A 56,364-nucleotide genomic window follows, 5' to 3' on the forward strand; every position below is an offset into this window, starting at 1 on the left:
CTTTCCAGATGTAGTGAAAGCCTGCCAGCAGCGTCTGAAGCGATTTTTTCTCGGTAAGCGTATGCTGGGCGGGTTTTGGGATGGAGAAAATGCAGATCGTGGCGGCAGCCAGCAGGACCGTCGCGATGCCGTAGGCAATGGCGGGCGACAGGCCGTAGAGCAGGCCGCCGGCCACTGGGCCCACAATCGTGGCGATCTGCCAGGCGGAAGAGTTCCATGATACGGCGTTCGAAAATACTTCGGTTGGCACCAGATTGACGACCAGCGAGGCGGAAGCCGGTCCAAGAAAGGCGCGCCCCACGCCGAAGCCGGCGAGAATGGCAAAGACGGTGAGCGGGGTGAACGTGTGGGTGAGGGTCAGCAGCAACAGCAGCGCCGCGCAGATCACTTCCGCACCCAGTGCAAGCCCCATGATGAAGCGGCGGCCAAACCGGTCTGCGGCGGCACCGGTGACGAGAACCAGCAGCAGTGATGGGGCGAACTGGACGAGCCCGACGAGGCCCAGATCAAAGGGATCGCGCGTCAGATCGTAAATCTGCCAGCCGACGGACACGCTGATGATCTGGATGGCAAAGGAGCCGAAAAAGCGTGCCAGCCAGTATCGCGTGAAGGATGAATGGCGAAAGGCGGCATAGCGATCATGCGCCGCATTCATTTCTGGGAGGGACATTGCGATGAAAGGCTCCGGAATCTGGAAACCTCTTCTAGAACAAATCCGGACGAAGGGGGATCAATAAATATGAATTATTATATCGTTTGAGCAGGGTGAAAAAATGGGCCGGATCAACCGGCCCAAAATCACGCTTGGGGGATTGAGCATTCAGTCCTTGCCGGGAAGAACCTTCCGGGTGATTGCCTGGTAACAGCGCTGCTGGCGTCAGCCATGGCTGGGACCGCAAGTCCAAACGCAACTCCAAGAGAGCTGCTGCCTCTTGCTCGAAAGCACGCCAATCGCTACATGTCGTGATTATCAGGAGAAACCCATGCTCGCCCTTCTCGAAACCATCAATCTGGCGCTAACGCTTTATTCCTACGTCATCATTGCCAGCGCAATTTTCTCATGGCTCTATGCGTTCAACGTGATCAATACAAGCAATCACTTTGTCGCTTCGATTGGTGAGTTTCTGTATCGCGTGACGGAACCGGCGCTGCGCCCCATACGCAGGTTCATTCCTGATCTGGGCGGCATCGATATCTCACCGATCATCCTCCTGCTGATCATTTTCTTCCTTCAGCGGTTTCTCGCAACGACGATTGCGCCAGCGCTGTTTTAAGTCAGCGCCTTGGCTTTGCACGCGGGCTTCTTTCGCAAAGAGCGCGATGGCATCACGCTCTTTGTCCGGTTGACGCCAAAGTCAGCCAAAGACGCGGTGGAAGGTGTTGAAGCAACGGATGACGGCAGAGCGCATCTGAAAGCGCGCGTGCGGGCAGTGCCGGAAGATGGAAAGGCCAATGCGGCGCTGGAAAAGCTGCTGGCAAAATGGCTTGGCATTGCAGCACGGGATGTTTGCATTGGCGCAGGCGCCACATCGCGGCTGAAGCAGGTAATGATTTCGGGCGATCCCGAGGCGCTGGCAATGAAGCTGGCCGCACTTGGATCGCCCGAGGAATAAATCAGGCCTTCTTGGCGTTGTGACGCTCGATGGCTTCGGTGATCAGCTTGCGGGCCGCATCTTCATCGCCCCAGTCACCGATCTTCACCCACTTGCCGGGTTCCAGATCCTTGTAGTGTTCGAAGAAATGCTGGATCTGCTTCAGGGTGATGTCGGGCAGGTCCGTGTAGTTGTGGACCTTCTCGTAACGCAGTGTCAGGTGCGGCGACGGCACGGCGATGATCTTTTCATCCTGGCCCTTGTTGTCTTCCATAACCAGAACACCAATGGGGCGCACGTTGATCACGCTCGTGGGCATCAGGGCGCGGGTGTTGCAGATCAGAACGTCAATCGGATCGCCATCATCCGACAGGGTGTGCGGCACGAAACCGTAATTGCCGGGATAGGTCATCGGGGTGTGCAGGAACCGGTCGACAAACAGGGCGCCGGAATCCTTGTCGAGTTCGTATTTGATCGGCTGGCCGCCGACTGGAACCTCGATGATTACGTTGACATCTTCAGGAGGATTATTGCCGACCGAAATGGCATCAATGCGCATATTTTCAGAGTCCTTGTTGGTTTGGGAGTGCTGTAAAGATTTTTACGGCCTGGCGCAAGAATTGCATCGCATATCTACGTCCCGAAAACGCGGGAGCAGGCTGAATTGACCGAAATAAGCGCCGGCAAGGCCATGCAATGGCGGGCAGCACAACAAATAGTGCACTTCGAAATGACGGGAGGACCCGCCGCTTCGCGGGTGGGAGGAAGCATTTCCGGTGATCAATTCCAGACGAAGGCGATTTTCTTCAGTGTCTTGCCTTCGAAACATTCGACGCCTTCGGCCACGTCCTTGCCGCCTGCGCTGGCATAGAAGCTGACCGCAAGATCATTGTCCTCAAGCGCCCAGACGACCATGCCCTTCAGCCCCTGATCGATGAGGCTGCGGCGCGAGGCGCCCAGGAGCCGTGTTCCAAGACCCAGTCCCTGATACTCGGGACGGATATAGAGTTCGTAGACTTCGCCTTTCTGCGGCAGCTGCCGCGCCCGGTTGGGGCCCAGTGTGGCATAGCCGGCGACAACGCCGCCAATGTCGGCGACGAGAATTTGCGTGGAGCGGCGAATGGCTCTTGCCCACCAGTCCGCACCGCGGCGATGCAGCATGGTATTGAGCGAACGATGCGGAATGATACCCGTATAGGCACCTTGCCAGGCAGCCAGATGCACGGCGGAAATTGCGCCCGCATCGGCCAGTTCTGCACGTCTGATCTCGGTCACATGGGTGTTCATGGTTTCTTAACCATAGACCCGGGCACCGGGACTTCGCAACTGGCTTTCAAAACGATTTTTCGTGTCGTGCACCAAAAAGAAAAAGCGGCGAAAATCGCCGCTTTCTCTGATTATTAAGCTGTCACATCTTCGCCTTATGCGGCGCCGGCTGTCTTGTTGCTCTTTTCAAAACGCTTGCGTTCGTTTGGATCGAGGTAGAGCTTGCGCAGGCGGATGGACTTCGGCGTGACTTCCACCAATTCGTCATCCTGAATCCACGACAGGGCGCGTTCCAGCGTCATGCGGATCGGCGGTGTCAGCTTGACGGCTTCATCCTTGCCGGCAGCGCGGATGTTGGTGAGCTTCTTGCCCTTGAGCACGTTCACTTCCAGGTCGTTGTCGCGCGAGTGGATGCCGATGATCATGCCGGCATAGACCTTGACGCCGGCTTCGATAACCATCGGGCCGCGATCTTCAAGGTTCCACATGGCGAAGGCAACGGATTCACCCTGGTCATTGGAGATCAGAACGCCGTTGTTGCGGCCGGAGATTTCACCCTTGAAGGGCTCATAGGCGCGGAACAGGCGGTTCATGATCGCCGTACCGCGTGTATCGGTCAGAAGTTCCGACTGATAGCCGATGAGGCCGCGGGTCGGCGCGTAAAAAACCATGCGGACGCGATTGCCGCCGGATGGACGCAGCTCGACCATTTCGGCCTTGCGCTCGGACATCTTCTGCACGACCGTGCCGGAATATTCCTCGTCGACGTCGATCAGCACTTCCTCGATGGGCTCGAGCATGTTGCCGTTCTCGTCCTTCTGCATGACGACGCGCGGACGCGATACGCCAAGCTCGAAACCTTCGCGGCGCATGTTCTCGATGAGAACGGCGAGCTGCAATTCGCCGCGGCCCGATACGAAGAACGAATCCTTGTCGCCGGATTCCTCGACCTTCAGCGCAACATTGCCTTCAGCTTCCTTGAGGAGGCGGTCGCGGATGACGCGGCTGGTAACCTTGTCGCCTTCGGTGCCGGCCAGCGGAGAATCGTTGACGATGAAGGACATGGTCACTGTCGGCGGATCAATCGGCTGCGCATGCAGCGGCTCGGTGACTTCCGTCGCGCAGAATGTATCGGCAACCGTGCCCTTCTGCAGGCCGGCAATGGCCACGATGTCGCCCGCATGGGCTTCATCGATCGGCTGGCGCTCAAGACCGCGGAATGCGAGGATCTTGGAGATGCGGCCGGTTTCAAGCTGGGTGCCGTCGCCGTGCAGGACCTTGACCTGCTGGTTCGACTTGACCGTGCCGGAATGGATGCGGCCGGTGATGATGCGGCCAAGGAAAGGATCGGCTTCGAGAATCGTGCCGATCATCTTGAACGGGCCTTCGCCGACGGTTGGCGCTGGCACATGTTCGAGAACCATGTCGAAGAGGGCGGACAGACCCTGGTCCTGCGGACCTTCCGGGTTGCGTGCCATCCAGCCATTGCGGCCTGAACCGTAGAGGATCGGGAAGTCGAGCTGTTCGTCGGTGGCATCCAGAGCGGCAAAGAGATCGAAGACCTCGTTGACGACTTCCTCGTAACGCGCATCCGGGCGGTCGATCTTGTTGATCGCAACGATCGGGCGCAGGCCAACCTTGAGGGCCTTGCCGACCACGAATTTGGTCTGGGGCATCGGGCCTTCGGCAGCGTCAACGAGAACGATCGCGCCGTCGACCATGCTGAGGATACGTTCGACTTCGCCGCCGAAGTCGGCGTGGCCGGGCGTATCGACGATGTTGATGCGTGCGTCCTTCCAGACAACCGAAGTGGCCTTGGCGAGAATGGTGATCCCGCGTTCCTTTTCGATGTCGTTCGAATCCATCATGCGTTCGGCAACGCGCTGGTTGTCACGGAAATTGCCGGACTGTTTCAGAAGTTCGTCGACAAGCGTGGTTTTGCCATGGTCAACGTGTGCGATGATCGCGATGTTGCGCAGTTTCATGAGTTTCTCTTTTGGAGGATTGAGGACGCACACATGCTGGCGCCGCTTTGCATTTGCGCGCTCTTTACATGTTTTTTCGCAAATGCGAAAGGGGGGATGCGCGTTTGGATGGCCGCTGTCTGCATTACAGCTATGCGGATGTAACGGTTCTCGGGCGGTCCCGCGCGCGGCAAATCCGGGAATTTGCCGCGCGATTGGTCAAAGAAGGGTGCCGGAAAGAAAGACCAGCGCAATCGAGAAATAGATCACCAGCCCGGTCACATCGACCAGCGTGGCCACGAAGGGTGCGGAGGCACTGGCAGGGTCGAATCCGATCTTCTGCAGGATGAAGGGCAGCATGGAGCCGACAAGCGAGCCGAAGGTCACGATGCCGATCAGGGCGGCGCCGACGGTCGCTGCAATCAGCATCCAGTGCGGGCCGTAATCATAAAGACCAGCCATCTGCCATGTGGTGATGCGGATAACACCGATCAGGCCGAGGAAAGACCCAAGCGCCAGGCCGGTCGGCAGTTCCCGCAGCGCAACGCGCCACCAATCCTTCAGACGCAGTTCCTGCAATGCTAAGGCACGGATCAGCAGGGATGTGGCCTGGGAGCCGGAATTGCCGCCCGAACTCATGATCAAAGGAATGAACAGGGTGAGAACCACAGCCTTTTCCAGTTCGCCCTCGAAATACTGCATGGCGCTGGCCGTCAGCATTTCGCTGAGAAACAGCACGCCGAGCCAGCCGGCGCGCTTGCGCAGCATCTGGACGAACCCGATCTGCATGTAGGGCTTGTTGAGCGCCTCCATACCACCGAATTTCAGGGTATCCTCGGTCATTTCCTGGGTCATGGCGTCGATCACATCATCGACGGTCACGATGCCGATGATGTGATTGTCGTCATTCACCACGGGAACGGCGAGCAGATCGTGCTTGCGGAACAGCCGGGCCACGTCTTCCTGATCGGTGAGCGGACCAACCGTGACCGGTGCCACGTCGCGGCCGACACTCATGATGGAGTCGTTCGGTTCGCTGGTGATCAGGCGGCGCAAGGCGACGGCGCGCCGCAGACCCTTGGTCTTCGGATCGGTCACATAGATCGCATAGATCGTTTCGCGCGAGCGTTCCACCTCACGAATGTGCTGAAGCGTTGCAGCGACGCTCCAGTTGGCGGGAACGCTGACGAATTCCGTCGTCATCAGGCTGCCGGCCGTATGGGGCGGGTAATGCAGGAGTTTGCGCAGTGCTGCCTTGGTTTCCTGGCCGAGGCTGGCGGCAAGACGAATGCGGGTTTCGTCGTCGAACTGCTGGAAAATATCCGTCACGCGGTCTGCCGACATGGCATCGAGCAATTCCCGCGCAATAACGGGGGGAAGCGCGGTGATAATCTCGGCGGACGAATGGAGTTCCGGCTGATCCAGAATCAGAACCGCGTGATCCCGCGGCATTTCTGCCAGAATGCCGACTGCATCCTCGACATCGAGCTCATTGAGCAATTCGACAGCATCAGCAGCCTGCATGGACGCAAGCTGTTCAGCCACATTGGATGCCGTTGCCAAATCAGCATTGGCTGCATCCTGGTTTAAGCGAAGGTCGTTCATTTTAGCTCGCCTTTCCGTCGATCCGCCGTCATGGCTGATCGGGGCGAGCTGATCTCTTGAAATCAGGCCACGATCGCCGATGACGGCGCAAACAATCGACTGTAACTGTCGTCGCTGGGCATAAGAGATAGACTCCGGTTTGGTGATACGCGGTTGAAAATATATCAGCTGCGTGCTGCCATTTGGTCCCCTCTACGGGGAAAGTCAACCCCCCGGAAATTATGCCGCAGGGCGCTGATTTTCTGCTGTTTCAGCGGGCTTGTCTGACGGGGCGCCGGACGCTTCACGCCTTCACTTTTGCGTTGTGCGGATCATAGAGCGGCTCGAGATGGATCGCGGCGGGAAAGCGCTCATTGGCGACGACAAGTTCATAGGTTCCCCCGGTCAGAAAGTCATCCGTGACACCCTCGGCATGGCGCACATAGCCGAAGCCGATGGCCTTGCCGAGCGTATAGCCAAAGCCGCCGCTGGTCAGGTACCCGACCGCCTCGCCGTTGCGCAGGATTGTTTCGCGCCCGAGGAGAACCGCGTCCTCGCTCGTAACGGTAAAACCAACGAAGCGCTTCTTGAGTGGTGCTGCCTGAATGGCCTCGCTGGCCTTCCGGCCGAGAAATTCCGTATCCTTGCGCAATTTGACGGCCCAGCCCAGTCCAGCCTCGAAAGGCGAGTCATTGGGCGTGATGTCGGCGCCCCAGGCACGGTAACCCTTTTCCAGCCGCAGGGATTCCAATGCCCGGTATCCGACCGGCTTGATACCGAAATCGGCACCGGCCTGCATCAGGGCATCGAAGACGGCGCCGGTCGCGGCAATCGGGATGTGCAGTTCCCAGCCGAGTTCGCCGACATAGGTGACGCGCAGGGCGCGGACCGTTGCTCCGGCAATGGTGATTTCCCTGACGTGACCGAAGGGGAAGGCGCTGTTGCCGACATCGGTATCCGTGACACGGGCGAGAACATCCCGCGCCTTTGGCCCCATCAGGGAAAGCGTGCCGAAATGCTCGGTGATATCGGTGAGACGCGCCTCCAGCCCTTCGCCGATATGCTCCCTGATCCAGGCAAAGTCATGGGTGCGGAAACCGGTGCCAGTGACGATATAGAACTTGTCTTCGGCAAGCCGCGCGATCGTGAGATCACACTCAATGCCGCCGCGCGTGTTGAGAAGTTGTGTATAGGTCAGGCGCCCGACAGGCTTGGCGACATCATTGGCGCAGATGTAGCCCAGTGCCTTTAACGCGTCCTTGCCCGTCAGTTCATATTTGGCAAATGACGACTGGTCGAAAATGCCGACGTTTTCACGCACCAGCGCATGTTCCTTGCCGACCTGGTCAAACCAGTTCTGCCGGCCCATGGAATAGACATCAACGGGCTCTGTTCCTGCCGGGGCAAACCAGTTGGGCCGCTCCCATCCTAGCTTTGAACCAAAGACCGCGCCATGCTCCTGCAGGCGCTTGTAGAGCGGCGAGACGATGGCTGGCCGCCCTGACGTATATTCTTCGTGCGGGAAGCCGATCGTGTAATGCTTGCCATAGGCCTCCAGCGTGCGGTCCCGGACCCATTCACGGTCGCGATGCAGATTGGAAAAGCGCCTGATGTCGACGGTCCACAGATCGAGAGGCGCTTCGCCATCGACGACCCACTGCGCGAGGACCCAACCGGCACCGCCGCCCGAGGCGATGCCGAAGGCGTTGAAGCCTGCGCCGACAAACATGTTGGAGCATTCCGGAGCCCGGCCAAGGATGAAATTGCCGTCCGGCGTGAAACTCTCGGGGCCATTGATCATCTGTTTGACGCCGACGGTTTCGAGCGCCGGAATACGTTCGATGGCCTGCAGCATATGCTGCTCGAAATGATCGAAATCGTCGTCGAACAGGCGGAACTGCCAGTCCTCCGGCACATCGCCGGTCACCCAGCCCTGCGGATTGGGCTCATAACCGCCCATGACCAGCCCACCCACCTCCTCCTTAAAATAGGTACGCCGATCGGGATCGCGGATTGTCGGCGCGTTGGAGGACAGGCCATCGATCTTTTCCGTGATGATGTACTGGTGCTTGACGGGCTGCAGCGGCACATTGATCCCTGCCATCGCCCCAACCTGGCGTGCCCATTGGCCGGCACAATTGACCACCTTTTCACAGGCAATGTCACCCTGGTCCGTCTTGACCTTGACGATGCGTTCGCCGTCCATCTCGAATCCGGTCACGCGGATGTTTTCGATGAGTTTCGCGCCGTTCATGCGGGCGCCCCGCGCCAGCGACTGGGTGATGTCGGACGGGCTTGCCTGCCCGTCTGTCGGCAACCAGCTTGCGCCCACCAGATCGTCGACCCGCATCAGCGGCCACATGGCCTTGACCTCCGCAGGCGAAAGCAGGTGCATCTCCATGCCGAAGCTGCCGGCGGTCGTCGCCAGCCGGCGGAACTCGGTCCACCGGTCCGGATTGGTGGCAAGGCGCAGGCAGCCGGTCATTTTCCAGCCCGTTGCCAGACCGGTTTCTTCGTCGAGGCGCTTATAGAGATCGACGGAGTATTTCAGGACGCGTGTGATCGATGCGGAGGAGCGCAACTGACCGACCAGGCCCGCCGCGTGCCAGGTGGAGCCTGACGTGAGTTGCCCCTGTTCGAGCAGAACGACATCGGCCTTGTGATCTTTGGCGAGATGATAGGCGGTGGAGCAGCCGATGATGCCGCCGCCGATGACGACGATCTGGGCGTGACTGGGCACGGTCATGATCTGTTTCCATAGGTGGTTCGAAACCGGTCGAGCGCCTGATCCAGCCGCTCCAGATTTTCGTGGGTATAGGCGACGTAGTCGACGCCGGGTGCGTTGAGATACAATTCCGATACCATCGCCCACATCGCCTCGCGCAGCAGCGAGGCGCATTGCATGGCGGCATGGGCACGTTTCAGCGTGTAATCCGGCGCAGCCTCGAAATAGGCGGTGAGAAGCACGTCCGATTCGTCGTCGCTCAGGCCCGCATTGGAGGCGATGCCGGCGAGATCGAACATGGCCGTGGAAAATCCGGCATATTCGAAGTCGATCAGCCAGAGGCGTTTGCCGTCATCGAGGATATTGGCAGGCAAAAGGTCATTGTGGCTGAAGATGATCGGCAAGGGCATCTGTGCCGCCTCCATCTCCGTGGCTATGGCGAGGTAGCCGTCCAGGTGGCCGGCCATGCGGCTCCTGCCGTCCTTCAGGGTGCGGGCATAATCGCGGATCACGTGGAACACCCAGAACATGAAACCGGGGCCGGTGACATGCTCGGGCATTGCCGTGTGAAACCGCCGGATCAACTCTGCAACACCCACAATGTTGGTGCGCACGTCCTGGGAATCGTAGGTTTTCGCCCCGAGAAACGCCGATACCATGATGCCGTCTTGCGCGTGGAAAAGTTCCGGCGCGAAACCGGCGCGATGGGCCGCCTTTGCCGTCATCGCTTCGCGGTCGCGGAAGACATGGTGAAAGGGATAATCCTTGCCGAAGCGCACCACATATTTGCGGGTATCATCCTCGACGACATAGCTCTCATTGCTGATCCCGCCCTTGAGCATCGATATGCGGATGTTGCCATGCCAAAGCGGCAAGGCAGCAATTCGAGCTTCACTGGTCTGGGTCTGCGGCATGGGGCAATCCAGAAAACAAGGGCCCGGATTGGGCGCTCACTGCAGCAAATCTCATCCGCATGTCTGATGTTGTCAATCCAGATTTGTGAGATTTTGTGGTTTTTATGACTGTTTCATAAAATTTATGTGGTATTACTTTCGGAAAGCGCGTGAAGTTGCGGGATTGAAGAGGTGTTTGATGAGTTCCAAACGGCGTGGCGAGATTGCCAGAGTGCTGCAGGACGAGGGCACAATCTCGATTGCGGATCTCGCACAAAGACTGGGTGTCTCGCTTGAAACGATCCGGCGCGACGTCAAACCCCTGACGGATGAAGGGGTGATCGTGCGCACCCACGGCGCCGTGGGATTGCCGCAGCATCTGGGAGAAGCGCCGTTCGAGCGGCGTATGCGGGAGAACGCCAGCGCCAAACGGGCAATTGCCCGGCATGTGGCGGGCACGATCCGCGGCGGAGATTCGATCATGCTCGATACGGGGACGACCACCAGCTTTCTGGCGCGCGAACTCCTGCACCACCGTAACCTGACGGTCGTGACCAATTCATCCGATATTGCCCGGACGCTGGCGACCGTCAACGGCAACAAGGTGTTCATGGCGGGAGGCGAATTGCGCAGCGACAATGGCGCGGCATTCGGTGCTTTTGCCATCGACTTTGTCAGCCGGTTCAACGTTGCCCATGCGATCATCTCCATCGGCGCCATCGACGCGACGCACGGGTTGATGGACTATAATCTGGAAGAGGCCGAGTTCGCGCGCATGGTACTGTCGCGCGGCGGACGTTCGGTTGTGGTAACCGACGCTTCCAAGTTCGGCCGGCATGGTCTCGTTCAGGTCTGCGATTTCACCGGTTTCGACGAGTTGGTGACGGATTCATCCCCTCCCGCCGATATTCTGCAGGCGCTTGGCCGGGCCGGAGCCAAGGTCAACATCGTCGGCGAAGGTGCTCGGCAAGAAACGGGTGGCGGTCAAGTCGCGGGCGGATAAAATCACCCGGGTGAGTCGGGAGAGGATCGTGACAAAGACGCTGCGCTACAGGCATATACAGACACCCATCGGCCCCATGATCGCCATGGCGAATGATGAGGGGCTGTCTCTGCTGGAATTCGCCGACCGGCCGGCGCTGCCCGCGGAGCTCAACGAGCTGGAGCAGCGCTATCGCTACACGATCATACCGGGTGAGCACCGCTATCTCGATCAGGTCGACAGGGAAATGACCGCCTATTTCAACGGCGTGCTCACGCGGTTCGAGACGCCGCTGTTTTTGCCTGCCACACCGTTTCAGCGTACGATATGGTCGATGCTTCTCGCCATTCCCTACGGCGAAACGCGGACCTATGGCGGTATGGCGCAGGCGCTTGGCAGGCCGAATTCGAGCCGGGCTGTGGGAGGAGCGAACGGGCAGAACCGCATCGCCGTTGTCGTTCCCTGTCACCGGATCATTGGCGCGGACGGATCGCTGACCGGCTATGGCGGCGGCCAGCCGCGCAAACGTTTCCTTCTCGATCTCGAACATCGGATTGCGGCCCAGACATCCGGACAACCGGTGTTTCACCCCATCACGGCGCAGGGAAGCTTTCTTTAAACAAGGATTCCGGTTGCGAAACGCGGCTCGTGCAGCAGTCGGTCGAGCAGGACCAGTGCCTGCTCCAGTCTCGGCCTGTTCGGCGCCGCACCCAGTGACAACCGCACCGCTTCGGGGTGAGTGGATGCTATGCTGAAGGCCGAAGCAGGGACGATGCCGATGCCGGACCGGCGGGCCAATGCGGAGAATTCCGCAGCACTCCACTGAACCGGCACATCGAGCCACAGGTGATGCCCGGCGGGATGGGCGGCAAAATGCCAGTCCTTCAGCACTTTCCGTGCGATTGCCTGCCGGGCGCTGCTTTCCTCACGAATGGCCGCGGCGATTCCGTAAAGGCTGCTGTCATTGATCCAGGCGGTGGCGATGGCCATCAGCAGTGGCGATGCGGTGGGGTTGCTGGCGCGCAGGCTGGATGCGAGTTTCAGCACATCCAGCGCGGAAGGACAGACCACATAGGCGACACGCAGCGCCGGCGTGACACATTTCGACAGCGTGGCGATGTGCCAGGTGATGTCGGGCGCTATCGAGGCGATGGCCGGCAGCGACGCATCGAGAAGTTCCGCATAGGGGTCATCCTCAATGATCATCACGTCATTGCGCTGGGCAATGCTGACGATTATCTGCCGGCGCGAGAGCGGCATTGTCACTGTCGTCGGATTGTCGATGGACGGGCAGAGGTAGATCGCCTTCGGTTTCAGGGTTCTGCAGCAACTCTCGAACACATCGGGAATGATGCCGTTCCTGTCCATGGCGAGCGGGTGCAGGGGAATATCGAGCGCCGCGCACACGGATTTCAGGCCGGGATAGGTGAGGGTTCCGGTGCAGATGGAGCCGCGCCCGGCCAGAAGACTGCAAATGGCAAAGAGTGCGCTTTGGGCGCCTCCTGCCACCAGCAGCCGATCGGCCGACGGGGCTGCGCCAAAACGTGGTGCCAGCCATTTTGTCCCGGCGGCCCGCGCCGCTTCCGTCCCCGTGCTTTCCTGGTAGCTGAGAAAATGGCTTGACGCGCCGTTGAGCACATGACTGACACCGTGGATCAAGTGACTGTGGAGATCCGCTTCCGGGGGCTGCGGCGGAATGATCATGGTAAGGTCGAGATCCGTCAGAAGCGATGCCATGCCCTGGACCGGCGGTGTCAGGGCACCCTTTATGATCGTGCCTGACCCGACTTTCGCTTCAATGAGGTCGAGGCGGCGCGCTTCGGTCATCGCCCGTGTGACAGTGGTCAGATCGATTTCAAGCTCTTTTGCAATCGCGCGCTGCGGCGGCAGCGCATCGCCGGGTTTGAGAATGCCGGAACCAATGTCTGCGACCAGCGCATCGACAATCCCCTGATGCTTGTAGCGGGAACTGGCGGCGATACGGGGTTTCCAGGTGGTCATGATGGACTCTTTGTATGGGAGTGAACCATACAATTACCCATGATCTGTCATTAGAACAAGGACAAATCTTCCGTGTGACAAAGCGTCATGCTTGTTTACCCGCATACAATCCGTATATTTCTTTCAGATAGTATGCAGATTGTATGTGTATGTATATAAAATAGCATACAATGAGGCTTCACTCGAAAGGCATCAGCCATGTCACAGACAGGCCACTACCACCCGACCGACAATCCGATGAAGACCGGCATTCTCGGCCGCTGTCCACAATGTCAACAGGGGCGGCTGTTCCACGGATTTCTCAAGCTTGCTCCCTCCTGCGAGGTTTGCGGGCTCGACTATGCATTTGCCGATCCGGCAGACGGTCCTGCATTTTTTGCCATGACCATCGTGGCTGTTCCAGCCATGCTGTTCGCGCTCTGGCTGCAGACGACCTACGAAGTCTCAATCTGGGTGCATCTGTTCACCACACTGCCCCTGACCCTGTTCGGCAGCCTCATCCTGCTGCGGCCGCTGAAGGGCTGGCTGGTATGTTCGCAATTCTTCCACAAGGCCGAAGAAGGCCGCCTGGTGCGCAAGGGCGAGCAGTAAGAACGGCCCAGGCAATAAGGCCGGGGCCGTTCCCGTCGATCAGGTGTTGGCGCCGCCGTCGATCGTCAGCGACGTGCCGTTGATGAAACGGCCTTCCTCACCGGCAAGAAAGGCCACCAGACCAGCGATGTCCCTGGCTTCGCCGAAGCGCGGAATGGCCATACGGGCGCGCTGACCTTCGGCATGATCGCCATCGGCAGGATTCATATCGGTATCCGTCGAGCCGGGATGGACGATGTTGGCGGTAATCTCCCGCGGCCCGAGATCGCGCGCCAGTGCCTTGGTCAGGCCGATCAGAGCAGCCTTGCTGGTCGAATAGGCAATCAGGCCCGGGAAGGGAACGATTTCCGCCAGGTTGCTGCCGATGCTGATGATGCGGCCGCCAGCAGGCATGAATGCCGCGGCTGCCTTTGCCGCCACAAAACTCGCGCGGACATGAATCGACATCACCCGGTCGAACTCTTCCAGTTCCAGTTTATCGACAGTGTCCATCGTATAGACCCCGGCGCTGTTCACAAGAATGTCCAGCCGCCCAAGTCTGGCGTGGGCTTCATGCACCGCACTCTCGACAGCCTTCGCATCGAGATTGTCCGCCTTGATGGCGATTGCCCGGCGTCCAAGCGTCTCGATGGCCTTGACCGTCGCATCCGCCTTGTCCGGGGCGCTGGTGTAGGTGATGGCGATATCGGCACCGTCTTTGGCCAGTTTAAGGGCAATGGCTGCGCCGATACCGCGGCTTCCGCCGGTGATGAAAGCAACTTTAGGAGAGAGGCGAGGCATCGATTTTCCTTTATGTAATGATTGATACATAAATAACTGCCACTCTTGCACCGAAGCGTCAAGCGATTTATGTATTGATTGTTACAAAAGGAGATTGCCATGTTGCCGAAGGGCCGGCCCCGCGCCTTTGACCGTGATGCCGCACTGGAACGCGCGATGCGCGTTTTCTGGCAGAAAGGCTATGACAGCGCTTCCATGAGCGATCTGACGGAGGCCATGCAGATCAATGCACCAAGCCTTTACGCGGCTTTCGGCAGCAAGGCTGGCCTGTTCAGGGCGGCGGTGGAACTTTACACGGATCAGGTGGGGCGACGTATCAAGAACGCTTTGCCGACAGCGGCGACGGCAAAGGAAGGTATTGCCGATTTTCTCAAGCAAACCGCAATTTCGCATACGCATCCCGGCCAGCCGCATGGATGCATGGTCGTGTTGGGGGCGTTGCATGGTGAGGAGGGTGCGGACACACCGTGTTCTCTCTTGCGCGAGCGCCGCCTCGAGAATGTGATGCTTTTGCGCGAGCGGTTGGAACGCGGGGTGCGCGAAGGTGAGCTTTCCCCAAAGGCCGATCTGCAGCAGATCGCCGAATTCTACGCCACCGTACAGCATGGGATGTCGATCACCGCCCGCGATGGGGCAACGCTGGATCAGCTGGTGAAAACTGCACATGCGGCTATGGCAGCGTGGGAGGGGCTGACGTCAACCCCGGGATAGAATGATCGAAGACCGGCCTTCGTCAGGATTTAGACGTGCGCGGATGCGGGATTGTGATGCCCTTCGTGTTCTCCTCGTCCCAATTCTACGCCGGGGCGTTCGACAAACAAATGAACGGCCAGGGCCCAAAGTACCAAGCTGACAAGAACACCGAGGATAGCAATCCAAAAGTTGAGGTCAGACGCCATCGCAAAATCGCGGAAGGGCTGGACGGCAAACAGCGCATACAGAACCAGCCCCTGCATCATGTAAACCGCATAGCTGATTTCGCCGAGCCTGACGCAAGGCTTTGCAATGAGGAATCCGAATAAATCTGCGCCGCTGATCAGAAAATAAAATGCGAGGCCGAGAAGCAACGCTACCTCCGGCCGGTAAGCGCTGCCGTAAAACAATATAATGGCAATCAGGCATCCGGTGCACAGGACGGATAAAACAAACTTTGGCAACTTGAGCAGATAACCGGAGACCTCGAGCGAAGCGCTGACCATTCCACAGGCAAAGAAAACGTAAAAGACCAGGGTTGAACTGCCGCCCATGAGAACGAGAAGCAGTGCCGTCAACAATGTCACGATCGCAAAAGGCAGGTGGGTGTGCGCCTGTCTGGCGAAGATGGCTAGGGCAGGCAAAGCAAAATAGAACTGCCATTCATATTGCAGCGTCCACGTAACGCCTGCCAAAATTGTTGCTGAACTTGGCTCATTGTTCATCCCGGTGAACGGAAAGATTCCGATGGCCATGTTTTGGATGATCTGAAGAAGGTATTGCGACAGCGGCATCTTCAGGATACCGCCGGACTTCCAAACGATAATTGCGACAGCGAGAGAAACTGCTAGGCAATAAACGGGCGCAAGTCTGAAAAATCTGCCCTTCATCAGCTCGGCAAAGTCCAGACGTCCCTTTGAGCGGACAATTTTCGCCCAGAATAAATAGCCAGTTATCATGAAAAAACATGCAACACTGACCTGTCCGATAAGCGTGTAGAATCGTGAGGGGGGAACCTGCCATATACCCGACCGGACGAACTGATAGTAAATTACGGAATGGTGGATCGCCACTCCCAGCGCGAGAAATCCGCGGACACCGTCAATGGCATTCACACGAACCGCCGTTGATTTGAAGCCGGCCCGATCAAAGCCCGGAAGATATGTCAAAAGCATCAGTAGGGCGAGGCACACGAATGTCGGCCAAATCGAATATACGGTCATGAATGTACCCGCGTAATACTTGATCCAAGCACCCTGTGGTGGCTGGTTGTGATGCGTGAGAGATGATTGCCGTCAAACGGCAAAGAGGTGGGTAAATGATGTATCGGGCGTTCGCTGTTTTTTAAAGTCGTGTTCTTTCTTTGCAAGAGCAAAAACAAAAACGGGCGGCCGTGAGCCACCCGTTTTGCAGTCTTGGCGATGCAGTAAAGCTTACTCGCTGGCAGCTGCTTCTTCAGCCGGTGCTTCGGCAGCGGCCTTAGCGGCTTCTTCAGCGGCCTTTGCAGCTTCAGCTTCAGCGGTAATCTTTGCCTTCGCGTCTTCTTCGGCCTGCTTGGCCATGGCAACGCGTTCCTGAGCCTTCTTACCCGGAAGACCCTTTTCAGGGTTGCTGCGCGTGTCGCGCTTGGCAATACCAGCCTGATCGAGGAAGCGCAGAACGCGGTCGGTTGGCTGCGCGCCGTGGCCGATCCAATGCTGAATGCGGTCAGCATCGAGCTTGACGCGATCGCCGTCCTTGGGAAGCATCGGGTTCCATGCGCCAACCGTTTCGATGAAGCGGCCATCGCGTGGGGCACGAACGTCAGCAATGACGATGTGGTAGTAAGGGCGCTTCTTGGAGCCGGCACGTGCCAGGCGGATTTTCAGTGACATGGGGTATTCTCCTGTTGGTTAGTTCGCGGCGTTTTCTTTGGCCGCAGTTGTTTCGTGATGTCTGATCACTTCCTTGACGATGAAGTTGAGAAACTTCTCGGCAAAATCCGGGTCGAGGTCGGCCGACTGGGCGAGGGCGCGCAGACGTTCGACCTGTTGTTTTTCGCGAGCGGGATCAGCGGCTGCGAGACCGTTTTTGGCCTTCAGCACACCCACGGCTTTGGTGCAGCGGAAACGTTCCGCCAGCATGTGGATCAGCGCCGCATCGATATTGTCGATGGAGGCACGCAGTTCGAGCAATTCTTTTGGCAGAGAGGAAGACGTCATGATTATCCCTTCTTCTTCGGCAGGCCGGGAAGCCCGCCACCAAGGCCGGGCAAGCGCGGGAGGCCGCCGCCCAAACCACCACCGAGGCCACCCGGAAGACCGGGAAGACCACCACCCTTGCCGAAGCCTGCGGCTTCCGCCTGCTTCTGCAAGGCCTCAAGCTGTTTCGGGTCCATCTTCGAGAGGTCAGGCATGCCGCCCATACCACCCATGCCGCCGAGACCCATCTTGGCACCAAGACCGCCCATCATCTGTTTCATGATGCCGCCTTTGCCCTTGCCGCCCATCGCCTTCATCATATCCGCCATCTGGCGGTGCATTTTGAGAAGCTTGTTGATGTCGGCGGCATTGGTGCCGGAGCCCTTGGCGATGCGCTGCTTGCGCGAATGTTTGAGCAAATCCGGATTGGTGCGCTCGGCGGCGGTCATCGAGGAAATGATCGCGAGCTGGCGCTTGAAGATGGAATCATCAAGGCCGGCTGCGGCCATCTGATCCTTCATCTTGCCCATGCCGGGCATCATGCCCATGATGCCGCCCATGCCGCCAAGCTTCTGCATCTGGCCGATCTGGTCCGCCAGATCATTGAGATCGAACTTGCCGGACTGCATCTTCTTGGCCATCGCCGCAGCTTTTTCCGCGTCGATGTTTTCGGCTGCCTTCTCGACCAGCGAAACGATGTCGCCCATGCCGAGAATGCGGTCGGCGATACGGCGGGGGTAGAATTCCTCCAGCGCATCCATCTTTTCGCCGGTGGCAATCAGCTTGATCGGCTTGCCAGTGACGGCGCGCATCGAAAGCGCGGCGCCGCCGCGGCCGTCACCATCCATGCGTGTCAGGACAAGACCGGTGATGCCGACACGTTCGTCAAAGGAGCGGGCGAGGTTGACGGCGTCCTGACCGGTCAGCGCATCGGCGACGAGCAGGATTTCATGCGGATTGGCCTTCTTCCTGATGTCGGCCATTTCGACCATCAGCGGCTCGTCAATATGCGTGCGGCCGGCGGTATCGAGAATGACAACGTCATGGCCGCCGAGCTTGGCAGCCTGCACGGCGCGCGCGGCAATCTCGACCGGTGTCTGGCCGGCGATGATCGGCAGCGTGTCGACGCCGGTCTGCACGCCGAGCTGGCGCAGCTGTTCCTGGGCGGCTGGACGGCGCGTGTCGAGCGACGCCAGCAGCACCTTCTTCTTCGACCGTTCGGTCAGGCGCTTGCCGATCTTGCCGGTGGTTGTGGTTTTACCGGAGCCCTGCAGGCCGACCATCATGATGACGACGGGCGCCGGGGCATTCAGATCGATGGTGACGCCTTCGGCGCCGAGCATGTCAACGAGTTCGTCATGGACGATCTTGACGACCATCTGGCCCGGCTTGATACTTTTCAGGACTTCGGCGCCAACCGCCTTGGCGCGAACCTTGTCCGTGAACGAGCGGACAACATCGAGGGCAACGTCAGCTTCGATGAGGGCCCGGCGCACTTCGCGCAAAGCCGCCGCGACGTCGGCATCCGACAACGCGCCACGGCCGGTCAGGCCATTCAAAATCGAACCTAGTCGTTCCTGTAAGCTCTCAAACATCCGTTTTCCTTTATCCTTTCGGGAACCGTTTCCCCGAGAGGTAAGCATCCTCCGCGCCAAAGCCCATAGTTAAAATGCGGCTCAAAGCAAAATTGCACCCGAGGGCGCATCGCGCTGTCGGGTGTTGGCCTCCGGGATCGTCGAACCCTTGCGGGGTCCCGGTCGGCTGCTCGGAGTTTGGAACTCGTCGCGGATTGATGGGCGGCTTAAACAGGAAATGCGGCTCAAAGTCAAGACAAGTGCATTAGGCGCGCTTTTTCAATCCTGCCGCTTCGCGCAAGGCCTCGTCGATGCGGCTCTGCCAGCCAGGGCCGCCGGAACGGAAATAATCGAGCACATCGGGGCTGAGGCGGATGGAAACCGGCGTCTTGGTGATATCCGCGACCGGCCTGCCCGGCTTGCGCCTGCTCAATTCGGTGATGAGCACCGTATCCGGATCCTCCAGCGCAGCCTTGGTCAGCGCGGCATCTTCTTCGGGAGTAATCTTACCCAACGCCGCTTGAATGCGTGCCCTGTGTGCTGCGCGTTGTTTCTCAGTCATATTCGGTTGCATATCTTTTGATCTCGGTGGTTGTTGATCTGCGCAAGGAGATAACTCTGATCTGGTCACCACGCTCGGTATAAATAAGCGTAAAAAGGGCATGTCCGATGAAGCCTATCGCCACGATTCGCTCTTCTGCGTAATTTTCCCGATCGTCCAAGCTTTCCAAAGCCGTGCCGAACTGAAATCGCTTTGCAAGTTCGAAATCCACGCCATGTTTGCGCAAATTGCTCCTGGCCTTTTCGTTATTCCATTCGAATTTACGCATGAAAATCGCTGTGGTCAATAATTAATGTATATACAAAAATATATACGGCTCGGCCGGAAAATTGCGGCTATTTTACAATGAAAGCGGAGCGATGCTGCTTATCAATACGTCTAAAGCGGCCGCCGAATCAGGTTGTATGTAGCAATTCTAGGTTGTGACGAGTCTGGCGTTTCCGGACTTGCTCACTGTCTTCAAAATGCCTTCAAGAAGCGCCAAAAGCCCGAAACCGGGTCAAAATAAACGGAATTGGCGCGGTTTCGCCAAATGTCGCCGGATTCTGCCAGATGACAGCGGATCAGAAAAATGGCAGATAGGTTCAAAGAAGATTCAACTTTTAAGGAGATTTCCATGGCATTTGTTGCCAAAGCCAGGTTTTTTGCAGGAGTCGCCGCAGCGGTTTTTCTGACTGCGGGTGCGGCGCAGGCCGCCGCCCAGTGCGGCAACAACTCCGCCGGATTTCCGGCATGGGTTCAGCAGTTCAAGCAGGAAGCCCAGTCGCAAGGGATCGGCAGCAAAGGCCTCAACGCGCTCAACAACGTGACCTATTCCACGAAGACGATCGCGCTGGATCGCAATCAGAAGAGCTTCAAGTACTCGCTCGAAAAGTTCCTGCAGGTTCGCGGCGGTCAGACGATCGTGTCGCGCGGCAAAAAGCAGAAGGCGCAGAATGCGGCGCTCTTTGCCAGCATCGAAAAGCGTTATGGCGTGCCAGCCGGCCCGATCATTGCCATCTGGGGCATGGAAACGGGCTTTGGCGCCTATATGGGTGACCAGCACACACTGTCCGCCGTATCGACGCTCGCCTATGACTGCCGCCGCAGCGACTATTTCCGCCAGCAGCTTTATGCGGCTTTGAAGCTGATCGATCACGGTGATCTGGCACCCGATGCGCGCGGTGCTTTGCACGGCGAAATCGGCCAGACCCAGTTCATGCCCGCCAACGTGCTGAAGTACGGTGTCGATGGTGATAGCAGCGGTCACATCGACATGGTGCGCTCCAAGGCCGATGCCCTGGCTTCCACTGCAAATTTCCTGGTTGGTCATGGCTGGCAGCGGGGCGCCGGCTATCAGCAGGGCGAGCCGAATTTCGCGGCGATTCAGGGTTGGAATGCCGCCACGGTTTACCAGCAGGCGATCGCGATCATGGGTGCGCAGATCGACGGCAAATAAGGCCTTTCTTCCGCTCCATCACGTTCAAGAGGCCGGTGTGTTCGCACCGGCCTTTTGCTTTTAGAAGCCTTCACAGGTCTCACCGATGGCGCCTTGGGCACTGGCGCTGATCTTGCCATCGCGGAAGCTGAATATCTCACGCGTATAGGTGGTGTTTTCGGGGAATTCGTAGCAGACGAGCATGGTCATCCTGCCGTTCTCCATCCCCTCAAGCCGATGCTTCACCTTGGTGTCTTTTGCCGCACTCTCCCATTCGGTGAGTGAAGCGAGGAATTCGCTTTTGTTCAGTTCGACTTCCTGGTCTTCCAGCACAATTGTGGCATCATCCGTCAGAAGATCGGCGAATTCGGCCCGGTCAACCGTTGCAAGCGCCTTGTACCAGCGCTCGACAAGAATCTCTGGTGCATCCCCGGCAAGCGAAGGCACCACGAGGCTGAAAAGCAGCGCGACGGCGATCACCAGTTTCCGCATGGGCTACTGTCCCGGCTGCAGGTCGACCAGTTCAGGGTCCGGGCGCAGGAAATCCCCCGTTTCAGGGTTCATCACCCAGAGCTCGCCTGTCGAGATATCGAACCAGGCGCCATGCAACGTGAGGCGTCCCTTCTTTTCCAGGATATCGACACAGGGAAAGCTGCGCAGGTTCCGCAGGGAGTAACGGATGGAAATGCGCTCCAGCGCGGTCTGGCGTTCGAACGGGGTCATCAGCTCGTTGGCGGCGACCGCTTCGGCGGCGGGGGCCACGAGGCTCATCCATTTGCCGATGAAGTCACCGGGCGAAAGCGGCTTGCTTTCCGTATCGAGCGCCGCCTTGATGCCGCCGCAACGGCCATGCCCCAGAACGACGATATTTTTCACCTTGAGGCTTTGCACGGCAAATTCGAGCGCGGCCGACGTCGCGTGGTACTCGCCGTCAGGCTCATAGGGCGGCACCAGATTGGCGACATTGCGGATGACGAAAATCTCGCCGGGGCTGGTGTCGAAAATGATTTCGGGGGCGGCGCGGGAGTCGCAGCAGGCGATTACCAGCGTTTCAGGGGTCTGGCCTTGTTCGGCCAACTGGCGGTAGCGCAGGGTTTCATTGGCATAACGCTGCGCCATGAAGGTGCGATAACCGGTGAGCAGTCTCTCAGGAAGCATGGTCATGATGGTGCATTAATCCCGATTGAAGGGAAGATCAATTGGTCTTGTGTCGGTAGACGCAATGCTGAAATGCGAGACCCCAGAATAGGGCCATTTCACGGCATGTCACCGGAATTGCGGAACCACGCCCCGTGTCGAAACGGCGCAGGTCAGGCCCGGATGCCTTTGCTCGGGTGCGTAAGGCGGCGCATCTGGATCATCGCCATCGGGCTGGACAGGCTGGAAGCATCCGCTTCCAGCATCAATTCGTCGGCGCCGCGCTTGGCCGAACGCGCCATGATCTCAAAGACCGACGCGGTGGTCCGCTGCAAAATCTGCTCGTGGTCGAGGCCAGCCAGCATGCGCGCCAGGAAGAGTGCCGACGTCAGGTCGCCGAGCCCGTTCGTCGGGCCGGTGACAAGGCGGTGCTCTGCCAGCATGGCGAAGGAATGGGTGACCAGAAGATTGCCCGTGCCGCCAGCCAGCATCGGATGGGCCGAGGTTACCAGCATCGTGCCGGGACCGGCATGCAGCGCGGCTTGCATGATCGACTTGTTGTCGGGAAGGTCGGCTCCGGCGAGCCAGGCCAATTCGAAACGGTTGGGCGTGGAGATATCGGCGAGAGGCATCAGTTCATCGCGAATGCCGATGGCAGTGGCTTCGGGAACATAAAGGCCTTTCGTGTCGCCGATCACAGGATCGCAGAGGTAAAGCACATCTTTGTTCTGGCTTTTGACCTTCTTGACGAGGCGGGCGACGGATGCCGCCTGCGCGGCATTGCCGAGATACCCGGTCATGATGGCGCGCACCTCGCCCAGCCACGGCGCGCGCTCCAGATCGGTGATCAGATCGTCGAACTGCTGGGGTTCCGGCACAATGCGCTTGGCTGGCCCGTGCCCCGGATGCCATGGCAAGACGACCGTGGGTACTGCCCAGACCGGATGTCCGAGAGTCTCAAGCGCAAACACCGCCGCACGGTTGCCAACGGAACCGCGCACCACGTGGCTTGAAATGACGATGACAGCATTGGAGGAGGGAGCAACAGAACCGGTCATGGGAATACTCGTAAAGGAGTTCGGAAAAGCGGGATGAGTGCGCAGACTCAGCTTTTGCCGGTAACAGAACTGATCAACCAGATAAACATGGCGAGCAAGACAAGCAATCCCAGAAACCGGCCGATGCGTGTCCCCCAGATTTCTATCGGATCGCTGGCATCGGCATCTTGCGCGGTGAAATGCCCCTTGGTTCTGGCAACAGTGCGGTCGATCACGGTTCCGCTGCCGGCATTGGACTCGTGGTTGACGCGTTCCAGAATCCGCGCCGATTCTGTTACAGTCTGACGTTCTTTGTCATTGGCAGCCATGGCGATTCCGCTTGATCCCTGTTGCAAGGCAGCATAGCGCTTTGCCAGTTCCTTTTGCAGCAAAAAATGGCTACGCTCAGCCTGCTTCGTTCCAAAACGGCCAACCGGTCAGGAAAATGAGTGTTGAGGAGAGGGTTTTATGCAGAAAATGGCGTCGTCGTCAGGCTTTTTGCCACGCAATGTTTTTTCGGTTCTGGCGCTTGCCATCCTCATGCCGCTGCTTTCCGCATGCGGCTTCAATACAATTCCGACCAATGAAGAGCAGGCCAAGGCCGCATGGAGCGAGGTGCTCAACCAGTATCAGCGCCGCGCGGACCTGATCCCGAATCTGGTCGAAACCGTCAAAGGTTATGCGGCTCAGGAAAAGGACGTGCTGACATCCGTGGTCGAGGCACGCGCCAAGGCGACGTCGGTGCAGGTGACGCCCGATACGCTGAAGGACCCCAATACCTTCAAGGCCTTCCAGGACAATCAGGCCAATCTCACCGGTGCCCTGTCGCGGCTTCTGGCGGTTGTCGAAAACTATCCCGACCTCAAATCCAACCAGAACTTCCTGGCATTGCAATCGCAGCTGGAAGGCACGGAAAACCGCATAGCCGTTGCCCGCCGCGATTATATCGAGGCGGTGCGCGTTTATAACACCTCGCTGAGGACCATGCCGACGATCATCTGGACGTGGATCTGGTACACCGGCAGCCAGCCCTATCAAACCTTCACCATCGACGATTCCGCCAAGCAGACGCCTCAAGTCAAATTCTAGGCTTTCAGAATGCGCACCATGCGCCAAAGCGCGGTCAATACGATGCGACGTCCCATCTTGATGCGGATTTCGCATGGTCTGCTGTTGATTCCGGTTCTGCTTGGGCTGTTGCTGGGCGGTGCCTTTGCGGCTGCGCTGCCAGCCCTGACGGGACGCGTGGTCGACGGCGCAAATGTCATCGATGCGGCAACGCGGGATGCCATCACCCAGAAGCTGGCGGCATTCGAGGCGAAGTCATCTGACCAGGTCGTCGTCGTGACGGTTCCAAGCCTTGATGGAGAGGCGATCGAGCCCTATTCCAACCGGCTTTATCGCGCCTGGGCGCTTGGCCAGAAGCAGGAAAACAACGGCGTCCTTCTGGTCGTCGCTCCCAGTGACCGCAAGGTGCGGATCGAGGTCGGCTATGGGCTGGAAGGAACGCTGACGGATCTGTTGTCCCGGCTGATCATCGAGAACGCCATTATTCCGGGCTTCCGTTCGGGCGACTATTCCGGTGGGATTGCGCGCGGGGTCGACGATATATTGACCGTGCTCTCCGGCGATTCAGCCGAACTCCAGGCACGGGCAAAGCGGAATATCCAGAAGGAGTCCTCCAACATCGACTGGTTCGGGGTGATTTTCATCTCGATCTGGGTGCTAATCTTCTTCGGTGGTTTCGGCATGGCGATCATGGCTTCGGTTTTCGGCCAGAAGATCGGGCCCGGCCGCTACAAATGGCTTGGCATGACCATCGATACACGATCCTCCTCGGGCGGCGGTTCCGGTGGAGGATGGTCATCGGGTGGTGGCGGTTGGTCTTCCGGCGGTGGCGGAGGCGGCGGCTTTTCCGGCGGGGGCGGTTCGTCCGGCGGCGGCGGCGCTTCGGGAAGTTGGTAGGAGAGAGCATGTCAATGATGAGCGACGAGGATCACGCCCGCATCGCCGAGGCGATCCGTGATGCGGAAAGCCGGACCAGCGGCGAAATCTACGCGGTGCTCGCCCGCCGCAGCGACAGCTATTTCTTCGTCGCCGGTTTTGTGGTCACCGTTGCCATCCTCATTGCAGCCGTCGTGGTCGCACTGGCGGCACACTGGTACTGGTTCACGATTTCACTGCCGCTGTTCGGTCTGGCCATTCTCGCCGCGTTTCTCACCGCTATCCTGCTGATCCGGCTGGTGCCGGGCCTTGGCATGCTGTTCGTGCCCAAGCGCATCCTCTATCAGCGCGCGCACCTCAACGCGGTTCAGCAATTCCTGGCGCGCAATGTTCACCTGACGGAAAAGCGCACCGGCATTCTCCTCTTCGTGTCCCTGGCCGAGCATTATGCGGAAGTCGTGGCGGATGCGGGCATCAATGCGCGTGTGCCGCAGGAGGAATGGAACGGCATTGTCGCAATCCTGACAAACCATGCGGCGCTGGATGATCATGCCTCCGGCTTTCTCAAGGCCATTCGGCATGCGGGGCAATTGCTTGAAACACACTTTCCGGCAGGTCCCGACAACGTCAACGAGCTCGATGACCATCTGGTGGAACTGTAGCCGGTCCAAATGTCATGCGAATTTTACCTCCGACGTGCAGTTTGCAGTCGAAAATGCAATTTCAGTGGCTATGATGAGCCAAAATGCCTGTTCAGGGAGAGAATCTGATGGCTTCAACAACAAAATCGGGCGCGAAAGCCGCCCTGAAATCAAAAACAGCAAAAGCCACGAAAGAAAAGAAGCAAGCACCCGGTTTGTTTGAAGAACTGCTGTTTGCGCGGGCGCCGGCAGAAGACCTTGCTGACTACGATGCAGGGGCGCTGAGAACGTCTGCCAGGCTTGCCGAGGATGCACTGAGCCGGTTCAAATCGGGAAAGCCCCTGATCGACCTTTCCGATGGCAGTACCGTCTCCCGCGATGGCAGACCGGTTACGGTTGTCACCCTGATCAATGATAACATGCCCTTCCTGCTCGACTCGGTTCTGGGTGAGATCAGCGAACGGGTTAGCTCGGTCTATCTGGTGTTGCATCCGGTGATGGACGTGGACCGGAAAAGCGGCGCGGTTATCGGTGCTGCAGGACCCGATAAGCCGGGCAAGGATGAAGCCCGCGTCTCCGTGATGCAGATTCACGTGCCGGCGCTGGATGCACCCGTGCGTGAAATCATGGTCGAAGCGCTCAATCTCGTGCTCAAGCAGGTGCGCGAAGCGGTGAATGACCGCGCCGCCATGGTTGCGCGTCTCGGCGATGCGATCGAAGCCTACAAGACCGGCAAGACGCCGATGAAGAAAGCCGCCGCCGAAGAGGCGGTCGAATTCCTCGAATGGCTGCGCGACAACAATTTCACCTTCCTCGGTGTGCGCGAATACGATTATCAGGGCGACGGCAGCCAGGGCGAACTGGAGCGGTCGGGCAAACCCGGGCTTGGTATTCTGCGTGATCCCGATGTGCGCGTGCTCAAGCGCGGCAACCAGGGCGTGACGACCACGCCGCAGATCATTGCGTTCCTCACCGGTCCCGAGCCGCTGATCGTCACCAAGGCGAACACCAAGTCGCTGGTGCATCGCCGCGGCTACATGGACTATATCGGCGTCAAGACCTATGACGCCGATGGCAAGGTGAGCGGCGAATTGCGCTTCGTCGGCCTATTCACCTCCGGGGCCTATACGCGTTCCGTGCTGAAGATCCCCTATCTGCGCTCGAAGACGGAAAGTGTCATCAGCCGCCTCGGATTCAACCGCGAGGATCACTCGGGCAAGCAGCTCATCAAGGTACTCGAAAGCTATCCGCGCGACGATCTTTTCCAGATCGACGTCAAGACACTGACCCGCAATGCCGAGATCATTCTGGCCCTGGGCGAGCGCCCGCGTGTGCGTGTCCTGCCGCGCATCGATCCTTTCGGCCGGTTTGCGTCCATCATCGTCTACGTGCCGCGCGAACGTTACGATTCCATCGTGCGCGAAAAGGTTGGTTCCTATCTCGCGGCAACCTATGAGGGACATGTTTCCGCCTATTATCCGGCATTTCCGGAAGGCAATCTGGCGCGTGTCCACTTCATCATCGGCCATGCGGAGAATGACTTCCCCAAGGTCAAGCGCGAGGCTTTGGAAGAAACCGTCCGGTCGATTGTCCGCACCTGGGAAGACGCCGTCGCCGAAGTTGGCGACCGCAGCGGCCTGGCGGAGTTCTCGTCGCTCGCCGCGGTATTCCCCGATTCCTACCGCGAAAACTTTTCGCCGGATGAAGCGCTGATCGATGCCAGCCGGATTGCCGGACTGTCGCGGACCAATCCGCTGTTTGTTGATTTCTACCGTCACCGGACCGATGGCGCCAATGCGGCGTCGCTGAAAATCTATCACTACGGCTCGGCCGTCGCCCTGTCCCAGCGCGTGCCGCTGCTCGAGAACATGGGCTTCCGCGTGATCAGCGAGCAGACGTTTGCCTTGCCTGCTGCCGATGGCAGCCCGCTTTTCGTGCATGACATGGAATTGGTCAGCACATCCGGGTCTTCCATCGATCTGAGGGACAATGGCGACCTGTTCGAAGATGTGTTCCGCAACATATGGGGCGGCGCTTCCGACAATGACGGCTACAATGCGCTCGCATTGACCGGGCAGTTGACGGCACGCCAGATCATCATCCTGCGCGCCTATGGCCGTTATCTGCAACAGGCCGGTATTCCCTATTCGCAGGATTACATCGCCATTGCGCTCAACCGCTACCCGGCGATTGCCAAGCAATTGTTCGATCTGTTCGAGCAGCGGCTCAATCCAAAAAAGGGTGCCGCAACGCAATCGCACCGCAAACAGGCAACGATTCGCGCTGCCATTGAAGAGGCATTGCAGGGTGTGCCGAGCCTTGATGATGACCGTATCCTGCGCCGTTTCCTCAATCTGATCGAATCGACATTGCGCACCAATGCCTTTGCGCCTGAAGAGGATGGCAGCGAGCGTGTGACATTGGCCTTCAAGCTCGACCCGCGCGCACTCGATGATCTGCCGGAGCCGCGGCCCTATCGCGAAATCTTTGTCTATGGTCCCGAAGTCGAGGGTGTCCACCTGCGCTTTGGTCCGGTCGCGCGCGGCGGGCTTCGCTGGTCGGACCGGGCACAGGACTACCGCACGGAAGTGCTGGGCCTCGTCAAGGCACAGCAGGTCAAGAATGCCGTCATCGTGCCGGTTGGCGCCAAGGGCGGGTTCTATCCGAAGCGCCTGCCGACGGGCGGCGACCGCAACGTGATCTTTGAAGCGGGACGTTCCGCCTACATCACCTTCATCGCGACGCTGTTGTCGGTGACCGATAACCTGCACGGTGAAACCGTTGTGCCGCCAGAGAATATCCTGCGGCTGGACGGGGACGATCCCTATTTCGTCGTGGCTGCCGACAAGGGCACGGCGACGTTCTCAGACACCGCCAACGCCATCAGCCAGGCACATGATTTCTGGCTGGACGATGCCTTTGCGTCGGGTGGTTCGGCCGGCTACGACCACAAGAAGATGGGCATCACCGCTCGCGGTGCCTGGGAAGCCGTGAAACGGCATTTCCGCGAAATCGGCACGGATATCCAAAAAGTACCGTTTGTGGCGGTTGGCGTCGGCGACATGTCCGGCGACGTCTTCGGCAATGGCATGCTGCTGTCGCCGCAGACGAAACTCGTTGCCGCGTTTGACCACCGCGATATCTTCATTGATCCGGAGCCCGACGTCAAAGCCAGCCTGAAGGAGCGGCAGCGCCTGTTCAACCTGCCGCGTTCGAGCTGGCAGGACTACGACAAGTCGAAGATTTCGGCGGGCGGCGGCGTGTTCTCCCGTTCGCAGAAGTCGATTACTTTGTCGAAGGAAGCCGCCAAGGTGATCGGCCTTGCCAAGACCACGGCAACGCCGTTCGAAATCATGACGGCCATCCTGAAAGCACCGGTCGATCTTCTGTGGTTCGGCGGCATCGGCACTTATATCCGCTCCAGCTTCGAGACGGACGCCGAAGTGGGCGACCGTGCCAATGACGCCATCCGCATCACCGGGCTTGATGTGCGGGCCAAGGTGATCGGCGAGGGTGCCAATCTCGGCGTGACGCAAAAGGCGCGCATCGAGTTCGGTCTCGCCGGTGGGCGCTGCAATTCCGACGCCATCGATAATTCGGCCGGCGTGAACACCTCCGACGTCGAGGTCAACATCAAGATTGCCCTCGCGCAGGCCATGCGTTCGGGAAAACTGCAGCGCGACAAGCGCGATACGCTGCTCGAATCGATGACGGACGAAGTAGGGCATCTCGTCCTGCGCAACAATTATCTGCAGACGCTGGCGCTGTCGCTGGCGCAGCGGCGCGGGTTGACCGATCTTGCCTATCAGTCGCGGTTCATGAGCGAACTGGAAGCCCGGAAGCTGTTGAACCGCAAGGTAGAAACGCTGCCGGATGACAAGGCGTTGGCCGAAAGGCAGGCTGATGGCATAGCGCTTAGCCGCGCCGAACTCGGTGTCCTGCTCGCCTACGCCAAGATCGTGCTGTCCGATCAATTGCTGGCCAGCAACCTGCCGGATGATCCCTATCTGGAACGGGGATTGCTCGATTACTTCCCGAAGCAGATGAAGGAAGGCTACGGCGAGGAAATCCGCACGCATCGTCTGCGCCGGGAAATCATTGCGACGCAGCTTGCCAATGATGCCATCAACCGGGGCGGACCGACCTTTGTCAGCCGTCTTGCCGATCTGACGGGGCAGTCGGCTCCGGATATCGTCCGGGCCTATGTGATCGTGCGTGACGGTTTCGAAGTCGATGGGGTGCTTGCCGACATCGATGCGCTCGACAATGCTCTGCCCGGCGACGTGCAGAACGGGTTCTATGCCAAGGTGGCGCAGATGCTCAACTGGACAACGGCGTGGGTTCTGCGCAACCGGACCGGCGGCATCGGCCTGGAGGCGGCAATCAAGGAAATCAAATCGGCCCGCAGCACGCTCCAGCCCAAACTGGAGAAGCTGCTGCCGCCGTCCATGAGCAGCCAGCTGCGCGACGATACGGCCTATTACGCCGGACAAGGTGCACCTGCGGCCCTGGCGGCTCAGCTCGCCCGGCTGGAAATCGCGCCGATCATTCCGGATATCGCTGCCGTCGCCCAACAGGCCGGTACCGACATTGCCAGTGCCGCCAAGGCGTATTTCGATATCTCCGAAGCGTTCCGCATCGGCCGTATCGTTGAAGCCGCCCGGGGTGTTTCCGTCGCGGACTACTATGACGGTATCGCGCTGGCCCGTGCATCCGACCTGATTTCGCAGGCGCGGCGCGGTATTGCCGTGGCGGCACTCAGCGAGCATGGCAAGAAGTCCGATCCGGCCAAGGAATGGTTGGCCGGACGCGGCTCGCAGGTCGATGAGGTGCGTCAGCGTATGGCGAATATCGTCGAGGGCGGAGACCTCACGGTCTCGCGTCTCGCCGTTGCCGCCGGATTGCTTTCCGACCTGTCCTAGAACAGGCTGGGGGACCGGATCAGGGGAAGGAAACGACATGGCTGCGTCTAAACGGGGCATCTGGGGATGGATGCTCTTCGACTGGGCGGCGCAGCCATTCTTCACCGTTGTCACGACCTTCATCTTCGGTCCCTATTTCGTTGCGCGGATGGCGAGTGATCCCGCCATCGGCCAGGCCGCCTGGGGTTATGGCATTGCCATATCCGGCCTCGTCATCGCCGTACTGTCGCCCGTCCTCGGGTCGATTGCCGATCAGACCGGGGCGCGCAAGCCGTGGATCGGCTTTTTTGCCGTCATCCAGATCATTGCCCTGTCGATGCTGTGGTTCGCCGCGCCGGGTTCAAGTCTCATTGCTCCGCTGATCTTCTTTTCCCTGGCGTCGATTGCCGCGGAATTCTCCATTGTTTTCAACGACTCGATGATGCCACGGCTGGTGCCGGAAAAGGATATCGGGCGCATTTCCAACATGGCGTGGGGACTCGGTTATCTCGGCGGCATGATTGCCCTGATCTTTGTCGTCGCCTTCATGGCCGGCTCGCCGGAAACCGGAAAAACCATGCTGGGATGGCAGCCGATCCTGGGGCTTGATCCCGCTGCAGGCGAGGGCGACCGCGCTACCGGACCTCTGTCCGCACTGTGGTATCTGGTTTTCGTGCTGCCGATGTTCCTGTTCACGCCCGACAGCGCGAGGGGGCTGCCCATCGGCAAGGCGGTGCGCGGGGGGCTCGCGGAGTTGAAATCCACCATTGGTGAGGTGCGCCGGCGTCCGGGTATCTTCCGCTTTCTCATCGCACGCATGATTTACCAGGATGGCGTCAACGCCCTGATCGCCCTTGGCGGGGCATTTGCCGCGATCATGTTCGGCTGGGCAACCGTGGAGATCGGCATCTACGGCATCATCCTGAATGTCATTGCGATTTTCGGCTGCCTAGCCGCGAGCTGGCTCGATACGCGGATCGGCTCGAAGGCGGTGGTGGTGATCTCGCTGCTGCTATTGACCGTCGCGGCCATCGGCATCGTCTCGACTGGGCCTGGCTACACACTGTTTGGATTGTTGCCGCTGACCGGCGCCGATACGGGCGGGCTGTTCAAGACACCCGCCGAGAAGGCCTTCATCGTGTTCGGGCTTCTCATCGGCCTTGCCTTCGGCCCGGTGCAGGCATCGTCGCGGTCCTACATGGCCCGCAGCGTGTCGATCGACGAAGCGGGCCGCTATTTCGGCATCTATGCCCTGTCGGGGCGGGCAACCAGTTTTCTCGCGCCATTCATGGTTGCCACCGTGACAGCGCTGAGCGGATCGCCACGCCTCGGCATGGCGATGATCATCGTCTTCCTGCTGGCCGGACTGGCTGTCCTGTTGCGGACACCCTATCCCGCCGCAATTCCCGTCAAACCTAGTGCCTGAAATGGCGCATGCCGGTGAACACCATGGCAATGCCGTGTTCATCGGCCGCAGCGATAACGTCATCGTCCCGCATGGAACCACCGGGCTGGATAACGGCCGTGGCTCCGGCGGCAACCGCTGACAGCAAGCCGTCGGCGAAGGGGAAGAACGCGTCGGAGGCGACGACCGAGCCTTTGGTCAGAGGTGTCGCCAATCCGGCGGCTTCAGCAGCATCTTCTGCCTTGCGGGCGGCAATGCGTGCGGAATCAACGCGGCTCATCTGACCGGCGCCGATGCCGACCGCCGCGCCATCCTTCACATAGACGATGGCATTGGATTTGACATGCTTGGCGATGCGGAAGGCGAGCTTCAGGTCGGTCATTTCCTGTTCGGTCGGGGCACGCTTGGTCACGACCTTCAGATCGAGATCGTCGACCACGCCGCTGTCGCGTGACTGGACGAGAATACCACCGGCAACAGTCTTTGCGGTGATACCGGATGCACGCGGATCGGGCAGGCCGCCGGTGACGAGCAGGCGAAGGTTTTTCTTGGCGGCAACGATTGCCTGCGCTTCCGGCGTTGCATCCGGCGCGATGATCACTTCGGTGAAGGTCTTGACGATTTCTTCCGCCGCGTCCGCATCGAGCGTCTTGTTGAGCGCGACAATGCCGCCGAAGGCCGAAACGGGATCGCAGGCCAGCGCCTTGAGATAGGCTTCCTTCAGTGTCGCGCCCTCAGCCACGCCGCAGGGGTTGGCATGCTTGATGATGGCGACGGCGGAGGTGCGGGCCGGATCGAACTCGGCAACGAGTTCGAAAGCTGCGTCGGTATCATTGATGTTGTTGTAGGAAAGCTGCTTGCCCTGCAGCTGGGTTGCCGTTGCAACGCCCGGACGCTTTTCCCCGGTGAGATAAAAACCGGCGGACTGATGCGGGTTTTCACCGTAGCGCATGACGGAATGCAGATGGCCGCCGATGGCCCGGCGCGAGGGCGTCTCGGTCATCAGCGCTTCGGCAAACCATCCGGAGATGGCCGCATCATAGGTTGCCGTGCGGGCATAGGCCTTGGCGGCGAGGCTCTGGCGGAAAGAATAGGGCAGTGATCCCTCGTGCTTGTCGAGCATGGCAATCACCATCTCGTAATCACCCGTATCGGTGACCACGCCGACATAGGCATGGTTCTTTGCCGCCGCGCGGATCATGGCCGGTCCGCCGATGTCGATGTTCTCAACGATATTGGCGTAGTCGGCACCGGAATGGCGGACCTCTTCAAAGGGGTAGAGGTTGATGACTGCCAGATCGATGGCGCCGATGCCGTGCGCCTGCATGGCATCGGCATGCTCCGGATCGTCACGCACTGCCAGAAGGCCGCCATGCACCTTGGGGTGCAGAGTCTTGACGCGGCCATCCATGATCTCGGGAAAGTTGGTGATCTCGGAAACGTCAATGACCGGAATGCCTTCCGCCGCGATGGTCTTCGAGGTTCCGCCCGTCGACAGGATTTCGATACCGTGCCGGTGCAGCGCATGGGCGAGGGCTGTCAGGCCCGCCTTGTCGGAAACTGAAATGAGCGCACGCTTGACGGGATGAAGGTTCGGGGCGGGAATGGATTTTGCAGTGACGGCCATGGGAGAATTCGTCCTCAGCGGGAAAGTTTGGGGGATTTGGACAGCCGGTTAGCACAGGCAGCCAAGGAATCCTACTTCCGATCGCATATTCAGACGAATTGGGGCGGTTTTCCCCACCACAAGGGGTCAGCCATAGGCGCCGAGGGATGTCCGGGTGAATTGCCATTCCACTTCCGGCAGTTGCGCCGCACTCAGCGAAAGCGTGATCTGGCGCGTTTTGACCGGCCCGCGGAACCCGGCGAAGAACAGTGAGTCTTCGATGAAGGGCTGAACGGTGGCGGAAAACATCCAGATATCGTCATTGTCCACCTGCAGGATGATCAGGCCGTTATCATCGACACTGACATTGACCGCCGGATGGAGATGAAAGCGGATGACCACATTTTCGCGGCCGGTCCCGCGCAGCGGATTGCGGCCGGCGGCAAAGAAACTGTCGATGCCCTCGATGACGCTGCCATTGTGCGACAGGACGATCTGGCGTTCGTGGTAGATGCCGAATGGCCGGACATAGCCATTGTGGTTGGCGACGAAACCAACGGCCCCCGGCCGTTCGATCCGCTCGACATTGACCTTTGTTGGCCCGGCGATGATCGGCGTGCCGATCATTGTGGAAAGCCCGGAGGTCGCGCTGAAGCGGCATGACGAGGTGTCATTGATCGTCGCGGTGGAATGCGCGGCCGTGGAGCGTGCCAGCGGGCGGAATTCCTCCGGACCGTAGCGGTCGACACCGGCATTGACGATGTAGCGATTGCGCCCGGATGACATTTCGAAGGACAGGCACCCGGCATGGGCGTCGCGCGACGCGGTGACCGGCGGCGCAAGGCCGGTATCGGCAATGATGGTGGTCGAATCCATCGAGAGCCGCTCATAACCCGAATGCAGCGCATGGGTCAGGGGCAGGCCGCCAATATCGTCATGGCGCAGAACGGCGATGACGCGTTCCGGCATCGTCGCGCCGACGCCGTTGAACAGAGCCAGGTTGCCGTCGTGATGGCGGAAGAAACGCAACGCGGGCAGCATGCGCTCGATGGCTTCCATCAGCGCCTTCGGCGGTGCCTCGGTGCCGCTGGCATAGGTCTGTCGCAGCGGAAGAAGGTCGGCCAGAAGTTCGAGCACCGTCAGCGGATTGCGGGAGATATGCCCGCCATCCGGCAGGATCTGGTGAATGAGCTCAAACTCGAGATTGCGACGGGCCGAGCGCGCCGTATTGGATGAAACGGGCAGCGCCAGCGCGGCAAAGGCAAGCGCAATGCGGGCGCGCAGCTTCTCTTCGCCATCGTCCATCACGGCGGCCATGGTCCTGAGATAACGCACCTGGGTGGCGAGCGAACGCATGAATTGCCGGTATGCCCGCAGGTCGGCACCCGCCAGGATGAGGCTGGAATGCTGGAGCCAGGCAATAATGCGCTGGGCTGTGACCTCGGGAGCCCAGGCGGGGCCGCCGATCGAGCGCCCGTGGGTCGCTATCCAGTCGCTGAGCAGCGCGCGGGCATTGGCTGTTGCAAGCTCGGTGCCGGAAGCACGCATATGGCGCAGCCAGCCGAAATTGTGCAGCGCCGCCTGCCAGGCGGTATTGGGTGGCTCGACGATGAAGGGCGAGCGGCCGCCGGTCTCAACCACCCGGCCGGCAAGCGCAAAGCGGCCATGGTAAAATTCTTCTGCAAGCTGCGGGTCGGCTGGGCGCAAATCCTGCGGTGCAATGAGCACACGTTCGGGGGTGAACCCGGTGAAACGCCAGCGAAACAGCGGCCCCATGCGCAAGCGCCTGCGAAAACGGCGCCACAATTGCGCAGTCGCAAGTCCCCAAAGTTGCGGTGTTTCGCTAAAAGCGACCATCTCGCGGCATTTCCTCGCTTCGCCGCATTCCGGCGCCCTTCAGTCTGCTGTTACGCATGTTCGCGAAACATGTCCCGCACGGCGGAATCCTGTCCCGGCTCCCTGAAATCATTGCTTTGGTTTCAACCCATCGACGACAAATCGGGACTATGCAACCAAAACAGTTAAAATTTTAGTATTTGATTTTAATCTTTCCGGCGAAAACGTGCAGCGAAGAAACCATCCATGCCTGAGAGGGCCGGATCATCGTTGGCAAGGTCAGCCGGTGTGGAACGCACATAGCCCTCCGGGGTGATCAGTTCGGCAAGTCCGCCCACCTCGTCCTTGCTTACGGGCAGCAATTCGATGGACGGATTCTTGGCCAGAAGATCGTTGGCAACCTTTTCGCCTTCCAGCGGATCGAGCGAGCAATTGGAAAAGACCACGACTCCGCCGGGACGAACCAGGGTGACCGCGTGATCGAGCAGCTTGGCCTGAAGCGTTGCCAGCTTCTGGATATCGGCCGGCGACTTCGTCCACGGAACGTCGGGATGGCGCCGCACGGTGCCGGTGGAGGAACAGGGCGCATCGAGCAGAACCGCGTCGAACGGTTCAGCTGGAGTATAGACGGCGAGATTGGCTTCCACGGTTTCTGCCGTCAGTTGCAGGCGCTCAAGGTTGGATCGCAGGCGTTTCAACCGATTGGCCGACAGGTCAAGCGCCGTGACATGCGCACCAGCCTGCGCCAATTGCGCGGTCTTACCGCCGGGAGCGGCACAGAGGTCGGCAACACGCTTTCCCTTGATGTCGCCAAAGAGTTTTGCAGGAAGGCTAGCTGCCGTATCCTGCACCCACCAGTCGCCCTCCGCAAAGCCTGCAAGGCTGGTCAGCGCACCATCGACCTGGGCGATGCGCACCGATCCGGTTGGGAGGGCAATGCCGCCAAGGCGGTCTGCCCATTCCTGCGGATCGCCCTTGACGGTGAGGTCAATGGGCGGTTCTTTGCTCTGTATATCCAGGATAGCCTTGGCTTTTTCCTTGCCATAGGCGGCGATCAGGCCGTCTTCGAACCACGCCGGCACGTTGCTCGCATTCGAAACGAGAGTGTCTCTCTCACGCGACAGGCGGCGCAGCACGGCATTGACCATCGAAGCGAAGCGGCGGTTGCGCGGATCGTTGTTGGCGGCGGTCACCGCCAGATCGACAGCGGCCCGATCGGGGATATCGAGATAGAGAATCTGTGCAGCGGCCACGTGCAGCAAGTGACGCAGGGCAACGGCGTTTTCGGGCAGCGGCCGGTCGATCAGCTGACCGATGGCTGCTTCAATGGCGCCGCGATTGCGCAGGGCAGCACCCAGTATGGCGCGAACCAGCGACCGGTCGCGGTCGTCAAGCGCCATGTATTGCGGATGACCGTTGCTGTTGTCGGTCAGTCCATCCAGCGATGTCTGCTTTTCAATGACGGCACCCAGCAGCCGGGTCGCGCATTGGCGCGCCGCCAGCCCCGGCCGGTCTTCGGCCTCGTGGTAATTTGAGGCGCTGTTCTTCCTGCCAGACGGCCGCTTTCTCTCCTGTCCCGCGCTCATGCCCATGGGCCTTTACGCGAGGAACCGTCACGGCCCCAGGGGGACGGCGGCTCGTCCTGAGGCTCCTCCTGTGCGGAAGCAGCCGGCGTCGCCATTGGCTGCGGTGCGGCAGGACGCTGGCGAAACTCTTCAACCATGGCCTGCAAGGCCGCGATACGGTTTTCGGTGCTCGGATGGGTGGAGAACAAATTGTCAGCTCCTTGGCCGCTCAATGGATTGATGATGAAGAGCGACGCGGAGGCAGGGTTGCGCTCGGCTTCCTCGTTGACGATCTCCTTGGCGCCGGGGGCAATCTTGTTGAGTGCGGAGGCGAGCCACAGCGGGTTGCCGCAAATCTCCGCGCCGCGCCGGTCCGCCGAGTATTCGCGCGTCCGGCTTATGGCCATCTGCACGATCATGGCGGCGAACGGCGCAACGATCATGGCAACGAGAACGCCGATGAAACCGAGGGGATTGTTGTTGTTGCGATTGCCGCCGCCAAAGAACATGGCAAAATTGCCAAGCATGGAGATTGCTCCGGCGAGGGTGGCTGTGACGGTCATGGTCAGGGTATCGCGGTGTTCGACATGCGCCAGCTCGTGCGCCATGACAGCTGCAACCTCGTTCGGTGACAGGCGGTGCAGCAGTCCGGTGGATGCGGCCACCGCGGCGTTCTGCGGATTGCGTCCCGTGGCGAAAGCATTCGGCTGATCATTTTCGATGAGATAGACTCGTGGCATGGGCAAGCCAGCGCGCGCGGCGAGATCGCGCACGATGCCGTAATATTCGGGTGCGTTGTTCTGGTCGACTTCCACGGCGTTGTACATCCGCAGGACCATCTTGTCTGAGTTCCAGTAGCTGAAGAGATTCATGCCTGTCGCAACGACGAGGGCAATCAGCATGCCGCCGGTGCCGCCAATGAGAAAACCGACGCCCATGAACAAGGCGGTCATGAAGGCGAGCAGCATTCCAGTGCGCATTACATTCATGGTGTCATTCCCCGCATTGCGAACATTTCACGTATCAAGATCATTCCTTTTCTTCGACATCTTCCGGTATATGATGGTGTTTCACACAGCAAGCTTCAATGATGGACAGACCAGAATGACCAGCGACCAGACATCGGAGACGCCGCAGGCCGAGACCGGCGAGCAGCCGTCAGGCAAGCCTTTCGATCAACTGCCGCCTGCCGCACAGCGCGCATTGCTGGAAGCTGAGGCGCGCCGCACGGCCGAGGAACAACAAGCCGGACAGCCGCGGGAGATCGGCGGGCGCGGCGGCAAGGATCCCGCCCGCTTCGGCGATTGGGAAATCAAGGGCCGCACCATCGATTTCTGATCCCGTCGGCCTAGTGCCGGATGATTTCGATGCCCAGTTTTTCCCGCCGCAGCCAACGGCTCATCAGCAGAATGGCGGCGGCAGCCAGGCCGGACAGCAGGCCGAGCCAGATGCCTGCGCCTTCCAGCTTCAGCCAGAAACCGAAGGCGACCGAGAGCGGCAGGCCGATGCCCCAATAGGCAATGGCCGCATAGATCATCGGTATCGTCGTGTCATGCAGGCCGCGAAGCATGCCGCTGGCAACGGCCTGCCCGCCGTCAAAAATCTGAAAAAGCGCGGCAAAGGCCAGAAACGACACTGCGAGGGATACGACCGGCGCATTGGCCGGATCGCTGACATCGATGAATGCGCGGATGAGCTGATGGGGCGCCAGGAGCATGAGCAGTGCTGTGAGAACCATGAAGCCTGTGCCCGCGGCAAATGCCACCCAGCCCGCCCGCTTGATACCATCCCGGTCCTGTGCACCGTAGGCCCTGCCAATGCGCACGGTTGCCGCCTGACCGAAGCCCATGGGCACCATGAAGCTGATCGACGCGATCTGGATGGCAATGGCATGGGCGGCAAGGGAATCGGGCCCGATAATGCCCATCAGAAAGGCGGCCGCGTTGAAGATGGTCACTTCAAAGCTGAGGATCGCTGCAATGGGCAGGCCGAGGCGCAGGAGTTCACGATAGCGGGCCCAGTCGGCGCGCCAGAACCGGCCAAACAGCCGGTAGCGGCGAAACTGCCGGTCGCGCAAAACGACAATGACAAGACCGATGAACATCAGCGCGGAGGACAGCGTCGTGGCAATGCCCGAGCCGACGATGCCTAGTTTGGGGAAACCGAAATGGCCGAAGATCAGGCACCAGTTTGCCAGGGCATTGAACATCACGGCGAGGACGGCGATCACCAGCGCCCAGCCTGGACGCTCGAGTGCTGCCAGGAATGAACGGACGACGATGTAGCAATAGAACGGCAGGGCTGCCCATTGCAGGGCCCTGACATAGGCGCCTGCCTCGGCCGCAAGCGCCGGATCCTGCCCCATGGCCATCAGGATCGACTGGGTGTTCCACAGGACAAACCAGATGGGAATGGAGATCGTCACCGCAATCCACAGGCCCTGACGCACGGTGCGGCGGATTTCCCGTACGGTGTGTTTGTTGCGGCCCAGCTCGCGCGCCATCATCGGCGATGTCGCCAGCATGAGACCAAGGCCAAAGATCATCGGAACATAATAGAGATTGGTACCAAGTGCCCCGGCCGCCAGCGTGTGCGCGCTGACCCAGCCCATCATCATGACGTCGGTTGCCGTCATGGCGGTCTGAGCCAGGTTGGTGAGAATCATCGGCCAGCTCAAGGACAGCATTGCAATGATTTCGTCACGCCATGCACGCTTCAGTGCTGCGTTTGGGGTCGAGAGGGCGGACATCGTGGGTCTTTCCGAGGGAATTGCCTCGTATAGAGGCAGAGTGCACCATTTTCAGGCAGAAATCTTGGTATCATCAATTTCGGAAAGAGCAAAGTGCATCACAGATACAATCTGGCGTTGGTTTCATTTGGAATGTCATCCGATTAATACTTGGAGGAATTGACATTTTGTAATTTAAAAAATACATTTTTGATGCAGATCAAACAGACGGACACCTATCGGAGATGGGAGCGGAAGCTTAGAGACGACAGGGCAAGAGCTGCGATTGCTGCCCGGCTGTTCCGTTTGGCCAATGGTCTGGTCGGTGATGTTTTGTCAGTCGGACAGGGCGTCAGCGAGCTGCGTATTCACTACGGACCCGGCTATCGCGTTTATTTCAAACGGCACAACTCCGAGATTGTCATTCTCTTGTGCGGTGGGAACAAGAGCACGCAACAGCAAGACATACGCAATGCAAAACTGTTGGCTGCAGAATGGAAAGACGACAATGGCGACAAAGCTTTATGATTATGATCCAGCAGAGGCTTTGAAATCGGACGATGCAATCGAAGTGTTCCTGGCCGATGCGTTTGAAACGGGCGACGCAGGTCATATTGCAAAAGCGCTGGGTGTCGTGGCGCGCGCCAAGGGGATGACGAGCATTGCCCGTGCAACCGGCTTGGCGCGTGAACAACTGTACAGGTCTTTGAGCGAGGACGGGAATCCGACGCTTGAAACGACGATTGCCGTCATGAAGGCGATCGGTTTCCAGATTACAGGAAAACGGGCCGCCTGAACGGAAAGGGCCACTCCGAAGAGTGGCCCCGCAATTCCGTCTGGCACAAAGCTGTCGTTTTGGCCTTCTTACCCCTGGACCAGCCAGGGTGCTTATTCAACGGAGAGACGATCCCCGATGGAAAGCATCAGACGCCTTGTGGCAGTTTGCGAAATCACGAGACATCGGATCACCTCCTTTTCATTCGTTGAACACAAATTGAGAATGGGGTCTGCCGCGTCAGGTTTCAAGGAAAAATTTTCAATCGCCGTTTTCAGCAGCCCGTGAAAGTGCGTTGCCAGCCGGAAACGAAGCGCATAGGTTCTGCCGGACCTCCGGCAGCAGTGTGCCGGAGCCTATGATTTGGAGTTGTTGCATGGCGGCACAAGAAAGCGCGGCGCGGATCATCCGCACAGTCCTACACATGCTGGAGCCGCAATTTGCCGTGGAGCTATGGAATGGCGAGCGTATCGGCGACATGGACGGCCCGGTGCTTGCGATCAACGATCCGATGGCCGTGCGCCGTCTGGCGCTGAAACCCAACATCGGATCGATCGTCGAGCTGTGGATTTCGGGTCAGATCGACGTGAAGAACGGCACGCTGTTCGACCTGGTCGAGCGTGGGCCCAAAGGCAAGTTCAAGCAGAAGCTCAAGACCCTGCCCAAATGGCAACTGCTGAAGGACGTGCCGGCTTTGCTGCTCGGCGGCCGCGGCACGGATGCTTCGGGCGTCGATGGACAGAAGCCTTTCGTCAGCGGCTCGGACAAGGCGGCCATTACCCATCATTATGATGTGTCGAATGAATTCTACCAGCTCTTCCTCGACGAGCGCATGGTCTACACCTGTGCCTACTTCACCGACTGGGCCAACAGCCTCGATCAGGCGCAGGAAGCCAAGCTGGACCTGATCTGCCGCAAGTTGCGCTTGAAGCCTGGCGAAAAACTGCTGGATATCGGCTGCGGCTGGGGTGCGATGCTGATCCATGCGGCCAAGCATTACGGCATCACTGGAACCGGCGTGTCGCTTTCAGAAGCCCAGACTGCGCTTGCCCGCGAACGGATCAAGGCAGAGGGTCTGGAAGACAAGATCACGATTCACGTGAAATCCTACGAACACCTCGACGAGGAGTTCGACAAGATTTCATCGATCGGCATGTTCGAACATGTCGGCATCGCCAATTACGATACGTATTTTTCCAGCGTGCATCGTCTGCTGCGACCGGGTGGCCTCTACCTTCATCACGCTATCACCCGGCGCATGAAGCGCAACAAGAAGACGTTTGGCCGCAAGAGTGCCGAGCATCTGGCGCTGGTGAAATATATCTTCCCGGGCGGTGAACTCGACCATCTCGGCATGACCATCGAAAATCTCGAAGGCTATGGTTTCGAGGTTCACGATGTGGAAAACCTGCGCGAGCACTATGGCCGGACCTGCCGTCTCTGGGCCGATCGACTGCATGCCCGCTTTGACAAGGCGATTGCGGAAGTTGGTGCGCCAAAAGCCCGGCTCTGGCTGCTCTATTTGACCGGCTGCGCACTGGCGTTCGAGCGCGGGACCGTACAGATCAACCAGACGCTGGCATCCAAGCGCAAGCGCGGAATTTCCGCAGTGCCACAGACAAGAGCCGATCTCTACCGCTAGAGACCGGCTCTTGTTCGGGTTTTTGTAGCGGCTTGCCGCTCAGCCCTTCTTGTTCTGCCGGTTGGCGATCAGATCATCGACGACAGCCGGATCGGCCAGTGTCGACGTATCGCCCAGCGAGCCGAAATCGTCCTCGGCGATCTTGCGCAGGATGCGGCGCATGATCTTGCCCGAGCGCGTCTTGGGCAAGCCCGGTGCAAACTGGATCTTGTCCGGGGAGGCAATCGGCCCGATTTCCTTGCGCACATGCGCAACAAGTTCCTTGCGCAGCTCGTCGGTGCCTTCGAGACCGGCCATCAGTGTGACATAGCAATAGATGCCCTGTCCCTTCAGCTCATGAGGATAACCGACCACGGCCGCTTCCGAAACCGTGTCATGGGAGACCAGAGCCGATTCCACTTCGGCGGTACCCATGCGGTGACCCGACACGTTGAGCACGTCGTCGACACGGCCGGTGATCCAGTAATAGCCATCCTTGTCGCGGCGGCAGCCATCCCCGGTGAAATACTTACCCTTGTAGGTGGAGAAATAAGCCTCGATGAAGCGCTTGTGATCGCCATAGAGCGTGCGCATCTGTCCCGGCCACGAGTCGGTGATGCAGAGATTGCCGTCGGCTGCACCTTCCAGCACGTCACCTTCATTGTCGACCAGCTGTGGCTGCACCCCGAAGAACGGGCGCGTGGCGGAACCCGGTTTCAAGTCGGTGGCACCCGGCAGCGGCGTGATGAGAATACCGCCGGTTTCCGTCTGCCACCAGGTATCGACGATGGGCGAGCGCTTGTCGCCGACCACCTGATAGTACCATTCCCAGGCTTCCGGGTTGATCGGTTCGCCGACCGAACCAAGGATGCGCAGCGATTTGCGCGAGGTCTTCTTGACCGGCTCATCACCGGCGCTCATCAGCGCACGAATGGCAGTGGGGGCGGTGTAGAAGATGTTGACCTTGTGCTTGTCGATGACTTCCCAGAAACGCGAATTGCTGGGGTAGTTGGGAACACCTTCGAACATCAGGGTCGTGGCGCCGTTGGCAAGCGGGCCGTAGACGATATAGGAGTGGCCGGTGACCCAGCCCACATCGGCCGTGCACCAGTAGATATCACCGTCGTGATAGTCGAAGACATACTGGTGCGTCATCGAGGCATAGACGAGATAGCCGCCTGTCGTGTGCAGCACACCCTTCGGCTTGCCGGTGGAGCCCGATGTGTAAAGGATGAACAGCGGATCTTCAGCCTTCATCTTTTCCGGCTTGCACTCGGGCTTCACGCTGAGAATTTCCTCGTGATACCAGAGGTCGCGGTTCGGCGCCCAGCTGGTCTTGCCGCCCGTGCGGCGGACAACCAGCACGTTCTTCACCATCACATAATTCTTTGCAGCGATGTCGATGGCCTTGTCCGTATTGTCCTTCAGCGGGATCGGCTTGCCGCCGCGCATGCCTTCGTCGGCCGTGATGACGAAGGTGGATTCGCAATCGATGATGCGGCCGGCAAGCGCATCGGGCGAGAAACCGCCGAAAACGACGGAGTGGACAGCGCCGATACGCGCGCAGGCCAGCATCGCGTAGGTGGCTTCGACGATCATCGGCATATAGATCGTCACGCGGTCGCCCTTCTTGACGCCGTGCTTCTTCAGCACATTGGCAAGACGGCAGACCTGCTCATACAACTCGTTGTAGGTGACTTTCTTGTCGAGGTAGGGATTGTCGCCCTCCCAGATGATGGCGACCTGGTCGCCGCGCTTCTTCAGGTGCCGGTCGATGCAATTGTAAGAGACATTGGTCTGGCCGTCTTCGAACCATTTGATCGCGACCTTGCCCTCGAAGGAGGTGTTCTTGACCTTGGTATAGGGCTTGAACCAGTCGATGCGCTTGCCGTGCTTGGCCCAGAATTTCTCCGGATCCTTGATGCTCTGCTTGTACCAGGCGAGATATGTTTCATTGTCGATAAGCGCGTTCTTCTTCGCGCTTGGCAGCACGGGGTAGACCTTCTCGGACATCAATTTCCTCCAAACCTGAGCTGACGGGCCTCCACCCGGATGCCTCCCGGGGAGAGAGGCGCATGGCGTTCATTATCACCATGCAAATCGATGCGTAAATACAACAAATGCCCCGGAGGGAACGGCGTTCCGTCGCACACAAACCGCTACGCGTTGTAATATTACGTTACATTTTGTTATGGGGCGTGATCCATTTTGGACACATTTTGCCTTAGACCGTCTCTGCCTTGACTTGGGAGGATAATGTCGGCGCGCCGTGTGGACTGAAGAGCGTGCGCCCAATCAAGGACTGATGGATGACGATGTTACCCTTGCGCGGCGTTGTGTTTCGCGCAAAATCCGCCTCTCTGGCGATTGCCCTGTTCGGGCTCACTTTTGCAAATCCCGCCACTGCCGGCACGCTGCCGGAACCGGCCAATCCCTGGAAACGGCTCGGTGCACACCTCTTTGACGAAGAGCATGCGCATCTGCTCGGCGATTCCCTGTTCGACAAGATCGATCCGCTCGTGCTTGCCGCCATGCCGCGCGGCAAATCCTATATTCAGTACAAGGCCCCGGCCAATTGCGTGCCGGAACGGCTCAAGCATGTCTTGAACCGCGTTTCCGCGGCCTATGGCCCGATCACCGTCAATTCGACCGTGCGGTCACGCAACGCCAACCGCAGGGCAGGCGGGCGGGAAAAGTCCTACCACCTGAGCTGCCAGGCTGTTGACTTCCGCGTGCATGGAAGCGCGTCCGGCCTGCTGCAGCATCTGTCGGGCAGCAAGGAAGTCGGCGGCTTCAAACGCTATCCCGCCGGTTACTATCACATCGATACGGGACCGCGCCGCAGCTGGTGACGACAGCGTCTCAGGTCCGGCTGCCGAAGATAGCCGAGCCGACGCGCACGGATGTCGCGCCAAAGCCGACGGCGGTCTCGTAGTCGCCCGACATGCCCATGGAGAGCTTTTCCACGCCGGCTTCCTGCGCGATCTTTTCCAGAAGGGCAAAGTGCGGGCCAGGGTTCTCATCCGCCGGAGGGATGCACATCAGGCCTTCGATGGCCAGTCCGTGCACCGTGCGGCAGCGCTCGACAAAGGCGACGGCTTCCTTCGGCTCGATCCCGGCTTTCTGCGGTTCGGAGCCGGTATTGACCTGAACGTAGAGCTTGGGAAACCGGTTCTGCTTCTTCATTTCGCCGGCAAGGGCAGCGGCGATCTTTTCCCGGTCAACCGTTTCGATGACATCAAACAGCGCAACGGCGTCTTCACTCTTGTTTGATTGCAGCGGGCCGATGAGATGAAGGTCTATACCCGCATAGTCCTCGCGCAAACCAGGCCATTTTGATTGCGCTTCCTGAACCCGGTTTTCCCCGAAGACACGCTGTCCGGCATCCAGAACAGGACGAATCTCTGCTGCGTCAAAGGTTTTCGATACGGCAACGAGCGTCACCGAACCTTCCCTACGGTTGGCTTCCGCTGCGGCTTTCGCAATGGCATTGCGAACGGCAAGAAGGTTTTCAACGGCGGTCGACATGGTCAAGCGTGTCCTTTTTGATGCAGTTTCGGCCAAACCCTCATTGTCAATGGTTGACGCTCTGGTCAATCCATGGTGAAGGTCCGCCCATCACTATCCTTTGCAAGAGAATCCCGTTCATGGCAACCGAACGATACAATCCCCGCGTAGCCGAGAAGCATTGGCAAAAGGTTTGGGACGAAGCCAAGCTCTTCGAAACCGACAATGACGATCCGCGCGACCCCTACTACGTGCTTGAGATGTTCCCCTATCCGTCGGGACGCATCCACATGGGGCATGTGCGCAACTATGCCATGGGTGACGTCGTTGCCCGCTACAAGCGCGCCAAGGGATTCAATGTTCTCCACCCGATGGGATGGGACGCCTTCGGCATGCCGGCAGAAAACGCTGCGATGCAGAACAAGGTTCATCCCAAGGAATGGACCTACCAGAACATCGCGACAATGCGCAGCCAGCTGAAGTCCATGGGTCTTTCGCTGGACTGGTCGCGCGAATTCGCCACCTGCGATGTCGAATATTACCACCGCCAGCAGATGCTGTTCCTCGACTTTGTCGAGAAGGGGCTGGTGACGCGCAAGTCTTCCAAGGTCAACTGGGACCCCGAGGACATGACGGTGCTTGCCAACGAGCAGGTCATCGATGGCCGCGGATGGCGCTCCGGTGCGCTGGTGGAGCAGCGCGAACTGACGCAATGGTTCTTCAAGATCACCGATTTCAATGAAGAGTTGCTGAGCGCTCTGGATGGTCTCGATCAGTGGCCGGACAAGGTGCGGCTGATGCAGCGCAATTGGATCGGCAAGTCCGAAGGCATGCTGATCCGCTGGGCGCTGGACACCCAATCGCAGATCGGCGGCGAGACCGAGGTCGAGGTCTATACGACGCGGCCCGATACGCTGTTCGGTGCATCGTTCCTGGCCATTGCGGCGGATCATCCGCTGGCGAAAAAAGCGGCGGAGAACAATCCCGCCCTGGCTGAATTCAATGATGAATGCCGCCGCGCGGGTACATCTCTGGCTGCGCTGGAAACCGCGGAAAAGCGGGGTTTCGATACGGGCCTGCGCGTCAAACATCCTCTTGATGAGAACTGGACACTGCCGGTCTTTGTCGCGAATTTCGTATTGATGGATTACGGCACGGGCGCGATTTTCGGCTGCCCGTCCGGCGATCAGCGCGATCTGGATTTTGCCAACAAGTATGGCCTGCCTGTCGTGGCTGTTGTCATGCCGGAGGGCGGCGATGCCGCCACATTCCAGATCACCGAAACGGCTTATGTTGATGACGGCGTGATGATCAATTCGCGCTTCCTCGATGGGCTGTCGCCCGCAGCGGCCTTTGATGCGGTTGCCAAGCTTCTGGAAGAACAAACACTCGGCGGCCGTCCGCAGGGCGAGCGCAAGGTGAATTTCCGCCTGCGCGACTGGGGCATCTCGCGCCAGCGCTACTGGGGCTGCCCGATCCCGATGATCCATTGCGACGATTGCGGCGTTGTTCCGGTTCCCAAGGCTGATCTGCCGGTGAAGCTGCCGGATGACGTGGAATTCGATCGTCCGGGTAACCCGCTCGACAGGCACCCGACGTGGCGGCATGTCAATTGCCCGCAATGCGGCAAGGCGGCCCGGCGCGAAACCGACACGATGGATACATTTGTCGATTCGTCCTGGTATTTTGCCCGCTTCACCGCGCCGTGGGAGAACGAGCCGACCGATCCGAAAGTGGCCAATCACTGGCTGCCGGTCGATCAGTATATCGGCGGCATCGAGCATGCGATCCTGCATCTGCTCTATTCGCGTTTCTTTACCCGCGCGATGAAAGTTGCCGGGCATCTCGGTATCAGCGAGCCGTTCAAGGGACTGTTCACGCAAGGCATGGTCGTGCACGAGACCTATCGGCTTGGCACGGGCGCCAATGGTAGCTGGGTCACGCCGGCCGAAGTGCGGCTGGAGGAAAGCAGCGGCAAGCGCCGGGCGGTTCTGATCGCCACCGGCGACGAGGTCGAAATCGGCTCGATCGAGAAAATGTCGAAGTCGAAGAAGAACGTTGTCGATCCGGACGACATCATCGCTTCCTATGGCGCCGATACCGCGCGCTGGTTCATGCTGTCGGATTCGCCGCCTGAGCGCGACGTGATCTGGACCGAAGCGGGAGCCGAGGGTGCGCATCGCTTTGTCCAGCGTGTCTGGCGCCTGATCTCCGAAGCAGCGCCGGTCCTGCAGGGAGCGACGGCCGCACCTGCCTTCGACGGCGATGCGGCGGCGATTTCCAAGGCTGCCCACCGGACGGTCAAGGCCGTCGGCGAAGACATCGAAAAACTGGCTTTCAACAAGGCCGTTGCGCGTCTCTATGAACTCGTCAATGTGCTGGCTGCTCCCTTGCAGAAGATCGCCGCAGGCGAAGCCGATGCGACAATCATCGCTGCCTGCCGCGAAGCAACGGATATGCTGATTGCCATGATCGCGCCGATGATGCCCCATCTGGCCGAGGAGTGCTGGAAAGCCCTCAACGGCAGCGGTTTCGTTGCTGACAAAGCCTGGCCGCACCACAACGAAGCGCTGATCGTCGAGAACACCGTCACGATGCCGGTACAGATAAACGGCAAGAAGCGGGGTGATTTGACAATTGCCCGCGATGCGGATCAATTGACGGTCGAAAAGGCCGCTCTCGAACTTGATTTTGTCAAGGTGGTGTTGAACGGTATTCCGCCGAAGAAAGTCATTATCGTACCGCAGAGGATCATCAATGTCGTTGCCTGATCGTTTCCAGCCGGTGTCCGGCTCCAAGCGCTTGCTGTCCGTATGCGTTCTCGGCATGGCTCTGATCGCCGGCGGTTGCCAGGTTCGTCCGCTCTATTCCAATCCGGGTCCGGTGGCAGGCGCTGGCGTGAGCGGCAACGTGCAGTCGAAACTTGCCACCATCGCCATTGCAGAAGTGGGCAGCCGCGAAGCACAGCAGGTGCGCAACAATCTGATCTTCATGTTCAATCATGGAGCCGGTCAGCCTGCGAATGCCGCCTATACGCTGCAACTCGGCGTTGGCTACCAGGATCTGTCGCTTGCACTCATCCAGAATGCAACAAACGACAAATCCGGTCAGCCGACCGCCGGTTCGATGCGCATGACTGGCAGCTACACGCTGACGCGCATTGCGGACGGCAAGGTCGTCGGCAAGGGCACCCGTCTTGTGACGGCCGACTACGATGCACCAAGACAGCGCTATGCCGTTCTCCGGGCGCAGCGCGATGCGGTCAACCGGGCGGCCCGGGAAGTTGCGGAGGCTTTGAACCTCAGCGTTGCGCAGGACATGTCCAAGCTCTGAGGGCATAACGGGGCGGCCCCCATGCGTCTGATTTCCCTCTCGGCGACCGGTTACCGGTCGCTGCAATCGATCCGGCTGGATATCCGCCAGCTTGCCGTGTTCGTCGGCGAGAACGGTGTCGGCAAATCCAACCTTTATCGCGCCATGCAGATGATCAAGGCGGCGGCCGAGGGCACGCTTTCCTACGAGATAGCCCGCGAGGGCGGTATGCAATCGGCGCTATGGACCGGCAAACGCAAACCCGGGCCGGTGCGTATGATCTTCAGCGCTTCCTTCGACGATGACGAGGAAGCGATTCGGACCGGGCATGCGGTGCGCACGGGATTTGCGCCGAGCTACAGCATTGAGATCGGATTGCGGCCTCCGGTTGCGGCAGGCTTTGCCTTCGAACCGCAGATCAAGGAAGAAAGTCTGACAATCGATTCCGGCCGCCGCCCGGTCGAAATGATGGACCGCAAGGGCCCGGCGGTGTTTGCCCGCGACGACAGTGGCCGAAGAATTGAGCATCCGGTGCGCCTGCTTGATTCGGAAACCGCATTGGCGGCGCTCGGCAATGCGGGGCGATATCCCGAAATCGGTGATTTGCGCGCCACCATTCTGGGATGGCGGTTCTATCACGGCTTCCGGACGGACCGCGATTCGCCGGTCAGGCAGCCTGCTCTGGCAATCACCGCGCCGATGCTGGATGAGGACGGCCGGAATCTGGCTGCCGTTTTCGCCACATTGGTGCACATCCGCGGGGATACCGTTGATCTCGACCATTGCATTGCATCGGCTCTCGGCGGTGCGGTGCTTGACGTGCCTGTTCCCCGCGAAACCGCGACGTTCGGTTTGCAGATGCCGGAATTCCCGCAGCGGATTTTCCGGCCCGAAGAGCTTTCGGACGGGCAGATTCGGTTTCTCGCCCTGGCCGGTGCGCTTCTGTCCTATCGCCTGCCGCGGCTTATCGCGCTGAACGAGCCGGAGACCAGCCTGCACCCGTCCATGCTTCCCGCCCTGGCGGAAATGATCGCCAATGCAGCGGAACGGACACAGGTTTGGATCGTCACCCATTCACGTATCCTCGCCGATGAAATTGAAGCGCGAACCGGGGCGCGAGCCCTGACGGTGGTGCGCGACCATGGTGCTACGACCATCAAGGGCGTGCGCGTGTCGGGTAGCTATTCCGACGATGACGATTGAGCATCGTTCTCCTCGGATTCTCCGCGAATGCGCCGCCGGGGAAATAATTTTCTCCGTGGGATGGAAACTTGGCAGATCGTAACTCTACAATTCGGGTAGAGATGACCAGAGTTGGAACAGGATTGTTTCAACAGGTCAGGATCACCGATGTTCACTCGCCGTCATTTCCTTGCTGCGACCACTGTTCTTTTCAGTCTCGGAGCGTTTGCTTCCGCTCAGGCGGAGGATCTTAAGATCACCATCGGCTATCAGACCGTGGTCGAACCATCCAAGGTCCCGCAGGCCGATGGTGCCTATGAAAAAGCTGCATCCGCTAAAATCGACTGGCGGAAGTTTGATTCCGGTGCGGATGTCATAGCCGCTGTTGCTTCCGGCTCAGTTGACATCGGTTATGTCGGATCCAGTCCGCTGGCCGCTGCTGCCAGCCGCGAGTTGCCGATCCAGACCATTCTCGTTGTTGGTCTCATCGGCGAATCGGAAGCACTGGTCGCCCGCAATGGCTCCAATGTCAGCAAGATTGCCGATCTGGCCGGCAAGAAAGTGGCTGTGCCCTTCGTTTCAACGACGCATTACAGTCTGCTTGCCGCATTGAAGCATGAAGGCGTCGATTCAAAGTCGGTCAATGTCCTCAACCTGCGTCCGCCGGAAATCGCCGCGGCCTGGGAGCGCGGTGATATCGATGCGGCCTATGTGTGGGATCCGGCGCTTGGCCAGATCAGGACCAGCGGCAAAATCATCGTGGATTCATCCAAAGTTGCCGAATGGGGTGCGCCGACATTCGATGCCTGGATCGTCCGTACAGAATTTGCCGAAAAACACCCGGATGCCGTGCGTGATTTCGTCAAGGTGACCGGGGCGGCCTATGCCGACTATCTGGCAAAGCCGGATGCGTGGTCAGTGACATCGCCGCAGGCCGAGAAGATCAGCCGTCTGACGGGGGCAAAGGCTGACGACGTGCCACTTCTGCTGAAGGGCTATGTTTTCCCGACCCTGACGGAACAGGCATCCTCCAGGTTCCTTGGCGGCGATACGGTGAAGGCCATTGCCGCCACATCGCAATTTCTGAAAGAGCAGGGGAAGATTGACGCTGTCCTTCCTGATTACTCCAAATATGCAACGGCAAAATTCGTGGAGGCGGCGTTCGCATCGAACTGAGCTCAAAACCTTGTAACGCGGGGGTGTTCATGTGTTCTTTCCGGTCTTCGGGGTTCCCTCTCCCCCGAAGACCGGAAAGGCCGTGAACGCCGCCGTTCAACTGGTAGACCCCATGGCACATCTCTTTCTCGATCATGTCTCCGTGCACTATGACGGTCAGGCGCAGCCTGCTGTCACGCAGGCAAGCATTTCCGTCCAATCAGGCGATTTCGTCGTCCTGGTTGGCCGGTCCGGTTGCGGCAAGACCACCTTGCTGAATGTTGCGGCCGGACTGGTGCCGCCGACCAGAGGAACGGTGACCGTGGATGGGAAGACCATCACGGCGCCCGGTGCCGATCGCGCCGTTGTCTTCCAGAATGACGCGCTGTTTCCCTGGTTGAACGTGCGGGACAATGTCAGCTTCGCCCTGAAACTGCGCGGCGCACCCGCGCACGAGAGTGATGCTGCTGCAACGCGTCTGCTCGAACGGGTCAAGCTCGATGGCATCGGCGGCAAGGCGATCTGGGAACTGTCGGGTGGTATGCGCCAGCGGGTCGGCCTTGCCCGCGCGCTGGCGGCAGAACCGGATTTTCTGCTGATGGACGAGCCGCTGGGAGCGCTCGATGCGTTGACGCGAGAACGCATGCAGACCCTGCTTCTCGATATCTGGGCCGCCAACTCGGTCGGCGCTCTGATGGTGACCCACGGTATTGACGAGGCGCTGCTGCTGGCGACGCGGATCGTGGTGCTTGCCCCTGGTCCCGGCCGGGTTGTCAGGGAGATCGAGGCTGGTTTCGGCCGCCGCTATGTTGGCGGTGAACCTGTCCGGTCTATCAAGGCAGACCCGGCATTCAATCAAGCGCGTGCCGAGCTCGAAGATTCCATTTTCGAAGGAGAGGCGGCATGACGCTCTCCGTTGAAATCGGCCGGGATATTCCTGTTGAAAGCGCCACGGAGCGACCTGACGGCAAAAGGGCAAAGCCTTCGGCGAAAACGACGGCCCGCATTGCCAGCGCGGCAACCATTGTGGGCCTGGTGCTTGTCTGGATTGTCGCGGCGCATTTCAAACTGGTTTCTCCGGTTTTTCTGCCAGCGCCCTCGGCGGTGTTGTGGAAGTTCTATTCCGTCGCAACCAATGGCTTTGTCGACGCCACGCTGTGGCAGCACCTGCTTGCAAGTCTGCTGCGGGTGTTCGCGGCCCTGCTGCTTGCACTGATAGTCGCTGTTCCCGCCGGCATCGCCATCGGTGTCAGCGCCATCGGGCGCGGTATTTTCGATCCCATTATCGAATTCATCAGACCCATTCCGCCACTGGCCTATCTGCCGCTGGTCATCATCTGGTTCGGTATAGGCGAGCCGTCAAAAATCCTGGTGATTGCCATTGCCATGCTGGCACCGATTGCCATTTCCACCGCCGCCGGTGTCAAAGGCGCTTCGCTTGACCGGGTCAATGCGGCGCGCGCCCTCGGTGCCACGCGGTCGCAGGTCGTCCGCCACGTGATCTTGCCAAGCGCACTGCCCTCCATCCTCACCGGATTGCGCATTGCGCTTGGGGCGGGATGGTCGACGCTGGTTGCAGCGGAACTGGTGGCTGCCACGCGCGGTCTTGGCTTCATGATCCAGTCTGCCGCACAATTCCTGGTCACTGACGTGGTCATCATGGGCATTTTCGTTATCGCCATCGTCGCTTTCATTCTGGAAATCGGGATCAGGCGGCTGGAACGTTTGGTGGTGCCCTGGGCCGGCCGGGAATAGATAACTCCCGCCGGCGGAAAGGTGTTGCGGGAAACCGCTTGGCCTTTGCTTTGGCTTGCGTGACGCCAAGAAAACCAATCCGCATGCGGCTCATTATACGAAATATATTTTCTCTATAGAAATAGTCGAGTTGAATAGCATTGAGGCCATTCCTGATCACGGGAGGGCCCTTGGTATAATCCTGACGACGCTCTCCCAAACCAAAGAATTGCGAGAACCCATGCCCAACCTGACGCGCAGACTATTCGGTGCCCTTGTCCTTGCAGCAACGGCCATTGCGGCAACAGCATCCCATGCCGCCGAACCGCTGCAGGAGTACAAGATCGGCTTCCAGAAGACGAGCCTGCCGGTCATTGCCCAGCAACAGAAGGTGATTGAAAAAGTTCTGGAGCCCAAAGGTATCAAGGTCAAATGGGTCGAGTTTACCGCTGGCCCGCCCTTGGTCGAGGCGCTGAATGTCGGCAGCATCAATGTCGGATGGGTTGGCGATGCCCCGCCGATCTTCGGGCAGTCCGCAGGCTCGGCCATTGTCTATGTCGCTGCCCTGCCATCCAATGGCAAAGGCGAAGCGATCTTCGTCAAGCCGGCTTCCCTGATCCAGTCCCTGGCCGATCTGAAAGGCAAGAAGGTCGGCGTCGGCAAGGGAACCAGCGCGCATAATCTGCTGGTGGCTGCGCTTGAGAAAGCACACATCAGCTATGACGAGATTACCCCGGTTTATTTGAGCCCTGCGGATGCAGCAGCGGCCTTTGCCAGCGACAAGATCGATGCCTGGGCAGTCTGGGATCCGTTCTTTGCCATTGCCGAGACGCGCTATCAGCCGCGCATCCTCGCGCGCTCCAGCGACGTGCTCGACGTCAACACATATTTTCTGGCCAACCGCGACTTTGCAGCGGCACATCCCGATGTCGTGACCACGACCGTTGCCGCCCTGAAAGAAGCTGCTGCATGGGCCGAGGCGAACAAGGACAAGGTGGCAGCGGCACTGCATGAGGTCACCGGCGTTCCGCTCGAAGCCCAAACCATCGCCGCCAACCGGTCGGTGTTCGGCATCTTCCCGATCACGCCTGAGATCATCGCGCATCAGCAGGAAACAGCCGACCGCTTCTTCAAGCTGAAGCTGATCCCCAAAGCCATCAAGATTTCCGATGCCGTCTGGGCGGCCCCCGGTAACTGAACGGAACAACAGGGGATGCGGAAATCGCCCCGTACCATGGAAAGAACTGGAACCACGCCATGACGCAGCCAGCAAATACCACACCAGCCCCGCTTGATTTCTTCTGGTTCATTCCCACCCATGGGGACGGAACCTATCTCGGTTCGGAAACGCAGCAGCGGCCACCCGAATTTGCCTATTTCAAGGAGATCGCCCAGGCCGTGGACCGGCTGGGTTTCCCCGGCGTGCTGCTACCGACGGGGCAAAGCTGCGAGGATTCATGGATTACAGGGACGGGTCTTGCCGCCCATACGGAGCGGCTGAAGTTCCTGGTCGCGTTGCGTCCGGGTATTGTTTCGCCTGTTTTTGCCGCCCGGCAGACCGCCGCGCTCGACCGGCTGAGCAATGGGCGTCTGCTGCTCAACGTGGTCGTCGGCGGCAACCCGACGGAGCTGGCCGGTGATGGCGTGTTCCTGCCGCATGACCAGCGCTACGAACAGGCCGCCGAGTTTCTGAAAATCTGGCAGGGACTGGTGACCGGCGAGACCGTCGATTTTGAAGGCAAGCATTACCGGGTTCAGGGCGGGCGGCTCGATCTGCTGCCGGTGCAGACGCCGCCTCCGCTTTACTTCGGCGGCTCGTCCGACGCCGGTCAGGATCTCGCTGCCGAGCAGGTAGACATGTATCTCACCTGGGGTGAGCCGGTGGCGCAGGTCGCCGAGAAGATCGAGCGGGCACGCAGGAAGGCAGCGCTCAAGGGCCGCAAGCTGCGGTTCGGCATAAGGCTGCATTTCATTGTTCGCGAAACCGAGGACGAAGCCTGGGCGGCGGCTGACAGGCTGATCAGCCGCGTCACCGACGCCCAGATCGAGATCGCGCAACAGCGCTTCCTTAAGGAAATGGATTCCGTCGGCCAGCGCCGCATGGCGGAGCTGCATGGCGGACGCCGTGACAGGCTGCTTGTCGGGCCCAATCTGTGGGCGGGCGTGGGATTGGTTCGCGGCGGGGCGGGCACCGCCCTTGTCGGCAGTCCCGAAAGCATTGCCGCACGCATCCGCGAATATCAGGACGCGGGCATCGATACGGTGATCGGCTCCGGTTATCCGCATCTTGAAGAAGCCTACCGCGTTGCCGAGTTGCTGTTCCCGAAACTGGGACTGGGCGAGCGCAGAAACACACCCCGGCAGGAGATCGCCAACGAATTTGCCGTTGGTTTCCACGGTGCCAAACGGCTGCAGGCGGCCTCATGAGCAGGGCGCTTCAGTCCATTGGCCGCAGCGCCGTAGGCTGGCTTCTTCCGGCCCTTCTGCTTGTCGGGTGGGAAATTGCATCGCGTGCCGGTGTCATCCCGGCCAATGTCCTGCCGGCGCCTTCGGCCGTGGGCGCCGCCTTCTGGAAGCTGCTTCTGTCCGGTGAACTGCTGGAAAATATCCGCATATCGACGCTGCGCGCCTTGAGTGGCTTCGTTGTGGGCGGCGCCATCGGTTTCGGTCTTGGTCTTGCCAATGGCCTCTCCGCGCTCAGCCGCGGGCTCACCGATACCACCATCCAGATGATCCGCAATATTCCGCATCTGGCCCTCATCCCGCTGGTGATTTTGTGGTTCGGCATCGACGAGGAAGCAAAACTGTTTCTGGTCGCGCTTGGCGTTTTCTTTCCGATCTATATCAACACGCTCCTTGGCATTCAGGGCGTCGACCCGCAACTGGTTGAAATGGGCCGCATTTACGGCATGTCCCGTTTGCAGCTGTTCATGCGGGTTATCCTGCCGGGCGCCCTGCCGTCGATTTTCGTCGGGCTGCGCTATGCGCTGGGGATCATGTGGTTGACGCTGATCGTGGCCGAGACGATCTCCGCATCCTCCGGCCTCGGCTATATGGCCATGCAGGCGCGGGAATTTCTGCTGATCGATGTGGTTGTCCTGTCGATCCTGATCTATGCGCTCCTCGGAAAACTCGCCGATGCTCTGGCGCGTTCCCTTGAGCGGCTTTCCCTGCAATGGCACCCGGCCTTTCAAAACGCGTGAGGAACGACGATGACCGCAGCAACCATCACCGCCCGCCAATCCTTTGTTGAAACCACGGCCCGCGCTACCGTAACGGCACGCAAGATCGCCTTCTCGTTCCGTAACGTTACCAAACGCTTCGGTGACAAGACCGTGCTGCAGGGCATCGATCTTGACGTGCATGACGGCCAGTTCGTTGCCATTATCGGCAAAAGCGGCTGCGGAAAGAGCACATTGCTGCGGTTGCTGGCCGGGCTCGACAAGCCGACATCCGGCGAGCTGGTTCATGCCG

Annotated in this window: 53 protein-coding genes (2 of these 53 cut by a window edge); 27 read left to right on the top strand and 26 right to left on the bottom strand. The window is 59.5% G+C overall.

Features of this window, described 5'->3' with window-relative positions:
- Positions 1–670, bottom strand: the 5' portion of a protein-coding gene (locus AC1Q5O_RS13225) for an MFS transporter (protein ID WP_346305184.1). Its footprint begins 572 nt before the window's first position; the window shows 670 of its 1,242 coding nt (coding positions 1–670); the start codon lies at positions 668–670; the stop codon falls past the left edge of the window.
- Positions 671–983: 313 nt separating this feature from the next.
- Here AC1Q5O_RS13225 and AC1Q5O_RS13230 point away from each other — a divergent pair, with 313 nt between their 5' ends.
- Both AC1Q5O_RS13230 and AC1Q5O_RS13235 read left to right on the top strand, forming a co-directional pair.
- Positions 984–1,274 (top strand): YggT family protein, encoded by a 291-nt coding sequence (locus tag AC1Q5O_RS13230; RefSeq protein WP_492563536.1) that lies wholly within the window; start codon positions 984–986, stop codon positions 1,272–1,274.
- Positions 1,275–1,289: 15 nt separating this feature from the next.
- Complete coding sequence (locus AC1Q5O_RS13235; RefSeq protein ID WP_492563945.1) at positions 1,290–1,613, top strand: DUF167 family protein; 324 nt, start codon at positions 1,290–1,292, stop codon at positions 1,611–1,613.
- Between the two features lies 1 nt (position 1,614).
- Here AC1Q5O_RS13235 and ppa read toward each other — a convergent pair whose 3' ends face one another.
- The 6 genes from ppa to AC1Q5O_RS13265 all read right to left on the bottom strand — a co-directional run bounded on the left by ppa (position 1,615) and on the right by AC1Q5O_RS13265 (position 10,045).
- Complete coding sequence (gene ppa / locus AC1Q5O_RS13240) at positions 1,615–2,151, bottom strand: inorganic diphosphatase (RefSeq protein WP_105734254.1); 537 nt, start codon at positions 2,149–2,151, stop codon at positions 1,615–1,617.
- 221 nt (positions 2,152–2,372) lie between these two features.
- Positions 2,373–2,879 carry a GNAT family N-acetyltransferase gene (locus tag AC1Q5O_RS13245; protein ID WP_223613846.1) on the bottom strand — a complete coding sequence of 169 codons (507 nt, stop codon included), beginning with the start codon at positions 2,877–2,879 and terminating at the stop codon, positions 2,373–2,375.
- 134 nt (positions 2,880–3,013) lie between these two features.
- Positions 3,014–4,843 (bottom strand): translational GTPase TypA, encoded by a 1,830-nt coding sequence (typA, locus tag AC1Q5O_RS13250; RefSeq protein ID WP_105734256.1) that lies wholly within the window; start codon positions 4,841–4,843, stop codon positions 3,014–3,016.
- A 198-nt stretch (positions 4,844–5,041) separates the two neighbouring features.
- A complete protein-coding gene (gene mgtE, locus AC1Q5O_RS13255) occupies positions 5,042–6,427 on the bottom strand; it encodes a magnesium transporter (RefSeq protein WP_492563539.1) in 1,386 nt (461 codons plus the stop codon).
- Positions 6,428–6,710: 283 nt separating this feature from the next.
- On the bottom strand, positions 6,711–9,152 hold the full coding sequence (locus tag AC1Q5O_RS13260) for a GcvT family protein (protein ID WP_492563541.1): 2,442 nt from the start codon (positions 9,150–9,152) through the stop codon (positions 6,711–6,713).
- Positions 9,149–10,045: a phosphotransferase gene (locus AC1Q5O_RS13265; protein WP_492563543.1), complete on the bottom strand. Its 897-nt coding sequence runs from the start codon at positions 10,043–10,045 to the stop codon at positions 9,149–9,151. The genes AC1Q5O_RS13260 and AC1Q5O_RS13265 overlap by 4 nt, the downstream gene beginning before the upstream one ends.
- A gap of 175 nt (positions 10,046–10,220) precedes the next feature.
- On the opposite strand from AC1Q5O_RS13265, the gene AC1Q5O_RS13270 reads away from it, so the two are divergent.
- Both AC1Q5O_RS13270 and AC1Q5O_RS13275 read left to right on the top strand, forming a co-directional pair.
- The gene (locus tag AC1Q5O_RS13270) at positions 10,221–11,027 is read left to right on the top strand and encodes a DeoR/GlpR family DNA-binding transcription regulator (protein WP_492563545.1); all 807 of its coding nucleotides are present in this window, start codon (positions 10,221–10,223) and stop codon (positions 11,025–11,027) included.
- A gap of 28 nt (positions 11,028–11,055) precedes the next feature.
- Entirely contained in the window at positions 11,056–11,625 is a 570-nt protein-coding gene (locus tag AC1Q5O_RS13275; protein ID WP_492563546.1) for a methylated-DNA--[protein]-cysteine S-methyltransferase, read from the top strand.
- On the opposite strand, the gene AC1Q5O_RS13280 is transcribed toward AC1Q5O_RS13275, so the two are convergent.
- Positions 11,622–13,007 (bottom strand): aminotransferase-like domain-containing protein, encoded by a 1,386-nt coding sequence (locus AC1Q5O_RS13280; protein ID WP_492563547.1) that lies wholly within the window; start codon positions 13,005–13,007, stop codon positions 11,622–11,624. The two genes, AC1Q5O_RS13275 and AC1Q5O_RS13280, sit on opposite strands and share 4 nt — an antisense overlap.
- 198 nt (positions 13,008–13,205) lie before the next feature.
- Between AC1Q5O_RS13280 and AC1Q5O_RS13285 the strand changes: the two genes are divergently transcribed.
- Entirely contained in the window at positions 13,206–13,598 is a 393-nt protein-coding gene (locus tag AC1Q5O_RS13285; protein ID WP_223613838.1) for a DUF983 domain-containing protein, read from the top strand.
- Positions 13,599–13,637: 39 nt separating this feature from the next.
- On the opposite strand, the gene AC1Q5O_RS13290 is transcribed toward AC1Q5O_RS13285, so the two are convergent.
- Positions 13,638–14,378: an SDR family oxidoreductase gene (locus tag AC1Q5O_RS13290; protein ID WP_492563549.1), complete on the bottom strand. Its 741-nt coding sequence runs from the start codon at positions 14,376–14,378 to the stop codon at positions 13,638–13,640.
- Between the two features lie 99 nt (positions 14,379–14,477).
- On the opposite strand from AC1Q5O_RS13290, the gene AC1Q5O_RS13295 reads away from it, so the two are divergent.
- The gene (locus tag AC1Q5O_RS13295; protein ID WP_492563551.1) at positions 14,478–15,089 is read left to right on the top strand and encodes a TetR/AcrR family transcriptional regulator; all 612 of its coding nucleotides are present in this window, start codon (positions 14,478–14,480) and stop codon (positions 15,087–15,089) included.
- 29 nt (positions 15,090–15,118) lie between these two features.
- Here AC1Q5O_RS13295 and AC1Q5O_RS13300 read toward each other — a convergent pair whose 3' ends face one another.
- From AC1Q5O_RS13300 to AC1Q5O_RS13325, 6 genes are all read right to left on the bottom strand, one after another.
- The gene (locus tag AC1Q5O_RS13300) at positions 15,119–16,294 is read right to left on the bottom strand and encodes an acyltransferase family protein (protein ID WP_492563553.1); all 1,176 of its coding nucleotides are present in this window, start codon (positions 16,292–16,294) and stop codon (positions 15,119–15,121) included.
- Positions 16,295–16,504: 210 nt separating this feature from the next.
- Positions 16,505–16,945: a 30S ribosomal protein S16 gene (gene rpsP, locus AC1Q5O_RS13305; RefSeq protein ID WP_492563555.1), complete on the bottom strand. Its 441-nt coding sequence runs from the start codon at positions 16,943–16,945 to the stop codon at positions 16,505–16,507.
- Positions 16,946–16,963: 18 nt separating this feature from the next.
- Positions 16,964–17,272, bottom strand: coding sequence for a chorismate mutase (locus AC1Q5O_RS13310; RefSeq protein WP_223613835.1), 309 nt, complete (start codon positions 17,270–17,272; stop codon positions 16,964–16,966).
- 2 nt (positions 17,273–17,274) lie between these two features.
- The gene (ffh, locus tag AC1Q5O_RS13315) at positions 17,275–18,846 is read right to left on the bottom strand and encodes a signal recognition particle protein (protein WP_223613834.1); all 1,572 of its coding nucleotides are present in this window, start codon (positions 18,844–18,846) and stop codon (positions 17,275–17,277) included.
- A gap of 244 nt (positions 18,847–19,090) precedes the next feature.
- Complete coding sequence (locus AC1Q5O_RS13320; RefSeq protein ID WP_492563557.1) at positions 19,091–19,387, bottom strand: BrnA antitoxin family protein; 297 nt, start codon at positions 19,385–19,387, stop codon at positions 19,091–19,093.
- Positions 19,380–19,655 (bottom strand): BrnT family toxin, encoded by a 276-nt coding sequence (locus AC1Q5O_RS13325; RefSeq protein WP_492563558.1) that lies wholly within the window; start codon positions 19,653–19,655, stop codon positions 19,380–19,382. The genes AC1Q5O_RS13320 and AC1Q5O_RS13325 overlap by 8 nt, the downstream gene beginning before the upstream one ends.
- Before the next feature lie 348 nt (positions 19,656–20,003).
- Between AC1Q5O_RS13325 and AC1Q5O_RS13330 the strand changes: the two genes are divergently transcribed.
- Positions 20,004–20,825, top strand: coding sequence for a lytic murein transglycosylase (locus AC1Q5O_RS13330; RefSeq protein ID WP_346305172.1), 822 nt, complete (start codon positions 20,004–20,006; stop codon positions 20,823–20,825).
- 60 nt (positions 20,826–20,885) lie between these two features.
- Here AC1Q5O_RS13330 and AC1Q5O_RS13335 read toward each other — a convergent pair whose 3' ends face one another.
- From AC1Q5O_RS13335 to AC1Q5O_RS13350, 4 genes are all read right to left on the bottom strand, one after another.
- Entirely contained in the window at positions 20,886–21,296 is a 411-nt protein-coding gene (locus AC1Q5O_RS13335; protein ID WP_492563561.1) for a Cif family virulence factor, read from the bottom strand.
- Positions 21,297–21,299: 3 nt separating this feature from the next.
- Positions 21,300–21,968, bottom strand: a complete 669-nt coding sequence (locus AC1Q5O_RS13340) for a carbonic anhydrase (protein ID WP_223613829.1) — start codon at positions 21,966–21,968, stop codon at positions 21,300–21,302.
- Positions 21,969–22,114: 146 nt separating this feature from the next.
- Entirely contained in the window at positions 22,115–22,999 is an 885-nt protein-coding gene (pdxY, locus tag AC1Q5O_RS13345) for a pyridoxal kinase PdxY (protein ID WP_464661785.1), read from the bottom strand.
- Between the two features lie 47 nt (positions 23,000–23,046).
- On the bottom strand, positions 23,047–23,307 hold the full coding sequence (locus AC1Q5O_RS13350; RefSeq protein ID WP_223613827.1) for a hypothetical protein: 261 nt from the start codon (positions 23,305–23,307) through the stop codon (positions 23,047–23,049).
- Between the two features lie 139 nt (positions 23,308–23,446).
- Between AC1Q5O_RS13350 and AC1Q5O_RS13355 the strand changes: the two genes are divergently transcribed.
- The 5 genes from AC1Q5O_RS13355 (at position 23,447) to AC1Q5O_RS13375 (ending at position 31,890) form a co-directional block, all read left to right on the top strand.
- On the top strand, positions 23,447–24,067 hold the full coding sequence (locus AC1Q5O_RS13355; protein WP_492563564.1) for a LemA family protein: 621 nt from the start codon (positions 23,447–23,449) through the stop codon (positions 24,065–24,067).
- A gap of 60 nt (positions 24,068–24,127) precedes the next feature.
- Positions 24,128–24,943 carry a TPM domain-containing protein gene (locus tag AC1Q5O_RS13360; protein WP_403181013.1) on the top strand — a complete coding sequence of 272 codons (816 nt, stop codon included), beginning with the start codon at positions 24,128–24,130 and terminating at the stop codon, positions 24,941–24,943.
- Between the two features lie 8 nt (positions 24,944–24,951).
- Positions 24,952–25,584, top strand: coding sequence for a TPM domain-containing protein (locus tag AC1Q5O_RS13365; RefSeq protein WP_223613826.1), 633 nt, complete (start codon positions 24,952–24,954; stop codon positions 25,582–25,584).
- A 107-nt stretch (positions 25,585–25,691) separates the two neighbouring features.
- Entirely contained in the window at positions 25,692–30,485 is a 4,794-nt protein-coding gene (locus AC1Q5O_RS13370; protein ID WP_492563567.1) for an NAD-glutamate dehydrogenase, read from the top strand.
- Positions 30,486–30,522: 37 nt separating this feature from the next.
- On the top strand, positions 30,523–31,890 hold the full coding sequence (locus AC1Q5O_RS13375) for an MFS transporter (protein ID WP_492563569.1): 1,368 nt from the start codon (positions 30,523–30,525) through the stop codon (positions 31,888–31,890).
- Here the strand turns inward: AC1Q5O_RS13375 and purH are convergent.
- From purH to htpX, 4 genes are all read right to left on the bottom strand, one after another.
- Positions 31,880–33,496: a bifunctional phosphoribosylaminoimidazolecarboxamide formyltransferase/IMP cyclohydrolase gene (gene purH, locus AC1Q5O_RS13380; RefSeq protein ID WP_492563571.1), complete on the bottom strand. Its 1,617-nt coding sequence runs from the start codon at positions 33,494–33,496 to the stop codon at positions 31,880–31,882. The two genes, AC1Q5O_RS13375 and purH, sit on opposite strands and share 11 nt — an antisense overlap.
- 126 nt (positions 33,497–33,622) lie before the next feature.
- Positions 33,623–35,332, bottom strand: a complete 1,710-nt coding sequence (locus AC1Q5O_RS13385) for a heparinase II/III family protein (RefSeq protein WP_492563573.1) — start codon at positions 35,330–35,332, stop codon at positions 33,623–33,625.
- A gap of 185 nt (positions 35,333–35,517) precedes the next feature.
- A complete protein-coding gene (locus tag AC1Q5O_RS13390) occupies positions 35,518–36,897 on the bottom strand; it encodes an RsmB/NOP family class I SAM-dependent RNA methyltransferase (protein WP_492563574.1) in 1,380 nt (459 codons plus the stop codon).
- Positions 36,894–37,865, bottom strand: coding sequence for a zinc metalloprotease HtpX (htpX, locus tag AC1Q5O_RS13395; RefSeq protein ID WP_492563576.1), 972 nt, complete (start codon positions 37,863–37,865; stop codon positions 36,894–36,896). Before htpX ends, AC1Q5O_RS13390 begins: the two co-directional genes overlap by 4 nt.
- A gap of 115 nt (positions 37,866–37,980) precedes the next feature.
- On the opposite strand from htpX, the gene AC1Q5O_RS13400 reads away from it, so the two are divergent.
- On the top strand, positions 37,981–38,214 hold the full coding sequence (locus AC1Q5O_RS13400) for a DUF1674 domain-containing protein (RefSeq protein WP_492563578.1): 234 nt from the start codon (positions 37,981–37,983) through the stop codon (positions 38,212–38,214).
- Positions 38,215–38,224: 10 nt separating this feature from the next.
- On the opposite strand, the gene AC1Q5O_RS13405 is transcribed toward AC1Q5O_RS13400, so the two are convergent.
- Positions 38,225–39,625, bottom strand: a complete 1,401-nt coding sequence (locus AC1Q5O_RS13405) for an MATE family efflux transporter (protein ID WP_492563580.1) — start codon at positions 39,623–39,625, stop codon at positions 38,225–38,227.
- Positions 39,626–39,817: 192 nt separating this feature from the next.
- On the opposite strand from AC1Q5O_RS13405, the gene AC1Q5O_RS13410 reads away from it, so the two are divergent.
- From AC1Q5O_RS13410 to AC1Q5O_RS13420, 3 genes are all read left to right on the top strand, one after another.
- The gene (locus AC1Q5O_RS13410) at positions 39,818–40,132 is read left to right on the top strand and encodes a type II toxin-antitoxin system RelE/ParE family toxin (protein WP_492563581.1); all 315 of its coding nucleotides are present in this window, start codon (positions 39,818–39,820) and stop codon (positions 40,130–40,132) included.
- On the top strand, positions 40,113–40,400 hold the full coding sequence (locus AC1Q5O_RS13415) for an addiction module antidote protein (RefSeq protein WP_472462254.1): 288 nt from the start codon (positions 40,113–40,115) through the stop codon (positions 40,398–40,400). Before AC1Q5O_RS13410 ends, AC1Q5O_RS13415 begins: the two co-directional genes overlap by 20 nt.
- Positions 40,401–40,755: 355 nt before the next feature.
- Positions 40,756–42,021 (top strand): class I SAM-dependent methyltransferase, encoded by a 1,266-nt coding sequence (locus AC1Q5O_RS13420; RefSeq protein ID WP_492563583.1) that lies wholly within the window; start codon positions 40,756–40,758, stop codon positions 42,019–42,021.
- A gap of 39 nt (positions 42,022–42,060) precedes the next feature.
- Here AC1Q5O_RS13420 and acs read toward each other — a convergent pair whose 3' ends face one another.
- Positions 42,061–44,013, bottom strand: coding sequence for an acetate--CoA ligase (acs, locus tag AC1Q5O_RS13425; RefSeq protein ID WP_492563585.1), 1,953 nt, complete (start codon positions 44,011–44,013; stop codon positions 42,061–42,063).
- A 296-nt stretch (positions 44,014–44,309) separates the two neighbouring features.
- Between acs and AC1Q5O_RS13430 the strand changes: the two genes are divergently transcribed.
- Positions 44,310–44,852, top strand: a complete 543-nt coding sequence (locus tag AC1Q5O_RS13430) for a YcbK family protein (protein ID WP_492563586.1) — start codon at positions 44,310–44,312, stop codon at positions 44,850–44,852.
- A gap of 10 nt (positions 44,853–44,862) precedes the next feature.
- Here AC1Q5O_RS13430 and AC1Q5O_RS13435 read toward each other — a convergent pair whose 3' ends face one another.
- Positions 44,863–45,528: a YggS family pyridoxal phosphate-dependent enzyme gene (locus AC1Q5O_RS13435; RefSeq protein ID WP_492563588.1), complete on the bottom strand. Its 666-nt coding sequence runs from the start codon at positions 45,526–45,528 to the stop codon at positions 44,863–44,865.
- 119 nt (positions 45,529–45,647) lie between these two features.
- Here AC1Q5O_RS13435 and leuS point away from each other — a divergent pair, with 119 nt between their 5' ends.
- From leuS to AC1Q5O_RS13485, 10 genes are all read left to right on the top strand, one after another.
- Positions 45,648–48,278: a leucine--tRNA ligase gene (gene leuS / locus AC1Q5O_RS13440; protein WP_492563590.1), complete on the top strand. Its 2,631-nt coding sequence runs from the start codon at positions 45,648–45,650 to the stop codon at positions 48,276–48,278.
- Complete coding sequence (locus tag AC1Q5O_RS13445; protein ID WP_492563592.1) at positions 48,265–48,840, top strand: LPS assembly lipoprotein LptE; 576 nt, start codon at positions 48,265–48,267, stop codon at positions 48,838–48,840. Before leuS ends, AC1Q5O_RS13445 begins: the two co-directional genes overlap by 14 nt.
- Positions 48,841–48,861: 21 nt before the next feature.
- Positions 48,862–50,022, top strand: coding sequence for an AAA family ATPase (locus AC1Q5O_RS13450; protein WP_492563594.1), 1,161 nt, complete (start codon positions 48,862–48,864; stop codon positions 50,020–50,022).
- Positions 50,023–50,169: 147 nt separating this feature from the next.
- Complete coding sequence (gene tauA, locus AC1Q5O_RS13455) at positions 50,170–51,177, top strand: taurine ABC transporter substrate-binding protein (RefSeq protein ID WP_492563595.1); 1,008 nt, start codon at positions 50,170–50,172, stop codon at positions 51,175–51,177.
- Between the two features lie 112 nt (positions 51,178–51,289).
- Positions 51,290–52,063 carry a taurine ABC transporter ATP-binding protein gene (locus AC1Q5O_RS13460; protein ID WP_492563597.1) on the top strand — a complete coding sequence of 258 codons (774 nt, stop codon included), beginning with the start codon at positions 51,290–51,292 and terminating at the stop codon, positions 52,061–52,063.
- Positions 52,060–52,911: an ABC transporter permease subunit gene (locus AC1Q5O_RS13465; protein WP_492563598.1), complete on the top strand. Its 852-nt coding sequence runs from the start codon at positions 52,060–52,062 to the stop codon at positions 52,909–52,911. Before AC1Q5O_RS13460 ends, AC1Q5O_RS13465 begins: the two co-directional genes overlap by 4 nt.
- Before the next feature lie 220 nt (positions 52,912–53,131).
- Positions 53,132–54,088, top strand: coding sequence for an aliphatic sulfonate ABC transporter substrate-binding protein (locus AC1Q5O_RS13470; RefSeq protein WP_492563600.1), 957 nt, complete (start codon positions 53,132–53,134; stop codon positions 54,086–54,088).
- 59 nt (positions 54,089–54,147) lie between these two features.
- Complete coding sequence (gene ssuD, locus AC1Q5O_RS13475; RefSeq protein WP_492563601.1) at positions 54,148–55,317, top strand: FMNH2-dependent alkanesulfonate monooxygenase; 1,170 nt, start codon at positions 54,148–54,150, stop codon at positions 55,315–55,317.
- Entirely contained in the window at positions 55,314–56,093 is a 780-nt protein-coding gene (locus tag AC1Q5O_RS13480; RefSeq protein WP_492563603.1) for an ABC transporter permease subunit, read from the top strand. Before ssuD ends, AC1Q5O_RS13480 begins: the two co-directional genes overlap by 4 nt.
- Before the next feature lie 9 nt (positions 56,094–56,102).
- On the top strand, positions 56,103–56,364 hold the 5' end (the start) of the coding sequence (locus AC1Q5O_RS13485; RefSeq protein ID WP_492563605.1) for an ATP-binding cassette domain-containing protein. The gene runs 539 nt beyond the window's last position; 262 of the gene's 801 nt are visible here — the first part of the coding sequence; its start codon is at positions 56,103–56,105; the stop codon falls past the right edge of the window.

Source organism: Phyllobacterium sp. MT110, assembly GCF_058792715.1.

Bases quoted from the DNA above. Each gene is read 5' to 3' on its own strand.
- AC1Q5O_RS13310 (WP_223613835.1), bottom strand. From the start codon at position 17,272: ATGACGTCTTCCTCTCTGCCAAAAGAATTGCTCGAACTGCGTGCCTCC.
- AC1Q5O_RS13300 (WP_492563553.1), bottom strand. From the start codon at position 16,294: ATGACCGTATATTCGATTTGGCCGACATTCGTGTGCCTCGCCCTACTG.
- AC1Q5O_RS13400 (WP_492563578.1), top strand. From the start codon at position 37,981: ATGACCAGCGACCAGACATCGGAGACGCCGCAGGCCGAGACCGGCGAG.
- AC1Q5O_RS13430 (WP_492563586.1), top strand. From the start codon at position 44,310: ATGACGATGTTACCCTTGCGCGGCGTTGTGTTTCGCGCAAAATCCGCC.
- purH (WP_492563571.1), bottom strand. From the start codon at position 33,496: ATGGCCGTCACTGCAAAATCCATTCCCGCCCCGAACCTTCATCCCGTC.
- AC1Q5O_RS13320 (WP_492563557.1), bottom strand. From the start codon at position 19,387: ATGACTGAGAAACAACGCGCAGCACACAGGGCACGCATTCAAGCGGCG.
- AC1Q5O_RS13360 (WP_403181013.1), top strand. From the start codon at position 24,128: ATGCGGATTTCGCATGGTCTGCTGTTGATTCCGGTTCTGCTTGGGCTG.
- AC1Q5O_RS13325 (WP_492563558.1), bottom strand. From the start codon at position 19,655: ATGCGTAAATTCGAATGGAATAACGAAAAGGCCAGGAGCAATTTGCGC.
- AC1Q5O_RS13450 (WP_492563594.1), top strand. From the start codon at position 48,862: ATGCGTCTGATTTCCCTCTCGGCGACCGGTTACCGGTCGCTGCAATCG.
- tauA (WP_492563595.1), top strand. From the start codon at position 50,170: ATGTTCACTCGCCGTCATTTCCTTGCTGCGACCACTGTTCTTTTCAGT.
- AC1Q5O_RS13295 (WP_492563551.1), top strand. From the start codon at position 14,478: ATGTTGCCGAAGGGCCGGCCCCGCGCCTTTGACCGTGATGCCGCACTG.
- acs (WP_492563585.1), bottom strand. From the start codon at position 44,013: ATGTCCGAGAAGGTCTACCCCGTGCTGCCAAGCGCGAAGAAGAACGCG.
- AC1Q5O_RS13405 (WP_492563580.1), bottom strand. From the start codon at position 39,625: ATGTCCGCCCTCTCGACCCCAAACGCAGCACTGAAGCGTGCATGGCGT.
- AC1Q5O_RS13435 (WP_492563588.1), bottom strand. From the start codon at position 45,528: ATGTCGACCGCCGTTGAAAACCTTCTTGCCGTTCGCAATGCCATTGCG.
- AC1Q5O_RS13420 (WP_492563583.1), top strand. From the start codon at position 40,756: ATGGCGGCACAAGAAAGCGCGGCGCGGATCATCCGCACAGTCCTACAC.
- AC1Q5O_RS13340 (WP_223613829.1), bottom strand. From the start codon at position 21,968: ATGACCATGCTTCCTGAGAGACTGCTCACCGGTTATCGCACCTTCATG.
- AC1Q5O_RS13375 (WP_492563569.1), top strand. From the start codon at position 30,523: ATGGCTGCGTCTAAACGGGGCATCTGGGGATGGATGCTCTTCGACTGG.
- mgtE (WP_492563539.1), bottom strand. From the start codon at position 6,427: ATGAACGACCTTCGCTTAAACCAGGATGCAGCCAATGCTGATTTGGCA.
- AC1Q5O_RS13445 (WP_492563592.1), top strand. From the start codon at position 48,265: ATGTCGTTGCCTGATCGTTTCCAGCCGGTGTCCGGCTCCAAGCGCTTG.
- AC1Q5O_RS13355 (WP_492563564.1), top strand. From the start codon at position 23,447: ATGCAGAAAATGGCGTCGTCGTCAGGCTTTTTGCCACGCAATGTTTTT.
- AC1Q5O_RS13415 (WP_472462254.1), top strand. From the start codon at position 40,113: ATGGCGACAAAGCTTTATGATTATGATCCAGCAGAGGCTTTGAAATCG.
- AC1Q5O_RS13350 (WP_223613827.1), bottom strand. From the start codon at position 23,307: ATGGCTGCCAATGACAAAGAACGTCAGACTGTAACAGAATCGGCGCGG.
- AC1Q5O_RS13285 (WP_223613838.1), top strand. From the start codon at position 13,206: ATGTCACAGACAGGCCACTACCACCCGACCGACAATCCGATGAAGACC.
- AC1Q5O_RS13260 (WP_492563541.1), bottom strand. From the start codon at position 9,152: ATGACCGTGCCCAGTCACGCCCAGATCGTCGTCATCGGCGGCGGCATC.
- AC1Q5O_RS13265 (WP_492563543.1), bottom strand. From the start codon at position 10,045: ATGCCGCAGACCCAGACCAGTGAAGCTCGAATTGCTGCCTTGCCGCTT.
- AC1Q5O_RS13335 (WP_492563561.1), bottom strand. From the start codon at position 21,296: ATGCGGAAACTGGTGATCGCCGTCGCGCTGCTTTTCAGCCTCGTGGTG.
- AC1Q5O_RS13390 (WP_492563574.1), bottom strand. From the start codon at position 36,897: ATGAGCGCGGGACAGGAGAGAAAGCGGCCGTCTGGCAGGAAGAACAGC.
- ssuD (WP_492563601.1), top strand. From the start codon at position 54,148: ATGACGCAGCCAGCAAATACCACACCAGCCCCGCTTGATTTCTTCTGG.
- AC1Q5O_RS13290 (WP_492563549.1), bottom strand. From the start codon at position 14,378: ATGCCTCGCCTCTCTCCTAAAGTTGCTTTCATCACCGGCGGAAGCCGC.
- htpX (WP_492563576.1), bottom strand. From the start codon at position 37,865: ATGAATGTAATGCGCACTGGAATGCTGCTCGCCTTCATGACCGCCTTG.
- AC1Q5O_RS13410 (WP_492563581.1), top strand. From the start codon at position 39,818: ATGCAGATCAAACAGACGGACACCTATCGGAGATGGGAGCGGAAGCTT.
- AC1Q5O_RS13330 (WP_346305172.1), top strand. From the start codon at position 20,004: ATGGCATTTGTTGCCAAAGCCAGGTTTTTTGCAGGAGTCGCCGCAGCG.
- ppa (WP_105734254.1), bottom strand. From the start codon at position 2,151: ATGCGCATTGATGCCATTTCGGTCGGCAATAATCCTCCTGAAGATGTC.
- AC1Q5O_RS13245 (WP_223613846.1), bottom strand. From the start codon at position 2,879: ATGAACACCCATGTGACCGAGATCAGACGTGCAGAACTGGCCGATGCG.
- AC1Q5O_RS13460 (WP_492563597.1), top strand. From the start codon at position 51,290: ATGGCACATCTCTTTCTCGATCATGTCTCCGTGCACTATGACGGTCAG.
- AC1Q5O_RS13230 (WP_492563536.1), top strand. From the start codon at position 984: ATGCTCGCCCTTCTCGAAACCATCAATCTGGCGCTAACGCTTTATTCC.
- AC1Q5O_RS13385 (WP_492563573.1), bottom strand. From the start codon at position 35,332: ATGGTCGCTTTTAGCGAAACACCGCAACTTTGGGGACTTGCGACTGCG.
- ffh (WP_223613834.1), bottom strand. From the start codon at position 18,846: ATGTTTGAGAGCTTACAGGAACGACTAGGTTCGATTTTGAATGGCCTG.
- pdxY (WP_464661785.1), bottom strand. From the start codon at position 22,999: ATGACCGGTTCTGTTGCTCCCTCCTCCAATGCTGTCATCGTCATTTCA.
- rpsP (WP_492563555.1), bottom strand. From the start codon at position 16,945: ATGTCACTGAAAATCCGCCTGGCACGTGCCGGCTCCAAGAAGCGCCCT.
- AC1Q5O_RS13280 (WP_492563547.1), bottom strand. From the start codon at position 13,007: ATGACCACCTGGAAACCCCGTATCGCCGCCAGTTCCCGCTACAAGCAT.
- AC1Q5O_RS13365 (WP_223613826.1), top strand. From the start codon at position 24,952: ATGTCAATGATGAGCGACGAGGATCACGCCCGCATCGCCGAGGCGATC.
- AC1Q5O_RS13465 (WP_492563598.1), top strand. From the start codon at position 52,060: ATGACGCTCTCCGTTGAAATCGGCCGGGATATTCCTGTTGAAAGCGCC.
- leuS (WP_492563590.1), top strand. From the start codon at position 45,648: ATGGCAACCGAACGATACAATCCCCGCGTAGCCGAGAAGCATTGGCAA.
- AC1Q5O_RS13470 (WP_492563600.1), top strand. From the start codon at position 53,132: ATGCCCAACCTGACGCGCAGACTATTCGGTGCCCTTGTCCTTGCAGCA.
- AC1Q5O_RS13370 (WP_492563567.1), top strand. From the start codon at position 25,692: ATGGCTTCAACAACAAAATCGGGCGCGAAAGCCGCCCTGAAATCAAAA.
- AC1Q5O_RS13480 (WP_492563603.1), top strand. From the start codon at position 55,314: ATGAGCAGGGCGCTTCAGTCCATTGGCCGCAGCGCCGTAGGCTGGCTT.
- typA (WP_105734256.1), bottom strand. From the start codon at position 4,843: ATGAAACTGCGCAACATCGCGATCATCGCACACGTTGACCATGGCAAA.